The 56,949-nt window shown below is 56.5% G+C and carries 55 protein-coding genes; 20 read left to right on the top strand and 35 right to left on the bottom strand.

Annotation, left to right across the window (positions count from 1 at the left end):
• Window positions 1-279: 279 nt before the first annotated feature.
• The 3 genes from I9182_RS17625 to I9182_RS17615 all read left to right on the top strand — a co-directional run bounded on the left by I9182_RS17625 (window position 280) and on the right by I9182_RS17615 (window position 3,572).
• A complete protein-coding gene (locus tag I9182_RS17625; RefSeq protein ID WP_170417962.1) occupies window positions 280-774 on the top strand; it encodes a hypothetical protein in 495 nt (164 codons plus the stop codon).
• A gap of 367 nt (window positions 775-1,141) precedes the next feature.
• Window positions 1,142-2,431, top strand: a complete 1,290-nt coding sequence (locus tag I9182_RS17620) for a helix-turn-helix domain-containing protein (protein ID WP_170417959.1) — start codon at window positions 1,142-1,144, stop codon at window positions 2,429-2,431.
• Between the two features lie 187 nt (window positions 2,432-2,618).
• Window positions 2,619-3,572: a LuxR family transcriptional regulator gene (locus I9182_RS17615; protein ID WP_170417956.1), complete on the top strand. Its 954-nt coding sequence runs from the start codon at window positions 2,619-2,621 to the stop codon at window positions 3,570-3,572.
• A 263-nt stretch (window positions 3,573-3,835) separates the two neighbouring features.
• Here I9182_RS17615 and I9182_RS17610 read toward each other — a convergent pair whose 3' ends face one another.
• Window positions 3,836-4,255 (bottom strand): MerR family transcriptional regulator, encoded by a 420-nt coding sequence (locus tag I9182_RS17610; RefSeq protein ID WP_170417953.1) that lies wholly within the window; start codon window positions 4,253-4,255, stop codon window positions 3,836-3,838.
• A gap of 145 nt (window positions 4,256-4,400) precedes the next feature.
• On the opposite strand from I9182_RS17610, the gene I9182_RS17605 reads away from it, so the two are divergent.
• Entirely contained in the window at window positions 4,401-4,724 is a 324-nt protein-coding gene (locus I9182_RS17605; protein ID WP_170418031.1) for a hypothetical protein, read from the top strand.
• Window positions 4,725-4,728: 4 nt separating this feature from the next.
• The gene (locus I9182_RS20480; RefSeq protein WP_237215937.1) at window positions 4,729-4,947 is read left to right on the top strand and encodes a GDCCVxC domain-containing (seleno)protein; all 219 of its coding nucleotides are present in this window, start codon (window positions 4,729-4,731) and stop codon (window positions 4,945-4,947) included.
• 211 nt (window positions 4,948-5,158) lie between these two features.
• Here I9182_RS20480 and I9182_RS17600 read toward each other — a convergent pair whose 3' ends face one another.
• Window positions 5,159-5,635, bottom strand: a complete 477-nt coding sequence (locus I9182_RS17600) for a DUF411 domain-containing protein (RefSeq protein ID WP_170417950.1) — start codon at window positions 5,633-5,635, stop codon at window positions 5,159-5,161.
• 284 nt (window positions 5,636-5,919) lie between these two features.
• The gene (locus I9182_RS17595; protein WP_170417943.1) at window positions 5,920-6,333 is read right to left on the bottom strand and encodes a heavy metal-responsive transcriptional regulator; all 414 of its coding nucleotides are present in this window, start codon (window positions 6,331-6,333) and stop codon (window positions 5,920-5,922) included.
• An 89-nt stretch (window positions 6,334-6,422) separates the two neighbouring features.
• Between I9182_RS17595 and I9182_RS17590 the strand changes: the two genes are divergently transcribed.
• Both I9182_RS17590 and I9182_RS17585 read left to right on the top strand, forming a co-directional pair.
• A complete protein-coding gene (locus I9182_RS17590; RefSeq protein WP_170417940.1) occupies window positions 6,423-7,451 on the top strand; it encodes a lysylphosphatidylglycerol synthase domain-containing protein in 1,029 nt (342 codons plus the stop codon).
• On the top strand, window positions 7,438-8,688 hold the full coding sequence (locus I9182_RS17585) for an MFS transporter (protein ID WP_170417937.1): 1,251 nt from the start codon (window positions 7,438-7,440) through the stop codon (window positions 8,686-8,688). Before I9182_RS17590 ends, I9182_RS17585 begins: the two co-directional genes overlap by 14 nt.
• 292 nt (window positions 8,689-8,980) lie before the next feature.
• Here the strand turns inward: I9182_RS17585 and petA are convergent, their stop codons facing one another.
• The 9 genes from petA to I9182_RS20475 form a co-directional block, all read right to left on the bottom strand.
• Window positions 8,981-9,529, bottom strand: coding sequence for a ubiquinol-cytochrome c reductase iron-sulfur subunit (gene petA / locus I9182_RS17580; RefSeq protein ID WP_050605700.1), 549 nt, complete (start codon window positions 9,527-9,529; stop codon window positions 8,981-8,983).
• 325 nt (window positions 9,530-9,854) lie between these two features.
• Window positions 9,855-10,133: a DUF2933 domain-containing protein gene (locus I9182_RS17575; RefSeq protein WP_170417934.1), complete on the bottom strand. Its 279-nt coding sequence runs from the start codon at window positions 10,131-10,133 to the stop codon at window positions 9,855-9,857.
• Window positions 10,130-11,464 (bottom strand): APC family permease, encoded by a 1,335-nt coding sequence (locus I9182_RS17570; RefSeq protein WP_255612171.1) that lies wholly within the window; start codon window positions 11,462-11,464, stop codon window positions 10,130-10,132. The genes I9182_RS17575 and I9182_RS17570 overlap by 4 nt, the downstream gene beginning before the upstream one ends.
• Window positions 11,461-13,746 (bottom strand): copper-translocating P-type ATPase, encoded by a 2,286-nt coding sequence (locus I9182_RS17565; protein ID WP_170418025.1) that lies wholly within the window; start codon window positions 13,744-13,746, stop codon window positions 11,461-11,463. The genes I9182_RS17570 and I9182_RS17565 overlap by 4 nt, the downstream gene beginning before the upstream one ends.
• A gap of 132 nt (window positions 13,747-13,878) precedes the next feature.
• Entirely contained in the window at window positions 13,879-14,928 is a 1,050-nt protein-coding gene (locus tag I9182_RS17560; protein WP_170417931.1) for a YncE family protein, read from the bottom strand.
• A 132-nt stretch (window positions 14,929-15,060) separates the two neighbouring features.
• Window positions 15,061-15,420 (bottom strand): hypothetical protein, encoded by a 360-nt coding sequence (locus I9182_RS17555; RefSeq protein WP_152460765.1) that lies wholly within the window; start codon window positions 15,418-15,420, stop codon window positions 15,061-15,063.
• Window positions 15,421-15,504: 84 nt separating this feature from the next.
• Window positions 15,505-15,873 carry a hypothetical protein gene (locus tag I9182_RS17550; RefSeq protein ID WP_157054266.1) on the bottom strand — a complete coding sequence of 123 codons (369 nt, stop codon included), beginning with the start codon at window positions 15,871-15,873 and terminating at the stop codon, window positions 15,505-15,507.
• Window positions 15,870-16,592, bottom strand: a complete 723-nt coding sequence (locus tag I9182_RS17545) for a TVP38/TMEM64 family protein (protein WP_331252139.1) — start codon at window positions 16,590-16,592, stop codon at window positions 15,870-15,872. The genes I9182_RS17550 and I9182_RS17545 overlap by 4 nt, the downstream gene beginning before the upstream one ends.
• 251 nt (window positions 16,593-16,843) lie before the next feature.
• Entirely contained in the window at window positions 16,844-17,359 is a 516-nt protein-coding gene (locus tag I9182_RS20475) for a calcium-binding protein (protein WP_170417928.1), read from the bottom strand.
• Between the two features lie 172 nt (window positions 17,360-17,531).
• Between I9182_RS20475 and I9182_RS17535 the strand changes: the two genes are divergently transcribed.
• Both I9182_RS17535 and I9182_RS17530 read left to right on the top strand, forming a co-directional pair.
• Window positions 17,532-18,257 carry a response regulator gene (locus I9182_RS17535; protein ID WP_170417925.1) on the top strand — a complete coding sequence of 242 codons (726 nt, stop codon included), beginning with the start codon at window positions 17,532-17,534 and terminating at the stop codon, window positions 18,255-18,257.
• Window positions 18,254-19,651 (top strand): ATP-binding protein, encoded by a 1,398-nt coding sequence (locus I9182_RS17530; RefSeq protein ID WP_050605707.1) that lies wholly within the window; start codon window positions 18,254-18,256, stop codon window positions 19,649-19,651. Before I9182_RS17535 ends, I9182_RS17530 begins: the two co-directional genes overlap by 4 nt.
• 73 nt (window positions 19,652-19,724) lie before the next feature.
• Here I9182_RS17530 and I9182_RS17525 read toward each other — a convergent pair whose 3' ends face one another.
• The 6 genes from I9182_RS17525 to I9182_RS17500 form a co-directional block, all read right to left on the bottom strand.
• A complete protein-coding gene (locus I9182_RS17525) occupies window positions 19,725-20,345 on the bottom strand; it encodes a class I SAM-dependent methyltransferase (RefSeq protein ID WP_170417923.1) in 621 nt (206 codons plus the stop codon).
• A 565-nt stretch (window positions 20,346-20,910) separates the two neighbouring features.
• Window positions 20,911-21,252, bottom strand: a complete 342-nt coding sequence (locus I9182_RS17520; RefSeq protein WP_170417920.1) for a copper-binding protein — start codon at window positions 21,250-21,252, stop codon at window positions 20,911-20,913.
• A 29-nt stretch (window positions 21,253-21,281) separates the two neighbouring features.
• Window positions 21,282-24,461 carry an efflux RND transporter permease subunit gene (locus I9182_RS17515; protein WP_170417917.1) on the bottom strand — a complete coding sequence of 1,060 codons (3,180 nt, stop codon included), beginning with the start codon at window positions 24,459-24,461 and terminating at the stop codon, window positions 21,282-21,284.
• The gene (locus I9182_RS17510) at window positions 24,458-26,653 is read right to left on the bottom strand and encodes an efflux RND transporter periplasmic adaptor subunit (protein WP_170417912.1); all 2,196 of its coding nucleotides are present in this window, start codon (window positions 26,651-26,653) and stop codon (window positions 24,458-24,460) included. The genes I9182_RS17515 and I9182_RS17510 overlap by 4 nt, the downstream gene beginning before the upstream one ends.
• Window positions 26,654-27,270: 617 nt before the next feature.
• A complete protein-coding gene (cueR, locus tag I9182_RS17505; protein ID WP_152460772.1) occupies window positions 27,271-27,657 on the bottom strand; it encodes a Cu(I)-responsive transcriptional regulator in 387 nt (128 codons plus the stop codon).
• A 15-nt stretch (window positions 27,658-27,672) separates the two neighbouring features.
• The gene (locus tag I9182_RS17500) at window positions 27,673-30,183 is read right to left on the bottom strand and encodes a heavy metal translocating P-type ATPase (protein WP_170417908.1); all 2,511 of its coding nucleotides are present in this window, start codon (window positions 30,181-30,183) and stop codon (window positions 27,673-27,675) included.
• A gap of 173 nt (window positions 30,184-30,356) precedes the next feature.
• Between I9182_RS17500 and I9182_RS17495 the strand changes: the two genes are divergently transcribed.
• Window positions 30,357-30,554 (top strand): heavy-metal-associated domain-containing protein, encoded by a 198-nt coding sequence (locus I9182_RS17495; protein WP_170417905.1) that lies wholly within the window; start codon window positions 30,357-30,359, stop codon window positions 30,552-30,554.
• A 37-nt stretch (window positions 30,555-30,591) separates the two neighbouring features.
• Here the strand turns inward: I9182_RS17495 and I9182_RS17490 are convergent, their stop codons facing one another.
• The 9 genes from I9182_RS17490 to I9182_RS17450 form a co-directional block, all read right to left on the bottom strand.
• The gene (locus tag I9182_RS17490) at window positions 30,592-31,284 is read right to left on the bottom strand and encodes a DsbA family protein (RefSeq protein ID WP_170418016.1); all 693 of its coding nucleotides are present in this window, start codon (window positions 31,282-31,284) and stop codon (window positions 30,592-30,594) included.
• 37 nt (window positions 31,285-31,321) lie between these two features.
• A complete protein-coding gene (locus I9182_RS17485; RefSeq protein ID WP_170418019.1) occupies window positions 31,322-31,795 on the bottom strand; it encodes a cytochrome c in 474 nt (157 codons plus the stop codon).
• Window positions 31,795-33,165, bottom strand: a complete 1,371-nt coding sequence (locus I9182_RS17480; RefSeq protein ID WP_170417903.1) for a multicopper oxidase family protein — start codon at window positions 33,163-33,165, stop codon at window positions 31,795-31,797. The genes I9182_RS17485 and I9182_RS17480 overlap by 1 nt, the downstream gene beginning before the upstream one ends.
• A 39-nt stretch (window positions 33,166-33,204) precedes the next feature.
• Window positions 33,205-34,104, bottom strand: a complete 900-nt coding sequence (locus I9182_RS17475) for a cytochrome c (RefSeq protein WP_170417899.1) — start codon at window positions 34,102-34,104, stop codon at window positions 33,205-33,207.
• Window positions 34,105-34,113: 9 nt separating this feature from the next.
• Window positions 34,114-34,683, bottom strand: coding sequence for a cytochrome c (locus I9182_RS17470; protein ID WP_170417895.1), 570 nt, complete (start codon window positions 34,681-34,683; stop codon window positions 34,114-34,116).
• A 60-nt stretch (window positions 34,684-34,743) separates the two neighbouring features.
• Window positions 34,744-34,926 carry a hypothetical protein gene (locus tag I9182_RS17465; protein ID WP_157054267.1) on the bottom strand — a complete coding sequence of 61 codons (183 nt, stop codon included), beginning with the start codon at window positions 34,924-34,926 and terminating at the stop codon, window positions 34,744-34,746.
• A gap of 153 nt (window positions 34,927-35,079) precedes the next feature.
• Window positions 35,080-35,529: a cytochrome c gene (locus I9182_RS17460; RefSeq protein ID WP_170417891.1), complete on the bottom strand. Its 450-nt coding sequence runs from the start codon at window positions 35,527-35,529 to the stop codon at window positions 35,080-35,082.
• A 67-nt stretch (window positions 35,530-35,596) separates the two neighbouring features.
• Window positions 35,597-36,187, bottom strand: a complete 591-nt coding sequence (locus I9182_RS17455; protein WP_170417888.1) for a L,D-transpeptidase — start codon at window positions 36,185-36,187, stop codon at window positions 35,597-35,599.
• Window positions 36,188-36,821: 634 nt separating this feature from the next.
• Window positions 36,822-37,475, bottom strand: coding sequence for a L,D-transpeptidase (locus I9182_RS17450; protein WP_050605720.1), 654 nt, complete (start codon window positions 37,473-37,475; stop codon window positions 36,822-36,824).
• A gap of 374 nt (window positions 37,476-37,849) precedes the next feature.
• Here I9182_RS17450 and I9182_RS17445 point away from each other — a divergent pair, with 374 nt between their 5' ends.
• From I9182_RS17445 to I9182_RS17435, 3 genes are all read left to right on the top strand, one after another.
• The gene (locus I9182_RS17445; RefSeq protein ID WP_255612174.1) at window positions 37,850-38,161 is read left to right on the top strand and encodes a DUF2933 domain-containing protein; all 312 of its coding nucleotides are present in this window, start codon (window positions 37,850-37,852) and stop codon (window positions 38,159-38,161) included.
• Between the two features lie 9 nt (window positions 38,162-38,170).
• Window positions 38,171-38,374 (top strand): hypothetical protein, encoded by a 204-nt coding sequence (locus I9182_RS17440; RefSeq protein ID WP_170602093.1) that lies wholly within the window; start codon window positions 38,171-38,173, stop codon window positions 38,372-38,374.
• Between the two features lie 117 nt (window positions 38,375-38,491).
• On the top strand, window positions 38,492-40,588 hold the full coding sequence (locus I9182_RS17435) for a protein-disulfide reductase DsbD domain-containing protein (RefSeq protein WP_170418009.1): 2,097 nt from the start codon (window positions 38,492-38,494) through the stop codon (window positions 40,586-40,588).
• A gap of 9 nt (window positions 40,589-40,597) precedes the next feature.
• On the opposite strand, the gene I9182_RS17430 is transcribed toward I9182_RS17435, so the two are convergent.
• The 5 genes from I9182_RS17430 to I9182_RS17410 form a co-directional block, all read right to left on the bottom strand.
• A complete protein-coding gene (locus I9182_RS17430) occupies window positions 40,598-41,056 on the bottom strand; it encodes an ATPase (protein WP_170417881.1) in 459 nt (152 codons plus the stop codon).
• A 114-nt stretch (window positions 41,057-41,170) separates the two neighbouring features.
• Window positions 41,171-42,319: a c-type cytochrome biogenesis protein CcmI gene (gene ccmI / locus I9182_RS17425; protein ID WP_170417878.1), complete on the bottom strand. Its 1,149-nt coding sequence runs from the start codon at window positions 42,317-42,319 to the stop codon at window positions 41,171-41,173.
• Window positions 42,316-42,765, bottom strand: a complete 450-nt coding sequence (locus I9182_RS17420; RefSeq protein ID WP_237215943.1) for a cytochrome c-type biogenesis protein — start codon at window positions 42,763-42,765, stop codon at window positions 42,316-42,318. The genes ccmI and I9182_RS17420 overlap by 4 nt, the downstream gene beginning before the upstream one ends.
• A gap of 35 nt (window positions 42,766-42,800) precedes the next feature.
• Window positions 42,801-43,370 carry a DsbE family thiol:disulfide interchange protein gene (locus tag I9182_RS17415; RefSeq protein WP_170417873.1) on the bottom strand — a complete coding sequence of 190 codons (570 nt, stop codon included), beginning with the start codon at window positions 43,368-43,370 and terminating at the stop codon, window positions 42,801-42,803.
• 4 nt (window positions 43,371-43,374) lie between these two features.
• Window positions 43,375-45,369 carry a heme lyase CcmF/NrfE family subunit gene (locus I9182_RS17410; RefSeq protein ID WP_170417870.1) on the bottom strand — a complete coding sequence of 665 codons (1,995 nt, stop codon included), beginning with the start codon at window positions 45,367-45,369 and terminating at the stop codon, window positions 43,375-43,377.
• 236 nt (window positions 45,370-45,605) lie between these two features.
• Here I9182_RS17410 and I9182_RS17405 point away from each other — a divergent pair, with 236 nt between their 5' ends.
• Complete coding sequence (locus tag I9182_RS17405) at window positions 45,606-46,715, top strand: transporter (protein WP_170417865.1); 1,110 nt, start codon at window positions 45,606-45,608, stop codon at window positions 46,713-46,715.
• A 4-nt stretch (window positions 46,716-46,719) separates the two neighbouring features.
• Here I9182_RS17405 and I9182_RS17400 read toward each other — a convergent pair whose 3' ends face one another.
• Window positions 46,720-47,385: a hypothetical protein gene (locus tag I9182_RS17400; RefSeq protein WP_050605729.1), complete on the bottom strand. Its 666-nt coding sequence runs from the start codon at window positions 47,383-47,385 to the stop codon at window positions 46,720-46,722.
• Between the two features lie 230 nt (window positions 47,386-47,615).
• Between I9182_RS17400 and I9182_RS17395 the strand changes: the two genes are divergently transcribed.
• Window positions 47,616-48,671, top strand: a complete 1,056-nt coding sequence (locus I9182_RS17395; protein WP_170417862.1) for a tyrosine-type recombinase/integrase — start codon at window positions 47,616-47,618, stop codon at window positions 48,669-48,671.
• A 54-nt stretch (window positions 48,672-48,725) separates the two neighbouring features.
• Here the strand turns inward: I9182_RS17395 and I9182_RS17390 are convergent, their stop codons facing one another.
• Window positions 48,726-49,070 carry a type II toxin-antitoxin system RelE/ParE family toxin gene (locus I9182_RS17390; protein ID WP_170417859.1) on the bottom strand — a complete coding sequence of 115 codons (345 nt, stop codon included), beginning with the start codon at window positions 49,068-49,070 and terminating at the stop codon, window positions 48,726-48,728.
• A complete protein-coding gene (locus I9182_RS17385; protein WP_170417856.1) occupies window positions 49,067-49,324 on the bottom strand; it encodes a type II toxin-antitoxin system ParD family antitoxin in 258 nt (85 codons plus the stop codon). The genes I9182_RS17390 and I9182_RS17385 overlap by 4 nt, the downstream gene beginning before the upstream one ends.
• Window positions 49,325-50,160: 836 nt before the next feature.
• Here I9182_RS17385 and repA point away from each other — a divergent pair.
• From repA to I9182_RS17360, 5 genes are all read left to right on the top strand, one after another.
• Window positions 50,161-51,345 (top strand): plasmid partitioning protein RepA, encoded by a 1,185-nt coding sequence (repA, locus tag I9182_RS17380; RefSeq protein WP_170417853.1) that lies wholly within the window; start codon window positions 50,161-50,163, stop codon window positions 51,343-51,345.
• Complete coding sequence (repB, locus tag I9182_RS17375; protein ID WP_170417850.1) at window positions 51,345-52,313, top strand: plasmid partitioning protein RepB; 969 nt, start codon at window positions 51,345-51,347, stop codon at window positions 52,311-52,313. Before repA ends, repB begins: the two co-directional genes overlap by 1 nt.
• A 177-nt stretch (window positions 52,314-52,490) precedes the next feature.
• On the top strand, window positions 52,491-53,546 hold the full coding sequence (locus I9182_RS17370) for a helix-turn-helix domain-containing protein (RefSeq protein ID WP_170417847.1): 1,056 nt from the start codon (window positions 52,491-52,493) through the stop codon (window positions 53,544-53,546).
• A 154-nt stretch (window positions 53,547-53,700) separates the two neighbouring features.
• Entirely contained in the window at window positions 53,701-54,810 is a 1,110-nt protein-coding gene (locus I9182_RS17365) for a Fic family protein (RefSeq protein ID WP_170417844.1), read from the top strand.
• A gap of 329 nt (window positions 54,811-55,139) precedes the next feature.
• A complete protein-coding gene (locus I9182_RS17360; RefSeq protein ID WP_170417841.1) occupies window positions 55,140-56,801 on the top strand; it encodes a caspase family protein in 1,662 nt (553 codons plus the stop codon).
• The last annotated feature ends 148 nt before the right edge of the window (window positions 56,802-56,949 follow it).

Genomic DNA, 56,949 nt, shown 5'->3' with positions numbered 1-56,949 from the left:
AATATATTGGCCGGATATTGCTTAGGCGATTCGCAAGCAGGAGAGACCATCTTGAAACACTCAAAATCCGGAAATCGAACTCGCGCGAAGGCCCTTGCAGTTGCACTCGCTGCACTGCCAGCCACGCAGGCTCGTGCCTATCCAATTGACTGTGCCATATTCCTTTGCCTCGCCGGGGGTTGGCCAAGTTCGGCTGATTGCGTCGCAGCCAAGGCGGAGTTCATTCGGCGCATCACACCCTACCCGGTCGAACCGCCGCTTCAACTCTGGCGCTGTCCGATGAATACGTCACACAGCCCCTCGGACTTGGGTCCTATGGAACGGTTGGAAGCCATCAAGCGCACCAGTGCTAGCCCAGTTCCAGAGCTTCCATCGGATGACACCGCTAAGCCAATACTGGTAGACGCAGCGATCTCGATAGGAAGGATCGATGCACATCACGGCCAATACGGTGACGGTTTCCAAGCCACCCCGATCAGCGTCGATCTTTCTTCTTCCGATTTCGACGTTGTGAGATCCATCAGGGTTTGGGATGTGCGCCACTACAGCTATCGCCGTCGTTCAAGGGAGGGAGATTGCGAGCGTTCGCTTGATCTTGTGGTTGGCACCTACGACGATAATACGAATTTTCGCTGGTCCGAGCGCGCTCCTGCCCCAATCCCTTACTGGCTGCCACTGGGCAATCGCTGTGAACCTCCCAGCTACTTCCGCGGCGTTGGCGTCGAGTGGACCGACACATTCGGGTTCAGCGACTACGAACTCATCCGATATTGAGGTGCTGACCTGCGGTACAACGCGTTGCTCCTGGCTATGCCACCAAAAATCGCCAGCTGCATTTTTAAACCAGGCCGATTGGCCCGGAGGAAAAACTTAATCCCAGAAACAAAAACCCCCGCAAGGCGGGGCCTCAGCGGGGATCTTCTTAAGTCACGTTTGATCACCTGATTTATAGGAAACTCCAAAATTACTGACAAGGACAAACGCATCTGTGCGAACGGTTTTTCTGTGTCTTTTTGCTGAGGTTCGAGCCGCCTTGCTTCCCCAATGAGAAGCAGACCATGAGACCGTTGAACCATTCCGAACACCCTGCCCCGCGAAGCCGCGATATCAACACTGACCTTTGCCAAATGAGGCCAAATCCATGAGCTTTCGGCAGATCGCATCCGCCCATCACCACGATAATATTCGCTTTCACAACGGCCTTCCTGAGGGCTGGAACCGTGACAGGTTACGTCAGCTCTGCGTGGGATATGCGCAGATCAGAGGCGCATCAGCCCAGTGTATTCGCACCTTAGAGATCATCATCGATATGATTACGCCATGTGCTTTTCGAGACCCGTCTCAGGAACCCTTTTGCTACGCGCGCCAGGAAACCCTCATTGCCGGGCGAGGCGTGACAGATCGGACAATCCACAATCACGAACGTGAGCTGGAAAGGATTGGTCTGATCGAACGCAGGCTTGGCGCAAATGGCGCGCGCTGTAAGCGCAAGAAGCTTGGACTCTTCCTGACCCCTGCCCTGAACCTCATTCCCGAGATGCGCGATGCGGACGTGCGCAGCAAGGCCGAGAAGAAAGAACAGGACGAGCTGCGCGGGGATCGATCACGGCTTTACCGATATGTGAAACATAGTCTGGCCGTGCTTCTCTTACTCCCCTGCCCTCCTGAAAGTCTGGAAGGCATGAAGGAGGAACTTCGATCCTGGCCGCGCGCCGACAAGTTGAAATACATGACGCTGGAGGCGCTCAAGCTACATGTTCAGGCGGCTTACGACCTTTGGAGCCGGATCGAAGAGCATGTCGCAAAACCCGGTGAAATTTCGGGTGAACCCGAAGCTTGTTTCGGGTGCCATATACAAGACCAAATTGAAGAAACAATTCTGTCCTGTAACGCCGATGGCGAGAGTTCAATGTCCTCGGCAAAAGCCTCGGAACCAGATTGTTCCGGCTCCGGGCCTGACGGCCCTCCGCATTGCTTAGAAAGCAATCATCCGACAGATACGGCATCGCGCAAGGCCCAAAAACTACCGCGGGTGAATAACCGCATCCTATATGAACTGGCCTCACCCGAGCTGCGCATGCATATCGATATCGCGGGTGGCGGAGATCAGAATTCCAGCCCGTCGCTCTACGCGATTGAGACCGGCGTTTGGTCGCGATTGTCGGAGATCGGCGCCAATGCCTCGGCTTGGCGTACGGCGATTGACCGATTGACCGTGATGGGTGCAATCCTGGCCGGGTTGATCACAGACGCGAGGCTGAGCGATCCACGGTTGCCGCCAGTGGTTAATCCGGGCGGATATCTGCGCGGTATGGTGCACGCAGATGAGCGCGGTGAACTGAACCTGATTTCCAGTTTCATGGGGCTTTTGGCGCGTAGAGCCCGAGAGGAGGAAGACGGGCTTCCGCAAGATCACTGCAGCGGGTTTTAGCCGTGCCGGGTTATGAGCCGCCAGCTTCTCCAATTCATGTGTCTCATCGGCAGGTTTTCGCTCCGTTTCCGCCTCCAGAACAGAACTGTATTCAAATGCATGATTGGCTACGGGAATTCCCGAGTGGTTTGTTCAGCTTTAGGTTGCTAAGCGGCCTCGACGGCAACGCGGAACAGAAAGACGATCTATGAAAATCGCGGACATTGGCAATTCTGAACTGGATTTCAGGCAGACCGGGGAGGCGCGCCTTCAGGAAATTTGTTCGAGGTTCGGACTGGAGAATGCGTCCTACGCCCATATCGACAAGCATCACAACGTTGTCCACGGCTGCACCACGTTCCCGGCCGAATGGGTCAGGCACTACGTCGACAACGACATGGTCCTGGTCGATCCCCTCATCCGGTTTGGCGCCGCAATGATCGCACCAATTGATTGGGCTGTGTTTGATGATCAGCGTGAACACGCACCGCTATTCGATGCAGCGAGAAAATTTGGTGTGGGTCAGCACGGACTATCCATTCCGGTTATCAATCCGTTTGGGGAGCGTGGTGTCTTTACGGTTACCTCCAACCTGCGCCGATCCGACTGGGACGCCTTGGTCGGGAGTATGCTCCCTGCCCTTCGCCACGAAGCGCAGGTCCTGCATCTACTCGCGCTCGATGTGATTGATACAGTTTTCAACTTTCCTACGGATGCGTTGTCCGATCAGGAGATGGATGTTCTGAAGATGCTCGCATCAGGATTGATCCCATCCGTAGTTGCTGGCCAGACGGGGCTCTCCTCCAGGATGGTGCATGCTTTGACGTCTTCGATCGTCACAAAACTCAAGTGCCGGACAACGGAACAAGCAGTGGCGAGAGCTGTCAGCACAGGTATTCTTAAATGGACCGATTTCTTTGCCGACCCGGTCGCCGAACTTGCGGATGTTGAAGGACAGACCCTTTGCGGCGGGATCGTGCGTTGGTCTGGAAGATCACACGAGTTGATCACCTTTGAAGATGGTCGAACGGTGCGGAACTTGGATAGCTTTCAGGCGGTTCAGGTCCAGGAAATTGCCAAAGACTTCAATCTGGATGCTGAAAGGATCCTCGAAGAACTTGGACCCAACCGGGATCAATGCGTGTGGATCAGGCATCTCTGAGTTCGGCCCACGTGCACCGCTTGATTTGCAAAATTGTGAGCAGGGGCAAGTTTCACATAATTTCACTTATGCTTCCGCAATCTGTAGCCGCAAAGCTCAAATGTCACCCATGAGCAATTCAGGAATGTCACTCTCGCCTGCGATGAGGACAGGCAGAGAGTTCGGGCATGGGGTGGGTAATGATGAGCGAGCCGGATTTGAGCCGCATTGTAGTCTTTCCGCAAACTGAGTTGGCCAGATTCGATCCTTTCCGGGCGTTGCAATTAGGTGTCGTTTATTTTTTCTTTGGCGATAGGCTCGTTGAGCAACGCCGTTAGCAGGGGGCATGAGGCCGTACCCTCGGTGCAGGTCTGCACAAGTTCTGCCAGTGCTTGCTCCAACCGTTGGAGGGCGGCGATTTTTGACCTGACGTTGTCGAGATGTCTTGTTGCGACGTCTTCGACGTCACGACAAGCTTGCTCGGGCGCTTTGGACAATTCGCGAAGTGCGCATGCACCCTGAATGGTAAAGCCAAGATCGCGGCAGCGTTTGATGAATCTGAGCTCGGAGATTTCCCGTTCCGTGTATGCGCGGCGTCCCGAGGCGGTTCGACCGGCTTTCTCGACTATGCCTTCCCGTTCGTAGTAGCGGATCGTCTCGACCGACAGACCGGTCAATCTCGCCGCTTCGCCAATCGCAATCATGTGATGACCTTTCCCTTGAACCTGTAGCTACTACAGGGTGCATGTTGTCGGTCATGATGTCGAATTTCACATACCGCGCGAAGCAAAAATCGAGGAAGTCGAACCGGCTTCCGCTCGAGTTCGTCAAAGCCGGAGAAAGCTGACCATGAGCAAGTTTGTTGGCGCAAGCTTTCTTGGATCGTTTACCGCACTTGGCGTTGCGACCTGCTGCATCTTGCCGATGGCCTTGATTTTGCTTGGCTTGGGAGGGAGCTGGCTGGCCGTATTCGGCAAGATCGCCGCCGCGAGTTATTACGTGCTCGGCGGTTCGACGGCCCTGCTGTTTCTCTCTGGCATCGTCGCGTATCGCCGTGGTTCGCTCGACCGCTTCAAATGGTGGCTGACAGGCAGTTTTGCGTTGACGGCCATCGCTTGGGTTATCGTGCTCAACGAAATCCGAATAAATGATTTCCTGATAACCTTGATGTGACGCCATGAGTGAAAAGCACCCGAACCTTGTCAGCACGATCATCTGCCCGGAATGTGGACATTCAAGGCCTGAAACGATGCCAACAGACGCGTGCCAGTGGTTCTACGAATGCACATCTTGCGGAAAAGTCCTGAAGCCACTTCCCGGCGATTGCTGCGTCTACTGTTCCTACGGATCGGCCCCATGCCCGCCAATTCAGGCGGGCGACAAATGCTGCGGTTGATACGGCGACCGGGATGTCGGTTTTGTCCGCAAAGCCGGTCATCAGGCTTTGCGGACGCAGGTATTTTTTCACCGTAGGCTGGAACTTGCCCGGTAGGACAAGGCAGGCGTGAAGTCACGGATCAACTGGTTTGCCGTGAAGAATGTCACGTAAACCAGGCAGCAGAAGCGAGCGCCGTGTTTGTCAGGATCTTGCCAGCGCCATCGGGAAATTATGCGGCCGGGTAGCTGGCGAACACCTCTGTGGTTCCATCCTTGCGGATCAGAAAGACGTCGAAGGCTTCGCGTTCACTTTCCGGCCCCATGCCCGGTGAGCCGAAAGGCATTCCCGGAACCGACAGTCCGACAGCATTCGGGCGTTCGCCCAGCAGGCGCCGAATGTCAGCGGATGGGACGTGTCCTTCGATCATGTAGCCCTCCACGCGACCCGTGTGGCATGACATCATGCCCTCCGGAATCCCATTGGCGGTTTTGTAAGCGTTCAAGGCCTCCCAAGCACTGTTTTCCACGCCTACTTCAAAACCTTCCGCCCGCATGATTTTGATCCACGATCCGCAGCACCCACAATTCGGATCCTTCAGGACATGGATTGAGGGACCGGTTTTCGCGAAGGCGGGAAGCGCCGCGCTGCACGCAATTGCCGCGGCTCCTTGCATCAAGCGGCGGCGGCTCAGGTTATTCATTGTCATGTTCCCTCTTGGGTAAACTTGTCTTAAACCGATATAAAATCGCACCGGTAGGATAAAAGCTGGACCGCATTTACAGGGCCGACTTGTCCGTCACCCTCCGACACTCATCAGATATGGCTTTCTGGGCGACGCAGGGATTTCTCACAATGATCTGGCGCAAACTCTGCTCGGAAGCGGAACCCTCGCTCTCCTTTTTTCGCTGCACCTGCCGTTCTGGGTCCTGCTTGGCAATAACCCGGTTCGCAAGCAACGCCGCTACCCTCCGTTCAAGGCCGGAATTGCGCCTATTTCTCACTGCTGCGTTCTATGGCGCCCACGATCGAACAGTTCTGAATTCCACCACGCCCCGGACACGCCGCGATCAGCTCGTCCAGATTGTTCCTCAACCGTGCAAGCCCTTCGATCCGTTCCTGAATTTCGTCCCGCTTTTTGCGCGCTCTGGCCTGCATCGCGACGCACTCGGTATTTGGTGCCGTGCGCAACTCCAAAATTTCCGCGATTTCTGCCAGCGAAAATCCGAGCTTCTTAGCGCCGGATATGAATTTCAGCCGCCAAAGCGTGTCACCACCATAGTCCCGCGCGCCGCCGTCAATTGGGCGCGGCGGCTGAGTGACAAGGCCCTTCTTTTCATAAAATCTGATCGTCTCGACGCCTATCCCGGTCTCGCGCGCGGCCTGGCCGATCTTGAGTGGTTGCATCGCGGTCTCCCTCCGTCACCGTCATCTTGACACCGTATCATGATACGGAGGTTAAAACATTGAGGTCTTGGTAGTTGCGAGGATGTCAAATGCGGACCTTCCTGAAACGGTGGCTGCTGCCGATATTCGGCTCCGCCCTGGCGCTCTATCTGGTGTTTGCGCTCTACGGCAGCCTCGATTTTGCGCTGTTTCTGCAGGGCCTGCGCGGAGCCAACATGTTCTGGATCGCGATTCTTGCCGCCACCATCCTGCTGGAGCAGCTGATGAGCGGCTGGAAGTGGCGGCAGATCCTGTTCGACGTGAAACCCGTCGGCACCCTGCGGCTGACGGGGGCGCTACTGGCAGGTTATGGCGCAAATGTCCTTGTCCCGCTCGGCATCAGCCCGCTGGTCCGGGCCTGGCTGGTTGCCCGGCTCGACCGCTTGAAGATGGCGACCGTGCTTGCAACCGCGATCATCGCCCGGTTCCTCGACGGCGTCGTTTTCGCCCTTTTTGCCGGAGCGGTGGCCGCCGCCGGCCAGATTCCACAGATCGAGGGTGACCTGCGGCTGGGATTGAGCGTTGCGGGCCTGTTGAACCTGATGCTTTTCGGCAGCCTGCTTTGGGTTCTGTTCCGGTTCCGCGCGTCACTTCTGAGCGAGGACCCTCTGGTCTGCCGACTCTTCGACTGGGCTGCCGCCCGCATCGGGGCCGATGGCGCGTATCTGCGCACCGCGCTCGGTGAAGGGATCGTCTGGCCACAGGCACGGGCCCGCCGCGTCGCCGCCATTGCCGCAGCCATTGCGGGTAAGCTGGTGGCGACAACCCATTTCCTGTGGGCCGGGCTGGCGGTTGGCGTGGTGCTGAGCGCGTGGGATTACCTGTTCCTGATGGTGTTTGCCGGGTTCGCCATGGTTCTGGGTCGTTTCGTGCGCATCCCGGCGAGCTTTGTCTTTGGGGCGGGGTTCGCGCTCAAGGTGCTTGGCGTTCCGGACGAAACCGCCCTTCTGATGATCCTGTTCAACTATGTGCTGACGATCCTTCTGGTGGTCGGGATCGGCCTGACGGTGTTGTGGCAGAGCGGCATCGACATCCGCCGCGCCCGGGCGGAGGCAGAGGCGGCGAATGGCAAGGCGTAATCCCGAAGACACGAGATTTTGGCGCATCGCCGGTGCTGGTGCGGTGTTTCAGGGCGGGTCGGCGGCGGTGGACAGCGCGACGGTGGTGGCCAGTCTGGTGCATATGCTGACCGGTAGCGCGCTGGCCGTGGGCTATGCCAGCACGGTCCTGCGTCTTGGCTGGCTGCTGCCCCAGTTCGCGGTGGGCTACCTCGCCGAGCGCACCGATCGGCGGATGCCGTTCTACGCCCTTGGTGCCTATGGGCGGGCGATCACGGTCGCGATGATCGGTATTCTTCTGTGGTGGGGGGCCGACTGGCCTCAGGTCGATTGGCCTCCGGTTCCGCTGGCGCTCGGGATGCTGGGATTGTGGACGGTCTATGCCTTTGTCAGCGGCGTGGTCGCGGTGCCCTACAACGACATCGTCGGCCGGGCGATCCCGTCCGAGCGCCGCAGCCGGATGTTGGCCTGGCGCTTTTTCGGCGGCGGTGTTCTGGCGGTTCTGGTGGCGGGCTTTCTGCGACACGCGCTCGACGTGATGCCGCCGCTCAGGGCCTATGCGCTGATCTTCTGGCTCGGCGCGGTGCTGATGATCGTCTCTGCGACGCTTTTTGTCTCCGCGGGTGAGCCCGCTACCGCTGCAAGGGCGCCACGGGACCGTCCTGCCAATCTGTCTGGATTTCTGCGCGAAGGTTTCTCGACGCTGCGGCAGGACCACCGGTTCCGGCTGTTCCTGATCTTCCAATGGCTTGGTGCAGCGACGCTGATGGCGTTGCCGTTCTATGTCGTTGCCGCCAGCCGCAGCGGCCTCGGGGCGGCGGATGTCGGAACGCTGTTGGCGGCGCAGACTGTCGGCGCGCTGGCCTCGAATCCGCTCTGGGGCCACATCGGAGACCAGGCGGGCAAATTGCGCCTGCTGGGGATAGTGGCACTGGTGCGTCTCGGACCTCCGGTGCTGGTTTTGCTGCTTGTGGTCACGGGTTCGGGGCTGACCGGTTTCGCGGTGCTGTTCTTCCTGATCGGCGCGATGATGAACGGGGTGACCATCGGCTATCTCGGCTATTTGCTGGAGATCTCGCCCGACGACCGCCGCCCGGCCTATTCCGCGTGGTTCAACAGCTTTGCGGCCCCGGCGGCGCTGGCGCCGCTTGTGGGCGGTGTGGTGGTCAGCATGATCGCCATCGAAGCCGTGTTCATCGCTGCGATCCTGGCCGCGCTGGGACAGGTCGCGATCGCCGCGCGGCTGACACGGGGTTGAAATAGCACCTTGTTCAGGACCAAAGCGTTTCCTCTCAACCCGCAATTCAGATGCGATCCTGTCAAAAGGCAAGATGGCATGTCTAAACATGGGCGAAGCAGAAAACGTTGAGCGCAGCGATTAGAATTGTTCCGTTCAGAACATGACGGCGAGGTCTCTTCTCGAAAACTCCAGAAAGCGGGGTACATGTCGAATTCCGCCACATAGCATCGCGGCGCTGATCGAGGGATATTCGAGGACTGACAAACGAACTTGGTGAGGCACGCGCCTCTGAACAAAGTTCACCGCGCCGTCACCCAATTTTGACCCGTGTGTCGGTGACGAACTCGTAAGGGGGCAGATCGAGGTTGCGGGGCGCGGGGCCTTTCCGAATTCTGCCAGACGTGTCGTAATGTGAACCGTGACACGGACAGAACCAACCGTCCCAGTCTCCGGTGGGTTCGCTGCCGCCCTGCCCGAGTGGTATGCATCCCAGATGGGTGCAAACGCCAATAACTACCAGCCATTCCGGTCGCTGTACGCGCTCGGCGTCAGGTTGCGGGTCGATCATTGGTGCATCGTCTTCTGCTATCGCCAGCGCGATCCGCTCTTTAGTCCGGTGGTCGATAAAGATCGGCTTGCCTTTCCATTTAACAGTGATCCTCGTTCCTGGTCCGACACCTTCAAGATCTATGTCGACAACGGCTTGGGCGGAGATGTCTGCACTGGGGTTCATGCTGTTAACAAGTGGCCAGACCGCCGCGCCCGTGGCCACGATGGCGGCACCGCCGGTGACGAAGTATAAGAAATCGCGCCGAGTTTCAGGCTCTGAAGGTGCCTGTCTTTCAGAAAATTCAGACATATTGTTCCTCCTGTGCGTCAGGACGGGTTCATCGAATGATAGGACTCGGACGAGGTGGATCAGTCGCCTTGGTCCTCTTCTTCACCGCGATGCCCCATTCCCTATTCATCAGAGTGATCTTCGTCGGTGTCACCGTGCAATGCCTTTACAGTTAGTGCACCGGCCGTCAGGTGCAGTTCAGTTGCTGCTCTCCGAATTGGATTTGCTAACATGGCAATTTCCCTTCCTTATTGGGTTACAAATTTGTTCTGATCAGTTGGCCGTTGCTGCTCCTTGTTGCGCAGTGTTCTTGCCGCAAAGCCGCCAGCCATACAGGGCGCCGTTCTCAGTGTTTGCCGTGGCCGCGATGCATTAAGAAATGCATGCCCACGCAGACCAGCAAGAACAGCAACGGAGAACTGAGCAAAGGATAGAGTGTCTCGCGGTATTCCCAGCCCAGAACAGCGGCGCCCAACGCGATCGCAATGACAACCGGGAGCCAATTACGCTTGGCACCGTTGGCCGTCTGATCTTCGGTTTTGGGCGCTTCGGCCGTTACGTCAGAGCTGACCCTTTCGGTCGTCTCCTGTGTGGCGCGGGTTTCGTCGAAATTTGATTGGGTCATAGCTGATTTGTCTCCTTTTCGATGATCCATTGTTTGAGAAAGATGCGCTCATAGACGAAGACCAAGCCGATGCCAGCAACGGCATATACTACGATCATCGGGTCGGAGCGCAGCTTGAGTATTGTGAACGCGGTCAGGACTACGCAGTCCAGCGCCAGGGCGGTCAGCAAGACCCATCCACGGGCTTTGATCTGACCGCGCAAGCGTCGCCAGACACCCCAATGCACCGCCATGTCCATCACCAGGTAAAAGAACGCCCCCAACGAGGCGATGCGAGACAGGTCGAACAACACCGCAAGCAGGCCCGCAATCACGACCGTGTAGATCAGCGTGTGAGACTGGATGCTGCCCGTCATGCCGAAATGGCTGTGCGGGATCATCTTCATGTCGGTCAGCATCGCCAGCATCCGGGACACAGCGAAAACGCTGGCGATCAGCCCCGAGGCCGTCGCCACCATCGCCAGCGCCACGGTCAGGTAGAACCCGCCCTGCCCCAGCACCGGCCTGGCAGCCTCGGCCAGGGCATAGTCCTGCGCCGCGCGGATTTGCTCGGGCGGCAGGCTGACACCGACGGCAAGGGCGACCAGCAGGTAGACCACCGCGCAGATCGCGATCGAGATCATGATGGTGCGCCCGACATTGCGGTGCGGGTCGACGATCTCGGCCCCGCTGTTGGTGATGGTGGTAAAGCCCTTGAAGGCGAGGATCGACAGGGCTACCGAGGCGACGAACCCCAGCGGCGCGGCCGGTTCCGAGCCCTGAACCTGCCAGGTTCCGCCCGCAGCCCAAAGTGCGGCGATGCCGAATATTGCGATCCCGCCTATCTTGAGCGCCGACATGATGATCGACCACAACCCCACCGACCGGTTGCCCGACCGGTTCACCGCATAGGCAAAGACGATCAGCGCAACAGCGACCAAAGACACCAGCGGTCCGCTCTCGATGTTGAACGGGCGGAGCGCATAGGTCGCGAAAGTACGCGCGACGAGGCTTTCGTTGATCACCATCGACAGTGCCATCAGCAGCGAGGCCGCCGCCGCAACCGCCCCGGGCCCATATGCCTTGGTCAGGATCATGGCGATGCCGCCTGATGAGGGCCAGGCGTTGGACATGGCGATATAGGTATAGGCGCTGAAAACCGTCACCACGGCCCCGACCACGAAGGACAGCGGAAACCATGGCCCCGCCAGCCCGGCGATCTGTCCGGTAAGTGCAAAGATCCCAGCGCCAATCATCACGCCGGTCCCCATGGCGACGGCTCCGGTCAGCGAGATTGATCCGGGCTTCAGCGCGCCACTGGCGCCGTGGGTACTATGCTCGTGCGTGCTCAAATCTTCGCCCCCCGCAATCGCAGCGCATTCAACACCACTGAAATCGATGAAGCACTCATAGCGAAGGCCGCAAACATCGGGCTGATCAGGATGCCGAAAAGCGGGAACAGAAGACCCGCCGCCACCGGAACGCCCGAGGCGTTGTAGATCAGGGCAAAGAATAGGTTTTGCCGGATATTGCGCATGGTAGCGCGGGCCAGCCTACGGGCGCGCACGATGCCATCAAGGCTTCCGTTGACCAGCGTGAAGCCTGCACTTTCGATCGCCACGTCGGCACCGGTCCCCATGGCGATGCCCACATCGGACTGCGCTAACGCGGGTGCGTCGTTCACTCCGTCACCCGCCATGGCGACCTTTGCGCCTTTCTCCTGCAGTTCGCGAATTATGCGGGCCTTGTCCTCGGGCAGTACGTCGGCTCGAATCTCATCGATACCCAGACGTTCGGCCACCGCCTTTGCAGTGCGTTCGTTGTCGCCAGTCGCCATGATGATCCGGAAACCCAGTTCGTGCAGCGCCTTGAGTGCGGCTGGTGTTGTTTCCTTGACCGGGTCGGCGACGCAGACCAACCCCGCCACTGAACCATCAAGCATCACGAACATCACCGTTTCGCCGTCATCCCGACGCGCATTGGCCTTGGCCGTCAGTTCGGCCGCCTCGAGTCCGAGATCGGTGACCAGTTTCAGATTGCCGAGCGCGACGGGGCGGCCATCCACCGTGCCTTTCACGCCTTTACCAGTCACCGCCTCGAAGTCACTGGCGTCGGACAGGGCTACGCCACGTTCCTCGGCTCCTGTGACGATTGCCTCAGCTAACGGGTGCTCCGAGCCCTTCTCCAGCGTTGCGGCCAGCCGCAGCACCTCGACCTCGTCATGGCCAGGTTCGGGTAATACAGCCACAAGCTTTGGCTTGCCCATGGTCAGCGTGCCAGTTTTGTCGACGATCAAAGTATCGATCTTCTCGAACCGCTCCAGCGCTTCGGCATTTTTGATCAGCACTCCGGCCTGCGCCCCGCGCCCCGTGGCCGTCATGATCGACATCGGAGTGGCCAGGCCAAGCGCGCACGGGCAAGCTATGATCAGTACCGACACCGCTGCGATCAAGGCGTAGGAGAGCGCCGGAGCCGGTCCCCAAATTGCCCATGCAATAAAGGCCAGCGCAGCTATACTTATGACCGCCGGTACAAACCAGCCCGCCACTTTGTCAGCGTATTTCTGAATTGGTGCGCGCGAGCGTTGCGCGTTGGCCACCATTTCGACAATCTGGGACAGCATTGTGTCAGAGCCCACTCGGGTTGCTTCGATCACAAGGCTACCGGTGCCGTTGATTGTGGCCCCTGTGACCGGCTCGCCTTGTACCTTTTCGACCGGAACCGGTTCGCCAGAGATCATGCTTTCGTCAACAGATGAGCGCCCTTCGAGTACAATGCCGTCTACTGGCACCTTGTCGCCGGGGCGTACGCGAAGGCGGTCACCTACCTGTACTTCTTCAAGCGGAATTTCCTCTTCACTGCTGTCAGGGCGGATAATGCGGGCGGTCTTTGCGGCCATGTCCAGCAAAGCGCGGATTGCCTTTCCTGTGCCTTCGCGTGCCCGCAGTTCCATCACCTGCCCGAGCAGAACAAGTGTAACGATAACTGCGGCCGCTTCGAAATAGACCCCAACATGGCCTTCTGAATCTCGAAAACCGTCCGGAAATATGTGGGGCATCAATACGGCGACAACGCTGAACAGCCACGCGGCCGAAACCCCCATGGCAATCAACGAGAACATGTTCAGGTTCATGGTGCGAAACGAATTCCACCCTCGTTCCAGAAATGGCCAACCGCACCAAAGAACAACCGGAGTGCCAAGTATCAGTTCAATCCATAGGGTTGTTCGCTCACCAAAAATCTCTCGCACACCAGACAGCCCAACGTAGGGGCCCATCGTGAAAACCAAAAGTGGAAGCGTCAGAATCGCACCTACCCATAGGCGCCGGGTGAAATCCACCAGTTCCGGGTTCGGCCCCTCGTCCACCATCGCCGCGCTTTCCAGCTCCAACCCCATGCCGCAGAGTGGACAGGACCCGGGATGGGTTTGCCGCACCTGCGGATGCATCGGGCAGGTATATACGGGTCCGTCATAGCCTGTCGGAACGATGTCATATTCACCGTTCTCGTCCGTCGCGCCATGATGCGCGGAATGGTGGTGATGCGCATGCGCATCCACCTCGCCCTCGGGCACAAGGTGCATCCCGCATTTGGGACAGTCGCCGGGCCCAGATTGACGCACGTCAGAATGCATGGGGCAGACGTAAGCGACCTCGGTCGGGCCGTTCGCGTGGATTCTGATGTCGTGGTCTTCTGTCATGTTCTGCTCCCTGGTTTAAGCTTTGGTCGTAGAGCCGTTTAATTACGCAATGCCGGGCACAGTCCTTCAGGGCAGAACAACCATCTGGTGGCCCTCACCCAGTATCGGCATTTCGGTAATAGCCGTCAGGCTGACTTGATCGACGATCCAGACCTTCGGTTCGGTTCGGCTTGATACCATCACTTTGCCTGAGTTCGGTATGGTCGTCAGGTGATAAGGTGCCGGTGACAGGTTGGTCGAGCGCTGTTTGCCCGTAGCAAGATCAATCGACAACAACCGGTCGGTGCCTTTGGCGGCCACGAACAGTACGCCCTCGCGGTCGGACAGGCCGATCCCGTGCAACTCGCCTCCAATGTCATAGGTTTCGGTGACAGAACCGCTGGCAAGATCTACGCGGAAGGCCTTGCCACCATCACTGTCGGCTACGAAGGCGGCGCTGCCGGTGGCGTTAAGTACAAGATGCTCAGGGCCTTCGCCGACGGGCATGTTGCGTACGACGAAGCCTTTGACGACATCCACTTCGCTAAGTGTACCATTGCCGGTATTGGTGACATAGACCCTGTCGCCGTCAGGCGCGAATACCGCATAGTTGGGCATTGGCCCGGTTGCTACGAAACCAAGGAAGCTGAGCTTATCGAGATCGACGATCGAAATACCGTCACCGCCCGGATGGGTCGCCACCGCGAACCGCCCGTCGGGCGACACCGCAGTGTGATGCACCGCACCTGGAACCTCGATCTGGCGGACGACCTCGCGTGTTTCCGCATCAAGGATCGTCAGCAGGCTCCGCCCCTTGTCTTTGGGCAACGCAGTGACATCGCGCTTGGCGTGGTGCGCAGCGTGTTCATCCTTGGACATACCTTCGGGTTTTGGTGGCGTTGTGGCCTCGGTTTCTGCGTAGCTGCCCGCGACCAGGTACTTAAAGCCGGGCGCGCCGGCCAGCCCATGGACCGCCACGAGCCTCGGCAGCCGCTCGACGGTCTTGCCGGTTTCGGAGTCGATCACCAGAACCGAGTCCGCGCTGCCTTCGGGAATGAACACGGTTGCCGCCAGCGTGAGCGAAGGCGCAGTCAAAGCTGCGACGGACAGGCCTGCGGCCAGATTGAACAGGGTCATTTAGGTTTCCTTTCGTCAACTGAAACGCGCGCATTGGCGGGCACGTGCAGAAAAATCCGGTAGATGACGGCCATCAGGAAGGGCGTCAAAAGCAGGGTCAGAGCGATGGCCTTCATGGCTTTGTCCTTTCAATCAGTTGAGTTTTGTGCGAGCCGCAAAGACATTGAACAGTCCGCCGAACAGCAACGCGGCGTACCAGCCGTAGAGAAACGCCCATAACAGTCCCAACAGGAATGAGGGCAGGCTGAGCCAAGTCATTCCGGGCATCAGGCCGATCCAAGCCCGGTACATGGCAAAACTTGGAAAGATCAGGTCAAAGGCCACGCACAGCAGGTAGGTTGCGGCCAGAAACAGGCTGAGCGCCCAGCCAAGGGTTGTCACCGGAACACCGGGATGATGTTCTTGTGTCCCCATCACACAGGGGCCACAGGTCAGGCGCAACAGTGCGAATAGCACCACGCCCGTGACGAAAAAGTACAGAATGGTAAGCATGGTAAGTGTCCTGAACTGAGTTGGGCCGCAATCAACGGCTTGGGCAAGACCCCGGAGCGATTCCGGAGCCATTGCCGGTCACGTTCAGGACAGGTTTGGCGGATGTGGTAGTGGTGCGACCGGCAGGCTTGCGCGTGGCCGGAACCGTTCTGGCGCCACGGGCGTAGCAATACGCATCGAGAGCAATTCAGGTGCCGCCATAACTGCCATCGCATAGCAGCCCGGGTGCACTGAGCAGTCTAATTCTTCTGATGGATGAGACGCGGGATACCCACCGCTGTCATCGATCACAAGCTCGGCCTGGGTGGCGGCCTTCGCGATGTCATGCCCGGCATGGGACGGCACAACAGAGATCAGCATCGAAACCACCAACGCACAGATCAACAGGACCTGCAGCCGGCCCATGGCTCGGGCCGTCCGTGTCGCAGTTGATATCCATTGTGCGCGGATCACTTAGGGTTTCCTCCATTCTCCAACAGTTTAGGGCCGCTTGGACCGGTCGCATTGATCTGGCTCAATTCGTGGTCTGAAGAGCCAACAGGCATCTTGCGTTTCCAAGCCAACCAGATAAGTGGCGCCCCCGTCAACAGCCCAAGCCCGATAACCGCAAGGCTGGTGCCGCCTGTCGCGGTTTCGGTAATCTGGCTGCCCAGATGGGCCAGAACGAAACTGGCCGGCAGGAGTCCAGCCAAGGTGGCCAGTGCGAACCGCCAAAATTGAAGTCGGGTCAGACCGGCGGCATAGCTGACCATGTCGAAAGAAACGAAAGGCATCAGGCGGCTGGTGAACACGGTCAACATCAGGGCATTCTGCGATCCAAGCAACCCCAAGTCCAGCTTGTCGCCGAACCACTGGCGCAGCGCGTCGCGCCCCAACCAACGGGCTATCAGGAACGCCAGCAGCGCCCCCAACTCCGCTCCGATAGCAACCAATGCGGTTCCCAGCCCATGCCCATATGCCACCCCGGCAGCGACAGCGATCGGAGCGCTGGGGATTGGGCTGGCAACCACTGCGGCTGTCATGAAGCCGATGATGACAACGGGTCCGAACGGGCCGGCCCAATCCACCCACGCAGTAATGACTTCGCGCGATAGTCCTGCGTCCAACGCGCCAGACAGCCACAACCAGATGGTGGCGATCAGCAACGCGATCAAAACCGCGATGAAAACCAAACGGCTATTGCTGTGCAGGCCCTCCAGCTTTCGTTCCTCCTATGACATAGCCCTCCACCCCTAAACGGGAGTGACGGATTCCGAGGTCACTTAGCGATGTATTTGATCAGCGCTACGATCGCCAGAACGATCAACACTGCGATCAGCAACATCCAGATCATTCCAAACCCCATTCCAGCGCCATAGCCCATCATCGCTTTGTTCCTCAGTGGTTTGTGCCGAGTGCGATGACCCGGCTACACGGTTGCGTTTCAGTTGTTGGTTTCAGAAGCCTTTGTCACAGGTTTCGAGGCCTTCATGCCGTGTTTCGGCGACATCGTCTTTGCGCCTTTCTCGATTTCCCCTGTGGTCACAACGCCATCGCCATTGGCATCAAGATGCTGAAATCGGTCCACCATGGTTTCGCGGATCATCCCGGAATGCAGCGCTTCGAACTCATCAATCGACAGGTTGCCATCTCCATTGACGTCATGCGCCTGCATCCGGGCCTTCAGACCTTCGGCGATCTCAGATTCGCTCGGGCGACCGTCCTCGTCCATGTCCAGAACCGCCAGCCAGTTGCCGCCCATCATCTGGCCATGCATTTTCACCATCATTTGCATCATGCCTGCGTGATCGCCCATCATGCCGCCGGGCGCACCCTGCATCATGCCGCCCTCATGGCCCTGCATCTGCGCGCTGCTGCCATGCTGACCGGCGGCAAGCGCGGGCAGCGCCATCAAAGTCGCGGCAATGGCTCCAGCGGCCAGCGTGAAGGTACGTTTCATGACTTTCACCTCTCGGGTTTTTGTTTCTACACAAAGCATATGGCCGCCCTCGGTCGCGCCACCACCCCCCTGCTCAACCCGGTTTGTATCGTTGTGTCGCAGCCCGCCCAACTGATACAAAGGGATACAAAAAAGCCGGGATTTGTACCGCGCCGGGGCTTATGATTGCGCCATGACTGAAGCACCACATATCTTGATTGTCGACGACCACCGCGAAATCCGTGATGCTGTCAGCCGCTATCTGGAAAAGAATGGGTTGCGCGCCAGTACCGCGCGCGACGCAACCGAGATGGACGCACGACTGGCGGCCGGTCGGATTGATCTTATCGTACTCGACATCATGATGCCGGGCGAAAACGGATTGTCGGTCTGTCGCCGCCTGTCCGCGGCCGGTGGCCCGCCGATCCTGATGCTGACAGCCCTCAGCGATGACACCGACCGTATCGTGGGTTTAGAGATCGGCGCCGATGACTACCTGCCCAAACCATTCAACCCACGTGAATTGCTGGCCCGGATCAAGGCGATCCTGCGGCGTTCCGAAACCACCGTCCCCCCGGCTGGCGATCTGAGCGGCAAACGGATCGCCTTTGGAAGCTGGGTTCTGGATGCCGACAGTCGCACCTTGATATCCGCCGAAGGGGCCGAAGAAAGTCTGACCACCGCCGATGTCCGGCTGCTGGCCGTATTCCTGCAGCGGCCCCGCAAACTCCTGTCGCGAGACGAACTGCTGGATTTGACCGCCGGCCGCAGCCCGCACTTGTTCGACCGTACGATCGACAACCAGGTCAGCCGCTTGCGTCGCAAGATCGAAGCTGACCCAACGCGGCCGAAGCTCATCACCACGATAAGAGGTGGCGGTTATTGCCTGTCGACCGACGTGAGCGAGCTTACGGGATGAAAGCCTTTGCCCAAAGTCTGCGCGGTCAGCTTATCCTTTTGATCATCGCCGCGCTGGCTGCCGCGCAACTGGTCAGCCTGTGGCTGTTCGTCGACGAACGCTCAATGGCAGTGCACATGGCCCTTGGCCTGGAAACCGCCGGACGCGCCGCAAACATCGCGCGGCTGATTGAAGAAGCTCCACCCGAGATGCACGACGCGATCCTGCGGGCGGCAAGTTCTCCACTGGTGCGTTTCAGCCTTACAGATACGCCCGCAGTCGATCACACCGGACATAGCGCTGGTGGGACGGTCGAAAACACAATCCGCAGAATTCTGCCAGGCTATGAAAACCGTCCCATCCGGGTAGAGTTGCATGAGTTCTCTCCCGATATGCTGCCGGTTGAAGGTGTTCCGTCTACAATGGCTGAAATGCACATGGCAATGATGCGTGATCACGTTTCCGCAATTGAAATGCAGCTGTCGATCGCTCTGACGACCGATCAATGGCTCAACGTGGATACCCGGTTCCATAACCCTCCTCTGCAATGGCCTTTGCAGTCCTTCGTCAGCTTCGGTTTCACTGCAACTTTAATTCTTGGAGCAGCCATTTGGTTTCTACTGACACGGCTGACCGGCCCGTTGCGCCGCCTGTCACTGGCTGCAGACCAGTTTGGTCGCGGTGAAGACGTCCAGGAACTGACGGTTTCTGGTCCGACCGAGGTGCGAGATTTGACGCAGGCGTTCAACCATATGCGTGATAGGCTGACTCGCTATGTTGCCGATCGGACCAGACTATTGGGGGCGCTGGGTCACGATTTGCGGTCGCCACTGACGGGATTGCGGGTTCGCGCCGAACTGGTGGAGGAAGAGGAGACCCGTGACCATCTGATCGAGACCATCGAGGAAATGCAGGAGATGGTGGACTCCACCCTGTCATTTGCCAAGGGCGTGGCCACGCGCGAACCTTCCAGTACCGTCCCAATTGGTGAATTCGTAACCAAAACGACCGAAGACATTGTGCAAGCCGGTGACACGGTTGAAGTATCGGTCGCAGACAATCCGGCCGTCACGCTTCGGCCGATGCTGATGAAGCGAGCTCTGCGCAATATCATTGAAAACGCCTGCCGGTATGGTGCCCGGGCCAACGTCTCAGTCATGCAAGAGGGGAATGAGGCAAAAATATTGATCCAGGATCAGGGGCCCGGCATCCCCGAGCATATGCTCGATGCGGTATTCGACCCATTCGTGCGGCTTGAAACATCCCGCTCGCGAGAGACTGGCGGAACCGGCTTGGGGCTGTCGATCGCACGTACGATCATCCAGTCGCACGGTGGCACGATAGAATTGCTAAACGGGGAAACTGGCGGCTTGTGCGCTAAGGTGGTTCTGCCAGTTTTTGAGGGCCAAACGTAACTTGTGAACACAATCGGCATGCCCCGAAAGCTTATTGGAAGCGTACCGCTTTGGGCCAGTTTCAGGTGTGGGCTCAAACGCAGCGGCGGAGAACACTGAACTGGAAAGACTGACTTTCCCCCCAAGAGGTTTGGTGCAGGTGATGGCGATGCGCGACGAGTTCAAAGTGTTCCTCAAAAAGCACGGCGATATCGCTCGGACTATAGCGGGCGACAGGGAGACCACTGCAAGTCTCCGGCCCATCAAGTGCAAACGTAGCAATGATCACATGGCCGCCAATTTTTACCCCTTTCTTCACGCTTTCCAGATAGGCCGCGCGTTGCGATGTATCCACGAGAAAGTGAAAAACCGCCCTATCATGCCAGACGTCATATCTGCGATCGGGGACCCAAGAAGTTATATCTGCAGAAATCCAAGTGACTGTTTCAGCGGCGCGCCCCAACCTTTCCCGGGCCGTGTCCAACGCGACCTGCGATAGATCGAGAACTGTCACGTCATGGAGCCCCTTCGCAAGCAACGCTCCAGCAAGACGAGATGTACCTCCACCAATGTCGATGACGGATGAAGGCTTAGACACTCTGATCAACTCGATGAGTTCAAGCGATATCTCTGGATCATCCTCGTGCCAACTCAATTGGGTGTCAAACTTCTCGCCATAGACATCGTCCCAGTGCTCTCTTGTGTTAGCTGTCATGTCGTATCGTTTTCCCAAGTCGTCGCCCTGGAGATATCCTCATTTTGACCGCTCCGCGCTGCGTTTTCGACTGAAGCAAAAACCAACAAGGCAACGCCCCAGACAATTCGACGCTGGTCCGTTGAATGGCCGCGTGAAGTCATCTCGGCGACAATGTAGTACACACATTCCAATTGTGAAATGTTTTAGGTGGGATTTGCTTGTCGGTCAGATTTCCACTGGGCTGCGCAAGTAGCTCCAGAATTTTGCGCAGTTTAACTGCAGTGGCGCGGGCCGGAGATACCGAAGCGTTGGCAGTTTGTGTACTGCTTGCCTGGATTGCTCTGTTCAATCAGTATAGCCGGAAGATTTTCTGAGCTTTGGAGCTTCAATCAGTCAACGAATTGCTTAAAGCGCCTTTAACCGACAATGGACTGATAACTTATGAGCAGAGCCACAGATCGTTGAAATACGATTTGGTTCTTGAGTGGCTCCTACTCCATTTCTCTTAGTTCATAGAATTTCCTACAGTCGTTGAAACGGCGAACAATCACATCATTGGTGAATAGCTGCCGCATCAACAGACTCAGTTTTTCATGATCGCGCCGATCGCATACATACCATCATCGCTTTTGACCAACATCAGTGTGACTTCGTCACCTGCGCTGATCTCACCCATCATCTGGGCATTCTCAAGAAGCTGCAAATCCATCGTCATCGCGGGCCACCCGATCTCGGGGATCGGATCATGGCTGACGTTAGCGGTTTCGTCGCCAATTGAGTTCACCAAAGCCTTTGCGTGGACCGCACCTTCCATCTGTTCGGAAGACATGGGCATGTTGGAATGGTCCATGCCGTGGTTCGTTTGCGCGATGCCGGATGTTGTAGACACGGCCAATAGGGCCAAAATTGCAGTCAAAGTTTTCATCAGATGCTCCTGTTTCAAGGTTGTGGGTATTATTCTGCCGGAAGCGCAGGGGGCACTTCCTGGATCGTGTGGGAGATCTCTCGGTTCACGCGATTGAGCGCGAGCCGTTTCCAAATCACGAATATTGCGGGAATGACAAAAAGCGTAAGAAGGGTCGCTGTCACCATGCCCCCAATCATCGGCGCAGCGATCCGCTGCATGATTTCAGAGCCTGTACCGGTGCCGTACATGATGGGTATCAGTGCTGCAAAGATCGTGGCTACAGTCATTACCTTCGGCCGAACCCGAAGAACGGCTCCTTCGAACACCGCGTCTTCGATATCGTCACGTGTCAGCTTTCGCTGTTCCGATTGCGCCAGCCCTCGACGTTTCTCCCAAGCAAGATTGAGGTACAACAACATGACAATCGCTGTTTCCACGGCAACTCCCGCCAGCGCGATGAAGCCCACGAGCACAGCAATTGAGATATCGAAGTTAAGATACCATAAGAACCAAACCCCACCTGCCAATGCGACCGGGAGCGCCGCAAGAATTATCCCGACCTCAATCACCCGATTGAACGCCAAGAAAAGCATGAGCGTGATAATTAGCAGGGTTGCAGGAGCAACGATCGTCAACCTGTCCTGCATTCTCTCTATGTACTCATACTGCCCTGACCAAGTCAGCGAGTAACCTGGAGGCAGGTCGACCTTTTCTGTAACCACCTCTTGTGCTTCGGCCACATAGCCGCCCAGGTCGCGCCCCGCGATGTCGATGAACACGAACCCAGTTCGTCGAGCGTTCTCTGATCGTATCATTCCCGGCCCGTCAACTATTCGAATATCGGCGAGAGCGGACAGTGGCACATGAGCACCCGACGGCGTGACGACAGGAAGATTTTCGAGCCGTTCCGGGCTGTCTCGCCATGCCTGAGGGTACCGAAGGTTTATAGGAAACCTCTCCAGCCCCTCCACAGATTCCGACACTTGCATACCGCCAATTGCGGTCTGCACTACGTCCTGAACTTCTCGAACACTCATCATGTATCGGGAGGCGGCATCTCGTTTGACGTCGATTTCGATGAAACGCCCGCCAACAGGTCGCTCTGCGTAGGCGGAAGCCGTTCCATCAATATCAGCGACCGCACGCTCTACTTCGATCCCTATATCTGTAATGACCTCCAAGTCGGTGCCGGATATTTTGACACCGACAGGAGTACGGATACCTGTCGCAAGCATATCGATGCGGTTCTTGATAGGTTGGATCCAAACATTTGTAACGCCCGGAACCTGAACGATACGATCGAGCTCATTCCGGATTTTCTCCATTGTCATGCCGGGGCGCCATTCTTCTTCCGGCTTGAGTTGGATTGTGGTCTCCACCATCGTTAGAGGTGCTGGATCGGTTGCAGTCTCCGCACGCCCAACTTTACCGTGAACAGTTTCGACTTCAGGCACGGTCGCGATCAGGCGGTTGGTCTGCTGCAGTACCTCACGGGCTTTTCCCGTCGAGATCCCGGGGTAGAAGCTCGGCATGTAGAGAAAATCACCTTCGTTCAACTCGGGCATGAATTCAGAGCCAATTCTCTGGTACGGGTACCACATGGACGTCACCAGAACGCCGGCCAACAGTGTTGTTGCCCATGGCCAGGCAATTGCCGCGTCCAGAAATGGGCGGTACACGAACACAACCAAGCGATTTAGCGGATTTTTTCGCTCCGGTAGAATACGCCCCCTTACAAAGTAACCCATCAAGACCGGAACCAGCGTTATCGAAAGGATGGCGGCTGCAGCCATGGCGTAGGTTTTGGTATAAGCGAGTGGCGAGAAGAGCCTACCTTCCTGATTTTCCAGAACGAAAACAGGCAAAAAACTAACCGTGATAATCGCCAGAGAATAAAAAAGGGCTGGTCCCACCTCAGAAGCGCACTCTTGCACAATCCGCCATCGGTTCTCTGCTGTGAGCTTTTCTTTTTCCAACCGCCTGTGCATCGCCTCGATCATCACAATCGATGCGTCGACCATCGCACCAATAGCGATGGCTATGCCGCCGAGCGACATGATGTTTGCGTTTACTCCTTGCGCCTTCATCAGAATAAATGCGGCAAAGATTCCCAGAGGGAGCGACAGAAGAATTACGAGGGATGACCGCAGATGAAGTAGAAAAGCCGCGCACACAAGAACAACGACAATGAATTCCTGCGTCAGTTTCTTCTGGAGGTTATCGATAGCACGCTCGATCACACCAGATCGGTCGTAGGTCGTTATGATTTCGACCCCCTCCGGCAGGTTTGAGCGCAACTCTTCGATGCGCGCCTCCACCGCTTTGATCGTTGCCAACGCATTCCCACCCCATCGCAGAATGACTACTCCACCAACCGCGTCTCCTTGCCCGTCGAGTTCTCCGACACCGCGCCGCATTTCCGGCCCCAGACGGATTTCAGCGACGTCTCCAAGCGTCAGAGCGGCGCCACGGTCGTTGACCATCAACGGCGCGCTTGCAAGGTCTGACAATTCGTCAATGTAGCCCGAGGACCTGACCATGAATTCGGCTTCCCCCATCTCAATGACGCTGCCGCCCGTCTCGCGGTTGGCCGCCTGAATAGCCGTCCTCAATTGTGCAAGTGTTATGTCATAGGCACGTAGTTTGTTTGGGTCGACGACGACCTGGTACTGTTTGACCATTCCGCCGATGGTGGCGACTTCTGAGACGCCTTCCACGGCTTGTAATTCGTATTTCAGAAACCAATCCTGCAGAGTCCTGAGCTGAGCCAGATCATGATTTCCGGTTCTGTCAACCAGCGCATACTGATAAATCCACCCGACCCCAGTCGCATCAGGGCCAAGTTGTGGTGACACGCCCTCAGGTAAGCTGCCGGTAATCTGGCCCAAGTATTCGAGCACACGCGACCGAGCCCAGTAGAGGTCCGTCCCGTCCTCAAAGACAACATATACAAAGCTGTCTCCAAAGAACGAGAACCCGCGAACGTCTTTTGCACCGGGTACGGCCAATAGGGCTGTCGCAAGTGGATATGTGATTTGGTTTTCGACAACTTGAGGCGCTTGCCCGGGATATGGCGTGCGAACAATTACCTGGACATCCGACAGATCCGGGATTGCATCAACCGGCGTCTCACGAATGGCCCAAATACCCGCAACTCCTATCATGAATGCGAGGGCCAAGATGACGAACCTGTTGGCGAGCGAAGAACGAATGATGGCCGTGATCACTGCGTAACACTCCCATCAAGCGCGACCTCTAACAGCGTCATCGAAAAGTCGGGATTGCGGCGAAGGATCAAAGAAACATCAATCCCTACAGGCAAGTTAGAAACCTCAATCCCCTCCGCAACCGGGAAATCCATGGTCATGCCCGGCATGCCGATCTCAGTCATCGGACCGTGTGTTACGTTCGCGGTACGCGCGTTCGGGTCGATACTGTTAATCCGGCCAGAAACCTGAAGTGGCGGTGCAATAGGCGTTGCCGCAGCCAACACCATTGTCATGCCATCTGCACGCGCGAAAGTCAGAGTCATTTCAGAACCGACTTCGAGCATGCTTGTGTCCAATGTAGGTTCTAATGGGAAATCCATGGTCATTCCGGGCATGCCAATCTCAGTCATCGGCCCGTGAGTGATGGTTGCCGTTCCCGCCTCAGCATTAACGAGGTTGATCGTGCCGGTGACTACAATCGGTGGAGCAGAAGGCGTGTCGGTTTCTTCGGGTTCAACGGAATCCGTCGGCGGCGAGCCCTCTTCGCGAATTGCCACAATCGAGAACATCCCCCCTTCTCCCTCAGCCAGATCAAACTCAATTGGCATGTCGATTGGCACGGTAGTGAGATCTACTCCTACAACAGGCAAATCCATTGTCATGGCGGCCCAACCGAGCTCGGGGATCGGTCCGTGCTCAAGCGTCAATTTGCCGTCTGAAGTGACGGCGCGCGCGATTCCGGCACCAGTTCCGGCAATACCATCGTCTGGTGCAAGCTCCATCAGGCTCAGAAGCCCATCCGCACCCCGTGCGATCACGAAAGCGACTGCGTCGCCTGCACTCAAGCTGTCGAGCGAAACACCAGACCTCACCGGAAACTGCGAAGTCATTGCGGGCCAATCGAGGCTTTCGAGAACATCGTGACGAACAGTTGCCATACGATTTTGGGCATCGAGTGAAACCAGGGTGCCTGCCCCGCGTGCTGGTTCGGTATCCGTTGGTGCCATTCGGGTGAAACCGGCGCTCAAAGCACTTTCACTGTCGATTAGAAACTGTGCGGATGCGACAACTTCCTCACCAGGTTCAAGCCCTTGCAGAACTTCTGTTCGACCCCCCTCGCCGAAACTGTCTCGAAGACCTGTAGTCACCAGTCTCGGGCGAAAAGTACCATCGCCTGTTTTTAAGATGACGCGTTCCGCCGAACCGGTACGAATTAACGCCTCTGATGGAACAGTGAGAACATTTCGGCTTTCATCCGGTATAAGGCTAACACTGCCAAACATGCCCGGCCGCAGCACGCCGTCGGTGTTATCGAAACTAAGCCTTACGGGAAGAGTTCGGGTTTGCGGATCAAGCTCAGGGTAAACATAGTCGATGTCGCCTTCGAAGGTGCGACCGGGTAGGTGCTCGAACCTTGCTATCGCGCGCATATCTTCCGACAAACGTGCAATATCTCGTTCAAATACATCAACGATCAGCCATACTTCAGAAAGATCGGTTACCGAAAAAGCAAGCGTGCCTGGCTGCAGGTACATGCCATCGGCGGCATTCAGAGCTATGACGACACCGTTTTGAGGTGCCTCAATTTCCACATTTCGAACCAACTCACCGCCCGCCTCAATCTCAGCAACCTGACGAGCGGACATACCGTGGCTGATCAACTTATTGCGCGCCGCGTCCAAAATCCGCGGGTCACCAGCTTCGACTGCGCGTACAAGATCGCCGGTCGCAGCTGCGATCAGTGGTGAAAAGAGTTCAAATAAAACTTGCCCCTTCTCAACGCGATCACCGACCGCTCGAACTTTCAGTTGCTCAATCCAACCTTCAACACGCGTATGAACGTGATTGGTCAGGTGTTCGTCAAAGCCGACGAAACCCACCGTTTCGATGCGAGGTTCGATATCAGTCATGCGTGCAACCGCAGTTCGCACACCAATTGCGTTGATTTCCGCAGCGCTCAGGGTGACTTCTTCAGGGTCGCCGGTAGGTTCCTGCCCAGAATAAACCGGGATCAAGTCCATACCCATCGGCGATTTTCCAGGTCCAGGCTGCCGAAAATTCGGATCCATCGGTGCTACCCAATAAAGGACCTCTGGTTCGTTCGACTGGCCCTGATCAATTGGATTCAGGTACAGTCTTTCAAGAAAGACACCTCCACCCAGGCCAATCGCCAAGGCAAGTACTGATAGTGCCGCATATCTTCCACGCATAATAATCTCCTGACGGTCGCAGTGCATGCTCGAACCGAAACAACATGAAAACCCGCGCTGACGGGCCTGTGGATGTTAGGAGATTTGTGGAGGACGATCGGGCGTCAGAGGCGCTTGAGAGTTGTGGATGTCGGAATCCATGTTACGGTTTTTCTGGCCAAAAGCTTCAGCCAAAACCGCAAGTCCTACGTGGGTCGGATATTCGCCAACACAACAGATACCGGAATGACATTCTCCGCTGTGATTTACGTGGCTATCCGTGTGGATTTGGCCAGTCGTCGGATGCAAACCGCTATGGTCGTGTTTGAAGTCTGATGACTTTGCAGCCATTGAAACGCCGTGAGGCTCAGAGGTGCTACTGTTTTTGACGTCACTGCTCGCGACCACAACAGTGCCGACGAAGGTCATCGCCAAGCAGACGCATGTCAGAAACGTCATTCGCAACACTGAGAAAAACTTCCACTTCATCCCGTGCAGTTAGGACGAACGTAACGAGTGTTCAAGCCAGTCGGAGGAAAAAACAGGTGAGTTGGTGCGCTGTATCGAAATGAAGCGGATTCCCGCGAATACACGTAACAAACTGCCAAAATAGGAGGCAGTTCATACGATGAGCGCATCTAAGTTTGGCCGAGGTTCTTCAGGATCGGGCAGTCGGGACGGTGGTCTCCGGCACATTCATCGATTAAATGAGACAGTGTAGCATGCATGGCCTTCAGGTCCGCGATCTTGGCATCTATTTCTTTTAGGTTCTGTTTGGCGATATCCTTCACGTCCGCGCTTGCGCGTTCTTTGTCCTCGTACAACGCCAGTAGTGAACGGCAATCCTCAATGGTAAAGCCCAATGAGCGGGCCCGCCCGATGAAGGCCAGTTTGTGCAGTTCCTTTTCGTCGAAATGTCGATACCCGTTCAGACTGCGCCTGGGTTTGATGAATCCGATATCCTCGTAATAACGGATGGTTTTGGCAGGCAGACCCGAACGTTCTGCTACATCTCCGATATTCACAGCGGTTCTCCTATTCTATTCAGCAGGCGCTGATCGCAGCGCCTGCTCTTCATTCTGCGAGATCTGTTCTCGCCCAACTTTGATCGGCTTAACCCAGCGCAACCGCAGCGCGTTGGTCAGGACAAATACACTGGACAGCGCCATGGCACCTGCAGCCAAAACCGGCGACAGCAACGGGCCGCCAAACGGATAGAGCACCCCCGCTGCAACCGGTATGAGCAGCGTGTTGTAGCTGAAAGCCCAGAACAGGTTTTGGCGGATGTTACGCATGGTGCGCTGACTAATATCGAAGGCGTTGACCACGCCTGTCAGGTCGCCTGACATCAGAACGACGTCAGCCGCCTCGATGGCGATGTCAGTGCCTGTCCCGATCGCAATTCCTACGTCAGCCGCCGCCAGAGCGGGGGCATCATTGATGCCATCACCCACAAAGGCCAGTTTTCCGCCATTTGAGCGCAGATCTTGCAACGCGGATACTTTACCCTCTGGCAGAACCTCGGCCACGACATGATCGATGCCAAGCTGCGCCGCGATGGATTTGGCTGTAGCGGTATTGTCGCCGGTAATCATCGCTACTTTCAGCCCCAGTCCGTGCAAAGCTTCAATTGCGTCTGGCGTGGTGGTCTTGATTGGGTCCGCCACGGCGATGACGGCTGCGATAACTCCGTCTACGGAGGCATAAAGTGGAGTCTTTCCGTTGATTGCGAGTTCAGCGCCCCGATCAGACAACGCGCCCATTTCAACCCCTTCGCGACTCATCAGGCGGTCGGCCCCGATCAGGATTGTATGGCCTTCGACTGAGGCGCTTACCCCGTAACCGGTGATCGACGTGAAGTCTTCTGGCTTCGAAAGCTCCAGACCACGGGTTTCAGCCGCGCGCACGATGGCCGTGGCGATCGGATGTTCGGATGTGACCTCAACGGCAGCAACAAGGCGCAGAACCTCATCCTCGGCCAATCCTTCGGCCACAATCAGGTCGGTCAGCTCCGGACGCCCTTCGGTCAAGGTCCCCGTCTTGTCCACCGCAACAACGGTGGTTTCCTGCAGCATTTGCAAGGCGTCGCCCTTTCGAAACAGGACACCCATCTCGGCCGCGCGGCCGGTGCCGACCATGATTGAGGTGGGTGTGGCCAACCCCATGGCGCAGGGGCAAGCAATGATCAGTACCGCAACCCCGGCTACCAACGCCAAGCTGAGCGCAGGATCGGGTCCGAACAACATCCAAACCAGCACAGTCATTACGGCCACAGCGATCACTACCGGCACGAACCACAGCGTGATGCGGTCAACCAAGCCTTGAATCGGAAGCTTGGCACCCTGTGCTTGTTCGACCATTTGAATGATCTGGGCCAACATAGTGTCTGCGCCGATCTTTTCAGCCCGGTACGTCAATGCGCCCGCGCCATTAACTGTTCCGCCGACCACAGTTGCGCCCTCGGTCTTTTCGGCAGGAACCGGCTCGCCGGTGATCATGCTTTCATCGACATATGACGCGCCGGTCACTACGGCACCATCCACCGCGATTTTTTCGCCCGGTCGAACGTGCACAATATCCCCTACAACGATCTGCTCGATCGGTAGCTCGACAACCGATCCGTCGCGCTCAACGCGCGCTGTTTTTGCCTGCAGACCGACCAGTTTTCGGATCGCTTCACCAGTTCGCCCCTTGGCGCGCGCCTCGAGGAACCTCCCCAGCAATATGAGAACCACGATCACCGCTGCGGCCTCGTAGTAGACGTTTGCGGTTCCGGCGGGAAGAACACCCGGCGCAAAGGTGGAAACAAGCGAGAACCCATAAGCCGCCGAAGTGCCCAGAGCCACCAGAGAATTCATGTCCGGCGCGCCTTTGAACAAGGAAGGGAATCCCTTAGTATAGAACTGCAAACCTGGCCCAAAAAGAACGATCGTGGTTAGAAGGAATTGCAGGTAATAGCTGTTCTGGATGCCGATCGTGCTCGCTATCAGGTGGTGCATGCCCGGAATAACATGCGAGCCCATTTCAAGGATAAAGACCGGCAAAGCGAGCAAGGCGGCAAAGCTTGTTCGCCGGGCCAATTGGCGAATCTCTTTGGCTTTGCGGTCTTGTGGTTCGGTCTGCGTCGCGGATCGCAGGCTCGCCGGATAGCCAGCAGATGCCGCAAGCGCCGCGATGGCTTCGGGTGTTGTGACTCCCTCAGCATAACGTACAGTTGCACTTTCGGTGGCCAGATTGACCGACGCGGACAAGACGCCATCATCTGCTTGCAATGCCCGTTCAACGCGCCCCACGCACGATGCGCAGGACATGTTCTGAATATCCAGCGTTACCTCTTCCGTCCGTGCCAGATATCCGGCGCTGTTTAACGCATCAGCAATGGCCGCTTTATCGGCTGGATCGCGGAAATCGACCTGAACGCTTTCGCTGGCGAGATTAACCGAAGCGGCATCTACCCCTGGCACATCTTTCAACGCGCGCTCAACCCGCCCTACGCAGGACGCACAGCTCATACCCTGAACTTGAAACCTTGCATGTGAAATTTCAGTCATATTGTCACCACCAATGTTCTGCTGACGGGAAACATAAGGGTTCCAGCAAGTGGAAGGTCAAGGGATGGGGCTGACTTTCTTTGCCACTAATTTTGACGATCCAATAATCACGACTTGACCTTCCTGTGCTGGAATACTTTAGCCGGGACGACGGAACACAGGAGCAAACATCCATGACGACCCTAAATATCCCGGATATGAGCTGCGGGCACTGCAAGTCAGCTATCGAAAAAGCCGTTGCCACGGTGGATTCCTCCGCACAGTTGGACTTTGACATGGAAAACCGCAGGGTACGTGTCTTAAGCACCAATTCACTTGATCATATCCTTGCAGCGCTGAAGTCCGAGGGATACGAAGCCACGATCGCATGATAAACTTAGGAGCGCACATGCTGTCGCCCCCTTGGTTCTATCTTGCGTCTCTGACTGCCACGATTAACCGGGTCATTTCATCTTCGGTGATCAGACCCGGGGCAAGCGCATCTCCAATCACAAACGAAGGAGTGCCACTGAAGCCAAGCTGTCGGGCCAATTCCATGGAAATCTGAATATGCGCGTCGACTTCCGGCGCTTCCATATCTGCGCGCAATTGATCCTCGTCCAGGCCAAGTTCCCGAACAACTTTCAGTACACTGGCCTCAGTGGCACGACCGTTCAGAGCCATAAGCGCCCAATGAAATTCTTCGTATTTTCCCTGGTTTCGTGAGGCCAGCGCAGCGCGTGCCGCGAAGTCGGAACCTTCTCCAAGTATGGGCCATTCTCGATAAACAATTCGCACATCGGAATCGCCCGCGATTACGTTCTTCACGACCGGGGCAGCGCGTTTGCAATATGGGCAGTTATAGTCGAAAAACTCGACCACGGTTACATCGCCTTCCGGGTTTCCGATTACAGGCGCATTCGGATCCTGTTCCAGCAATTCACGCTGATTTTCCAAGACGCTTCCAATTGCTTCGGCTTTTGCCTGATCCTCGCGCTGTTGAAGCAATTGAATCGCCTGCATGATGATCTCAGGGTTTTCCAAAATGGCTTCGAGAGCCAGCCGTTTTACATCGGAGTCAGACAGCTCGTCGGCGCGTGCCATAGGAATGCCAATCGACATGGCGATAGCGACTAAGCCTGCAAGTATTCGTTTCACATCAGTTTCCTTCCGTTTGTTCTGCTTCGGTGCGTTGCTCTTGCAGCTTGCGTTCCCGATCCGGCCAACTCTCCTTGATGAAGGCGAGGATGTCCCAGATATCCTGATCCGACAGAGTGTCCCCGAAGCCTGGCATGCCGCTTTTGACGTCAGCGACACCCATCTGTTTCAAAGTTTGGTCCCCGCCAAACTTTGTATAGTCGAACAACAGCTTGTCGCCGTGATGCCAGGTATGCCCGGTTCGGTCATGCGGGGGCGCCCGCAAGACGCCATCCGGATCAGGTGTTTGCCAATCCTGCTGACCCTCCAAATTTGCCCCGTGGCATGACGCGCAGTTTTCGGCGTACAAAACTGCACCACGTGCCGAATCCGCTGATGCACTGTTCTGCGCACGCCCACTCAGGCCCCAGCCAGCGACCGCGACAATGATCACTACAGCAGCCAGTGACACCCATTTCGCCGAACTCTTGTTCATCATGCCACGCTCAGCCAGGTCTTCATACCAGCGGCCTGATGCGACAGCATATGGCAATGAAACAGCCAATCCCCCGGGTTATCCGCAACGAACGCAATCTCCCGCTTTTCTATCCGGTCAACCAGGATTGTGTCCCGCAGCGGCCCTAGGTTGCCGTTTGGCAGAACTTCCTGAAAGTGCGTCCCGTGCAAGTGCATAGCGTGCGGAAAGACGGTGTCGTTCTGCATCTGAATCCGGACTATGTCGCCACGCGAAACGGCAGCAAGGGGGTTTTCAGGTAACCCGGCGACACCGTTGAATGTCCAGATCTGCCCTTCCTGAACCAATTCATTGGTGCTCATGACCTGGCCGTTAAAAGTGCCTTGACGCAGTCCGCCCATCGCCCCGCCTTCCATCACTAATGGGATTGTCAAAGCGTCAGAAACATCTTCGAGAAAGGAAACAGGGTTGGGTGGCAGGGCTTCTATTGCACCGCGGTTTGCGGATGCACCGCTTCCCGAAACCGGGATTTCAGCAATGACAAACGATTCATCGCGTTCGTGAAGAGTTATTTGAACGGCTTCGTTCGATTCCGCTGTGACATCAACAATTAAGTCTGCTCGCTGTGCAGGCCCAAAAACAAGGGTTTCAAAATCCTCTGGCTGCCTTACAGGCATGCCATCATAAGCGACCAGTTTCCCGTTTGCGCCACCTACTGAGACATACATGATCCGATCAGTTGCCACGTTGACCATTCGAAGTCGCAAACGCTGGTTTGTCAGAACTTCTGTCATGGGCGATATGTGTGCGTGAACGTAGTTTCCCATTCGGCCTGCATGCGTCCAGTCATGCATCGCGCCGAAATCATCGACGATTTGGGCGTCCTGACCCAACCTCCAGTCATCCAGCAGGATCGTAATGTCATGATCCGTGTCCGGCGGGTCCATTTCGTCGACGATGAACGCGCCGTAAAGGCCCCTGGCCACTTGTTCCGTTGACTGGTTATGAGAGTGGTACCAGAAGGTTCCTGCATCCTTCAGAGGCAAGTCATACTGAAACTCGCCGCTTGTTGGTACAGCCTCCTGTGTAAGACCCGGCACCCCATCCATGTTGTTTGGAACCCGCAGTCCATGCCAATGGATTGCCGTAGGCTGAGGCAGTGAGTTCAGGAGTGTCCGGCGAACCGTTTCGCCCTGCCGGGCACGAATTTCGGGGCCCGGAACACCGCCATCATATCCCCATATCTCGGTTTCAGGATAGCTGTCGGGGGCAACACGTGCCAATCCTGAACGCGCCTCGATTATTCGGGGGGCGGTAGCCGCCCTCCCGATAGTCGGCACTGCGATTAGTGCCGACGTGCCTGCAACGAATTGCCTGCGATTGAGCTTCATGAGGACTTCCCTCCAAAGAAAATTTGATCTCTCACTCGATTACCCCCCGTCGTGCACATCCAGCAGATAGGTCGCCATTGCCTTCCGGTCTTCGTCTGTCAGAAAGCTGGTGCCATAGTTTACGACCTCTCCCATGGCGCCGCCGAAGACATCGCCATCAGGCATGACGCCGGTGCGCAACGCGTAGGCCAAATCATCTACCGTCCAACCACGCTTTTGCAGGGTCTCAAAGTCGATGGCCGGTGCCTTGTCACCGCCCGGCAGAGAGTCACTTCCCTTGAAGTGTTCCGTGTCCGAATTTCTTGCGCCAGCCAGGTTCCTCCCGGTGTGGCAGGCCGCACAATGTGTGGCACCTTCGACCAGTAGCCGGCCCCGGTTCCACACTTCGTCATTGCCCGGCACGGGATCAGTGCGGGGTGGTTCCAGAAAAGCCGCGCGCCACAGCTTCAGGCCCCATCTCTGATTGAAGGGGAACGCCATTTCCTGTTCTTTTGACGGTTCCGCTACCGGTGGAACTGTTTGCCATGCGGCCCAGAGATCGGCGATGTCCTGATCCGTGAAATTGGCATAGAATGGATAAGGAAAGGCCGGGTAATAGGGTTGTCCGCCGGGTGATACGCCTTGACGCACCGCGCGGGCGAACTCCTCGATTGTCCAATCACCGATCCCGTGATCGGGATCTGTGGTCAGGTTCGGCGAAAAGAGCGTGCCGAACGGGGTATCCAACTCCACCCCACCGGCCAAGGCCGCGCCCCCTTTGGCAAAATCTGTGTGGCAAGCGATACAACCACTTGCCCTTGCCAGATACGCCCCGCGGTTAACGTCACCCTGAATGTCGAGAGCTTGTAAGGGCTGGCCAATCGGCCAAGCCATCACAGCAACAAGTCCCGCTGACGCCGCTACGGCGGCAGCAAGGCCCAATCGGAATATCGGTCTCATGACGCATTCCTATTCCGACCGAAATTGCGTGTGACACGCCGAGCATGTCTGGCTCAGCATCATGAACACACCATCTGCCGGCATTTCAGAAAGTTGTGCCTGGTTTGGACTGCCGCCCATCATTCCGGCACCCATCATAGAACCGCCACCCATCATGGATGCGCCGCCCATCATGCCCGAACCATGGCCCGACCCGGACATCATCAACCCGTTGTCCGCCGCAAGCACAAGGCCTTCAGAGTAGGATTCCAACTGCCTGGCTAACTCTGCAAATGAACCCCAATCCTGCCAGATCTCCGATTTGGCCTCCGAGGGTTTGCCATCAGATCCCTCTGGAAACAGCTTTGTCATGCTCTCGCCAGCGTGACGCCCGATTTTCTTGGCCTCGCTTCGTACCGTTTGCGCATTGTAGGGCGTTTTCCCCTGCATCATCGGCGTAAGGATCTTCATGCTGTCCTTCATCGCGGACATACCATCCATGCGTTCTTTGACGATGCCGGTTGCGCCACCATGCGCCAGGGCGGCGGCTGCAAACAGAGAAACCAGGGCAACGCCTGTGGTCATTTTCAGAATGTTCATTGTTTTGTCCTTGTCGTCTGCTTCGACGCGCCCAGGTTGAGCGCAATTCGACTGGTCAGATCAGGACACGCGGCGGTGGTGGGTCAAACGCCGCGATACCGAGAACCCGGTATTGGGCTCGAGGGATCGAGTATCTTTGTTCAGTATCTTGGGGGCCAGGCGGTGGTGGACCCATCGAAAATAGACCAACAGCGTTGCAAATCGTTCCGCCATGACAATGTCCGGGATGACCCTGCTTGACATGCTCAACGTCCGCGGAGTCCGTTTGGTCAATCACGTGCTGAGAACCACTGCCATGTGCATGAGCAGAATCGGCCGTCACAAGCAGCCCGCCAATGGTCAGCACCATTGACAGTATGATGTAACGAATTGCACTGCCCATTCGGCTCGTCACCTTCAGAAAATCCCGTTTTCCTGCTGCAGCTCTCTGATATACGCCACGATGCCCTTCACATCCGCACGGGTCAAGCCATCGACCGGCGGCATATTGCCGAACTTCCAATGGTGTGCCCGAACTCCATTCTGGACTGCCACATAAAATGACTCGTCCGAATGGTGGCTTGGTTCATAGATTTTATGCACCAAAGGTGGTGCAAGGCCTTCCAGACCTGTTGCATTCGCGCCATGGCACGCCGAGCATTTGGCGTCGAATGCCACTTTGCCGACGGCCGCAAATTCGCTTAGCTGGTCCGGCAGAGTGACGTTTTCGATTGGGTCTCCTTGCTCCAGTGCTGACGTATCGGGCGGCGTCATCGAGTGACCTGTTGGTTGCTGATTTAAGTTGTAGACGAACGCGGCGGCGCCTGCGATCACTACTCCGCCGATCAAGAGTGTAAGTTTATCCATCTCTGTTCTTCACATGATTGTCAGTTCTTAGGTTCAACGCGCGCAAAAAAAATCGGCCTGACCAAGGTCAGATCAGTTTTACCTGAGTGCCCACAGTGGCCAGTTCGAACAATTCCGCAATCTGCTCGTTGTACAAGCCAATGCAGCCGTTGGAGGATCTTCTCCCGATCTTGCGCGTGTCGTTGGTGCCGTGGATCCGGTAGTATTGCCAGCTCAAATAAAGTGCATGTGTCCCCAGAGGATTCTCCGGACCCGGGCCCACATAATCGGGCCAAGCGGGGTTGCGCTTTTTCATTGCTGGTGTCGGTCGCCAAGACGGCCCTTCGACCTTGCGAGTAACTGTGGTGTAGCCCAGCCTTGTAAGGTCTTCCGTCAGCGGTACGCTGGTTGGATACATTCGGTAGACGCTTTCGTCTTCCGACCAATATTGCAGGACCTTGGACTGTGTATCGGACAGGATCACACCATTCTTAAGCGTATCAAAGTGGTCCTGCCATTTAGCAACGCGGAATGAGGAAACATTGCGGCGCGTCCCCTCAGTTGCCGTTGATTGGGCCCAAACGGCCGGTGCTGGAAAAAGCGTCGTCGCAGCAAACGCGGCAATCACTCCACGTCGCGTAACAACCTTTCCTTCTTTGCTCCGTTTCATGCCTGCCATCCCAAAGTTTATTCTTTTTTTCCGACTCAAATAACTCGTATGCCCGGTTCCTGCGCTGGAAGGTCAACACGCAAATGACATTTCATATGGGATGTCTCGTCTGAATTGTCGTTGCCGTTGGCGCAGGGATATTTCCTTAGAAGGCGGACCCAAATCATCAAGTCATTGTGGAAAAGCAATTTTTCTTGGACGTAACTCCAGGCTGCTTTAAGCAAAACCTGACTTTCTTGAATCAACCGAACACAAAAAAGCAACGCTAACAATTGCTTAGTTCTTGGTGAATTGATGTGATCACCCGTCGATGCGAGGGTAGCAGGCACTACAAATGACAATCACAGTGGACTAAACACCATGTCCTTCAGGAAAGCTTTCCAAGCACTGGCCGCACTTTTGTTCATCGGCGCTTGTACCGAAACAACGTCAATATCTGCAGATAGCGAGCCCGGAACGCTTTCCCAAGTTCCTGACGCCGTAGCCCAGATTGCTGCTCCGGGCCAGGACCTGAACGCAGTGAAAATCATGCCTGAGGACGGTTGCTATTGGTATCGCTATGTTGGGCCAGTTGAAACAACCTACCTACCACTTAGGACTATTGAAGGGCGCCCAATCTGTACGCGCGCCTGACAAGCGCCTGTCAGCTGGTCGCGGTCAGAAGCCGCTCGGGAGGGTAGAGATGAGCCGTGGACCCTGGCCTGACACGATCATAAAGCCCGATGATATGTGGCATCGCCATCCTTACGCAGCCAGAACTTGCGCGACCTCCGATAGATCTTGGATAAGGCGTTCCGTGAATTCGCAGGTATGTGTCGCGACCACCTTCGAACAGATAAAACGCCCTTGATCCCAATGGGTTTGTCGGCCCACCGGGCACACCATCTGCGAATTGCGCATATTCATCAGGGTCGCGCTCAATCATTTCGGCTGTAGGAGTCCAACGCGGCCATTTGGCCTTTCGCTTGATCGTGTAGACTCCGGGCTCGTAAAGATTGCCTCGGGCAATGGCTACGCCGTAACGCATTGCTGTGCCACCGTCTTCGATGAAATACAGATATCGTGCCACCGCGTCGACATGAATGTCACCCGGAGTAAGTGGTCGATTGGTTTGCACACGCTGAGGCAGGAAACGTGGGTGTAAACCCCAGGGATTGGATGTTGCGGGATCAAAATTGGCTGGAGTTACTTGCGCATCCCACTCCGACCATTGCGAGGCCGCCGCCGACGTCACTCCAAAAACCGGCTGAGAGAAAATGGCGAGCGAGGCTGCAACAAAATGTCGTCTGGTCAGCATTGATAGCGCTCCTATTGGCTGGTTGGTGTCTGGAGTTAGTACCCAGGGGATTAGACAATCCGCGACGGGGGAAGATTTGTCCATTCAATTATTCGTTCGATATCGCTTCGACCCACCCGCGAGTTTTCAAGGCTTAAAGTGACCTAGGCAGCTTCGTGTTTAACCTGAAACTTCACCAGGCGTCGGGACGACAATGCCTGCTGTTCATACCCCTAAAAACTTCCCTGTTCCGGCCGTGTCTATGCACCAAGTAAGGCCCAAGCAAATGCTGGACTGGTTTGACAGCGTCAAATTCGCTTCGCGCCAAAACAGCTTGACCTTCCATCGTGGGAAGGCGTTAGCAGAGGTCTCCAATCCAAATTTTGGAGTTGAATGTGAAAGAAAAACAGACTGCAAACGCGCCGCAGGCGTCAGTACCGGTTAGCGGCGGCAAGATAATGAAATGGGGCATGATGGTATGTTGCATTGCCATGATAACGCCGATCGCTCTCTACTTGATCGCCGGCGGGACGGTTGGTGGGCTTTCTGACTCCTTGGGTCTTTTCGCACCGTTGATCCTGTGCCTCGGAGCCCATTTCTTTATGCACAAGGCGATGGAAAAATCCTGTCATTCGAACAAATCTGAATCGGAAAGACCAAAGGCAACAGACGCCGCGGTCGGACCGAACCCAGTACACCGGCAATAATCTTCAATCATGAAGCTTTGGTGCTCAAGGTTGGCCGCCATGTCGCTGGCCGCTCTTTCGCTGGCGGCTTGCGCACCACGCCCTAAACTATGCCCGCTGCAACCGCCGCAGCCTGAATACGCCCTGCCCCAAGGTTGCCGGGTTCAATGGGAGGGCGCGGATGGCGGGGCCTATTTCATCTGCGAAGACGGGCGCGAAGGTTTCGTGAGCTGATCGTGGGGATGTGACATTCCGGCTCGTTGACCCTCCAGCGCTGGAATCTGGCAGAGACGGGTGCAAAACAACCGATGGCAACGCGCAATGGCAAGAACACTCCTAAATTTATGTATTATGATCTTGGGGTTAATCTTTGGCCAGACTTCCGCCGGGACAAGCCTTGCAGCTACATCCCAAGCGTATGAATCAGAGCCCCTGGTCGCACACATAATTACCGCGCAGGACGGGATCGCGCCTGACGTCAAGACGATCACTGCAGGACTGCATCTGAAACTGGGCGAAGATTGGAAAACCTACTGGAAGTCGCCTGGTGAGGTGGGAATTCCGCCCAAGATCACTTGGAACGGCTCGCAAAACGTCAGCGACGTACAGTTTCACTGGCCCGCGCCGATCCGTTTTCGCGCCTTCGGGATCGAGAATTTCGGGTACAAGGACGAAGTGGTCTTTCCGCTGACCGTCACACTCGAGAACCCCGGAGCGCCAGTTGACTTGAAGGCCGCTGTGACAACGCTGATCTGTTCCGATATCTGTGTGCCGGTCGAGTTTTCGCTGGACTTGTCGCTGACTCAGGGAACGGGTCGGGATCAGGACTCGGCCCGGCTTATAAATGCCTTTCTGTCGCGGGTGCCAACCACGGGAAACACAAGCGGAATGAAGTCCGACGCCGCGACCCTGGATACCGAGTCCGAGATGCTGACGCTGAATTTCACCAGCGACCTGCCCTTTGATGCGCCTGATGTCTTTCCCGACATGGGACGTGACACCGCGTTTGGTGCACCCGACATCCGGCTCGCTGGCGACAGGCGTCAGCTATGGGTGCAGTTCCCGGTCCTCGCTCTGGCACAGGACCCCCCCGCCTTGTCCGTCACGGTTACCGACACCAACCGCGTGGCCGAGTTTTCGCCCCGTACCGACGCTCCCCCTACCCCGCCACCATATGAGATCGCGGCCGCCGAAACTTCAGCCAGCGCGCTGGTCTGGATCATTTTGCTGGCGGTGGGCGGCGGGTTGATTCTGAATGTCATGCCCTGCGTACTGCCAGTGCTTTCGATCAAGCTTTCCTCGGCGGTAAAGGCTCGCGACCGCTCTGCGGCTCAGATTCGCGCCGGGTTCCTGGCTTCGGCAGCCGGAATCCTGACATTCATGTGGCTGTTGGCGGCTATCACCATTGCGGCGCGGTCGCTGGGCTATTCCGTCGGCTGGGGCATCCAGTTCCAGAATCCGCTTTTCCTTGCGGTGATGATCGTGGTGCTGGCGGTTTTTGCAACCAGCCTCGCGGGCTTGTTCGAGATCACGCTGCCGCAGTCGCTGAACACCCGGCTTGCCCATGTCGAAAAGGGCCGCGTGTCGCTGGTCGGGGATTTCCTGACCGGAGCCTTCTCAGCAGTTCTGGCGACGCCCTGCTCGGCCCCCTTCCTCGGCACGGCGGTGGCCTTTGCCCTGACCGGCCGACCGGTGGATATCGTGGCGATCTTCACCGCAATGGGGGTCGGGCTGGCCATTCCTTACCTGCTGGTTGCAGTGCACCCGAAACTTACCGCCGCTCTGCCTAAACCGGGGCGTTGGATGGTGGGATTAAAATGGGCCCTGTCGGCGGCACTGCTGACCACGATCGGCTGGTTGGTCTGGGTGATGGTCGGGGTGGCCGGAGACACTGCTGCAACTGCTACCGTGCTGGCTGCAACTGTTCTGGTCCTGTTGATCTGGAAAAGTACGATGATGCCACCCGTTTTGCGCTGGACAGCCCTGTTGCTGACGCTGACCGCAGCGTTTGCCGCACCGGTTGCGATTGCCGGCAAAGACCGGTCCAGGCTGCTTGAACCAGCCGGAGAGATCCCTTGGATTACCTTCAGCCGCCCCGAAATCGCCCGCCTTGTGTCGCGCGGCGAGGTGGTTTTCGTCGATGTCACAGCCGACTGGTGTCTGACCTGCAAGGCCAACAAAGCGCTGGTGCTGGAACGCGGCGAGGTTCTGGCAACACTGCAATCGGACAAAGCAATTCCGATGCAGGCCGACTGGACCCGCCCCGACGATGTGATCGCCCGTTTCCTTGAGGACAATGGACGGTTCGGGATCCCCTTCAACATCGTCTACGGCCCGTCGGCCCCCGAAGGCATCGCCCTGCCAGAGATCTTGACCACGAACGCCATTCTCGACGCGATGGAACAGGCCGCGCCGATTGCGGGCGGAGCCGTGGAAAGCGGATCCTGACCCCGGAGTTCACATATCCCGGACGCGGTTGCTCTGCTGCGCTAAACGCATGGTCTCGTGCTCTTCCATATCCAGTATCGCCTGAAAGAGTTCGCGTGCCTCGGGTATCTCGGCACGCCCGTGCAAATACCGATATAAGTCGATCACCTGATTGTGAAGATCGAAGACCGCTTCGCAGATCTCATCGACGCTCATCTGTGCGAACGGCCTGTCGCAGGCGCGATGTGGGTCGATCGGCTCATTGCCCAAATAGTCATATACCCAGGTGTTGAGCGCTTTGGGATCGGCTCGTTTCACGAAACCATCGACGATTTTCTCCAGAGCAGCCTCATGATCGGCGAGGTAGGTAAGCAACATCCTGGCCAGCTCCTGCTCTGACTGTGTCGAACAGTGGGCCAAACATTCGGCGAGCCAATGATGCATTTCCCGCGTCCAGACAATTAGATCAGAAAACGTTTCAACTTTCATGGTCTCAACCTCCTAAAGATCGGCATGCGATAGCCTAAACCGGAATTTTCCAGATGGCTCACTGGGCATCAGCGCGAAGTCGGCGCCGGCCCGATCCACGCCGGGCTGCGGGAATCAACCCCCCAGTTCCAGCAATGCCCGGTCGATTGCCACCTTGCGCGGATCCCCCTGCGGCAGGTCATCCGCCAGATCCCTTGCCCTGCCATAGGCGTTCCGGGCGCCGTCGGTCTCGCCCAGCACCGAATAGGCGTTGCCCAGCCGCATCCAGCCGTCCAGATCGCCTGGGTTTTCCTGCATCCGGCTCGCAAGCCGTTCGACCATCGAGCGGATGAAGGCCTGCCGGTCTTCGTCTGACATCTCCTCGGCCGCCGCCACCTGATCGGCAGTTGGGCCGGGCATGGAAGGGGCAAAAGCCGCCAGATTCACCGGAGCCCGTCCGATCGACGGGGCGATGCGGTTAAGCTGGGCCACAAAACTCTCCATCCATGGCCGGAACTCCTCTTCGGCGTCCATCCGCGTCTTCAGTAGGTCATAGGCCTTATCAGGCGATCCAGCCTGCTCCAGACCAATGGCTTTGTAGAATGTCGCTGCTGGGTTCGATGGGTCCAGTTCCAAGGCTCGTTCAAACGCCCGATCGGCCTTGGGCGTAACGACACCGTCATCGGCATAGACCAACGCCTCGCCATATTGCGACACCAGCGCTGAATTCGCATTGGGTCGGTCCAGCAACCCCTCGAACGCGTCTGCGGCATCTCCAAAGCGTCCCATACGCATATAGGTCTGAGCCAACAACACCCATCCCTCGGTTGGCCCGCCGGTTTCATCCGCCTCAAGCCGCGACTTCAGGCGCACGGCAAGGTCGGCGATTTCACGGGCTTCGGCCTGCTCCCCCTCGCGTTGGGCAAATGGCTGGCTGGGGATGTAGGGACTACCCAGTTGCCAATAAAGACCGGCTCCGAGCGCTGGAACTACCAGCGCGGCAAGTAAAATCAGCGCACGCCCGGAATGGCCCATTATCGCTTTGTCGTCCGATTGCCGGTCAATCGCCTTCAGGCGACGTTCTATCTCGGCTCTGGCGGCCTTGGCCTCTTCGGCTGAGATAATTCCTCGTTCCAGGTCCTTCTCCACTTCGCCGATCTGGTCGGAAAAGATGGCAGAGGCGCTTTCGCGTCTCGACAAGTCCGAGGTCTTGCGCCCCAGGCCGGAGAGGGCGAGCGTCAGAAACACCGCCACGGCCATGAATGAAAAGATAATCCAGATCATGCGTGCGGCTCCGTGAGTGAATGGTTTTCGGGATTCCGTTCTTCGCTCGCGCCGCGTTCCGTCTCTTGTTTTCGCGACTTCCGATATCGGCGCGCATTTTGGGTCAATACCGCTGCAGTCGCGATACCACCCAGCCCCAGGATGACGATAGGCGCAACCCACAGAATGTAAGTTGATGGCTTCCATGGCGGGTTGAACAGAACATAGTCGCCATAACGCGCAACCAGAAAGTCCATAACCTGCTGGTCCGTGTCGCCTGCCACCAGCCGTTCGCGCACAAGCAGACGAAGGTCGCGCGCCACGCCAGCGTTAGAACTGTCGATGTCTTGGTTCTGGCACACCACGCATCGCACCTGTTTCGAAATCGCCCGGGCCCGCTCTTCCAATACCGGATCTGCAAGTATCTCGTCGGGCTCAACCGCGAATGCCGGCTGCGACACCAGCATCGCCAGAGTGACCGCGGTAATTACAATGCGACGTATCATGACGCCTCTCCTCCGGCCGCCCGCGCCTGATCCAGCGCGGTGCGCATCTTTGAAATTGCCTCGTCGCCCAGCACCGGGCCGACAAAACGGAATACGACCTTGCCCGCGCCATCAATCACAAAGGTCTCCGGCACGCCGGAAATCCCCCATTCGATCCCGGCTCGGCCGTCCAGGTCGGAACCGATGCGCTCATAAGGGTTGCCCAGATCGTCGAGCCATTTCCGCGCGTCCTGCGGCTTGTCTTTGTAGTTAATGCCCATCAGGCGAATGCCCTCATCGCGTACCATACGCGTCAGCACCGCATGTTCGGCCCGGCAGGGCACGCACCAGGACGCAAACACGTTGACCACGATCGGAGCTGACCCGTCATTTTCCACCAGATCGGTACTGGACAGCCCGTGGGTATCCAGCCCTTCGACCGGCGGCAAGTCGAACTCAGGCACCGGCTGCGAGATCAAAACAGACGGGATTTCGTTTGGATCGCGATCGGGATTCAGTCCCCATAGCAGGAAGGCACCCAGGATGCCGGCAATCGTAATTGGGAACAGTGCAAATAGACGTTTCATTGCCCTACTCCGCCGCCACCGCAACGGAGCTCTGCCCAGTCCGTTTTCGTGGTGCACCGACGCGTAGACGCCGATCGGAGAGTGACAAGACACCACCAAATGCTAACAATCCTGAACCTATCCAGATCCAGACCACCAATGGCTCATACAAGATACGCAGGGTCCATTTGCTCTGTTCTGATTCCGCCGCCGGTTCCGATATTGAGGCGTAAAGGTCCCCTGCCAACGTCGTTCGAATTGCTGACTCGGTCGTACTGGTACCCGCCACGAGATAGGCCCTGCGCTCGGGTTGAAGCGTGGTGACATAAGCGCCATCGCGAAATACCGTCAGTGTGGCCGCGCGAGACAGATAGTTCGGACCGCGAAGCTGTTCCACACCGTCAAAACGCACGTCGAACCCTGCTATCTCAATCTGTGTTCCGGGCTCGGCAAAAGTCACGACCTCGGATTTCCAAGCGCTGGACCCGATAAAGCCGATCATACAGACAGCCAACCCCGCATGGGCCACGACCATGCCGTAATGAGAACGCGGTAGGCTGCGGGCCCGACGCAGGGACTCGGCCAACGGTGCCTCACCCAGCTTAATTCGGCTGGCCCACTCTGTCAGCACAGCGCCCAGCAACCAAACCGCAAGGCCGATCGACACTACCGCCAAGGCTGGGCCGCCGGTATCCAGATACCACACAAGCAACGCTACGAGCAGGCTAACCCCGGCCACCCATTTGAGCCGGGACAGAACACCGCGCAAATCCGCCCGCTTCCATGACAACAGCGGCCCAATCCCCATTACAACGACTAGAACCAGCATGATCGGCACGAAACTGGCGTTGTAATAAGGTGGTCCAACCGAAATCTTTTCACCTGTCACAGCCTCAAGCAAAAGCGGATAAAGCGTACCGAATAGAACCGTCGCCGTTGCGGTGGCCAGCAGCAGGTTGTTAATAAGCAAACCGGCCTCGCGGCTGATCGGGGCAAAAAGACCGCCGCCCTCCATCTCCGGTGCGCGTATGGCAAACAGCGTCAATGAACCACCGATCGCGACAGCCAACAGCGCCAAGATGTAAATGCCGCGTTCGGGATCGACCGAAAACGCATGGACCGATGTAAGCAAGCCTGAGCGGACAATGAATGTCCCCAACAAGGACAACGAGAAGGTCAAAACGGCCAGTAGGATCGTCCAACTTTTGAAGCTGCCGCGCTTTTCGGTCACAATGGCCGAATGGAACAGCGCTGTGCCAGCAAGCCAGGGCATAAACGAGACATTCTCGACCGGATCCCAGAACCACCAGCCGCCCCAACCCAGTTCGTAATAGGCCCACCAGCTGCCCAGAACGATACCAAGTGTCAGAAACACCCAGGCCGCCAATGTCCAGGGTCGGACCCACCGCGCCCATGCCGGATCGACCCGCCCCTCAATCAGGGCAGCCACGGCGAAAGAAAATACGATAGAGAAGCCGACGTAACCCAGGTATAGGAACGGCGGGTGCATAGCCAGGCCGACATCCTGCAACAGCGGATTTAAATCCTGACCATCCAGCGGTGCCGGAAACACCCGGTCAAACGGGTTCGAGGTGAACAGCATGAATGACAGGAACCCCGCGCTGATCCAGGCCTGCACTGCCAGAGTGCGCGCCTTGAGTTTCAGTGGGATGTTCCGAGCCAACAGAGACACACCCAGCCCGAAAATCACCAATATCAGAATCCACAACAGCAGCGACCCTTCGTGGCTACCCCAGGTCGCAGCCACCTTGAAAAGCATCGGTTTCAGCGAATGAGAATTGCTGGCCACATTTAGCACAGTGAAATCGCTGACCACGAAGGACCACATCAGAGCGGCGAAGGCGATAGCAACCAGCGCTGTCAGTAGGACCGAGGTCGCAGATGCCGATCGCATCCACATGACATTGTTCCGTGCTGCTCCAATCAAGGGAAATACGCTTTGCACCAAGGACACGGCCAGGGCAAGCGCCAGGGCGAACTGCCCGATTTCCGGTATCATTCCAATCCCTCCGGATTTCCGGTTTTGCGGCCTTGTCCGACAATCCAGCGCTGGAGGGTCAAGCGCATTATTGCCGCACCCCCTTCGGCTGATGCATGCTTGACGAGCGCAAATCTGGCCGGCGGCCTTGACCTTCCAGCGCTGGAGACCCCCACCATTTCGACTTCACCGATGGACGTACCGAACACTTTGTTTTCAGGGCAGGGACTCAGGAAACAAACGAACACGAGGGCATCATGACACGGAGCAACAGCAAGATTACGTGCGTCTGGCAACGCCTCCAGGCTGTAATACTGGCTGGGGGGCTGAGCCTTGGGTCAACTGCCATGGCCCAACCGGAAACCCGTCCGGCTGACAACGTGGCGATGAACCCGCAAGCCTCCAGCAACATGTCAGGTATGGGAAGCATGTCCAGGATGATGCGCCCCGACGCGGTGCCGCCAACGGGTGTCGTTGGCGGTATGCATCCACCCGAGGGTGTTTTGATGCCTGTGTTCTCTTACATGAACATGGAGATGGACGGGAATCGTACCGGAACGCAGTCGCTGTCTACCTCGAACGTTCTGTCGCAGTATCCGATCGCGCCGCTCAGCATGAGCATGAACATGGCGATGGTCGGCCTGATGTACGGTGTGACCGACGAGATCTCGGTGATGGCGATGCTGCCCTATACCCGCAAGACGATGAAGCACCAGACCCGCATGGGCCAGACCTTTAAGACCAGGGCACAGGGGTTTGGCGATCTGAAGATCATCGGCGGATATGATATCTACAAATCCGACGGGCAGGTGCTGGAACTATCTCTTGGCCTCAGTCTGCCGACTGGCTCGATAGACGAGACCGACACCACGCCAGCTGGGCCGGACCAGCTGCTGCCCTACCCCATGCAACTGGGTTCAGGCACCTACGACCTGCTGCCGGGCGTCACCTATACGGGCCAGAACGCGGATTGGTCTTGGGGCGCCCAGCTGGCCGCCGTGATCCGGATGGGTGAGAATGATGCCGGTTACACCTTGGGTGACGTCTATTCAGCAACAGTTTGGGGTGCACGGCGCTGGAATGACCAGTTCAGCTCCTCGTTGCGGGTGGTCGGCGACATCGTGGAAAACATTGACGGGTCGGATGCGCGCCTGAACCCAGGCATGGTGCCCACCGCTGATCCGACCCTGCGCGGCGGCCAGTTTCTGAGTATCGGAATCGGAGTGAATTACCTTGTGCCGGGGTCGGGCGTTTTGGCGGGCACGCGCCTGGGTATCGAGGGCGTGATCCCTGTGTATCAAGATCTGGATGGGCCCCAGCTTGAACGCGATTACGCAGTCTCCTTCGCGATACGCAGGGCGTTCTGACCCTTCAGCCCCAAACCGACTGTAAACGGACAATCAGCGCCGCCGCGGTGGTCAGAACGACCACTGACACCGCCATCAGTAGCAGGGCCAATGTCACAGGTCCGCCGCGCCCAGGTACGCGACGTGCCAGTTGGGCTGCAAATCCAGTACCGTGGGCGATCTGGCTCTGAACGACGGATAGGTATAGCGGCAGCGCTCCGACCAGCGTGGCGTACAGGTAAACGCCTGAGATGTTCTCGAAGTAGGCGGAGCGTACCAGCGTCGGACCGACTACCCGCAACGCCACTACGGGATCACCGCCGAAAGACCCGAACCAGTCTGCCGAAAGCGCGTAGATCAGCGCGTGCAGCGCGATGAACAGGACGGCCCGTAGCAGCAGGTCAATTAGCAGATACCGGGCCGGGATGGCCCCCCTGCCCCGCGCCCTTACCCCAACGGCGAAAAGAAAAAAGCTGAGATAATTTAAAAGGAAAACGACCGGCAACCCATTCGTCACCACCTGACGCAAAAACCGAACAAACGCGGGACCACTGTTCAGGAGGTGCGTCGCAAAGCCCGGCGTGCGCAAAACGAAGATGGCCAACAGCGGAAACAACGCAAGGCAACTGACGATCAGCGTGTTTCTGGCAAACTTCCAGAAAGGCAATTCAGTGGCAAAATATCTGTTCATTTCATTTAGTTTGCCAACGGTTCCAGCGCAATGTCGATGCCAATTGGTTTACAGACCTGCGACAGAACCTCCGATTTTATTATTCCGCAAGCCCTCTACCTACTTTACGCGCAAAATCTGTTACTTTTGCTCGTTACTTTTGTTGCGCTATCAGTTTCAAGTTACACTCGATAAGTACCCCTTATCAAGTATAATTGATTTTGCGGGAAAATGGGCGCAGAGTGGGCCGTATGAGCACCCCTGAGCCCTATCTCCCCGCCCCCTCCCCTGCCCTGTCGCAGTCTGACCAGGACGCCCTGACCGATCTCTATGTCCGCGGCACACCCGCCAACACGCTCAGGGCCTATGAGCGCGATTTGCTCTATGTAACGGCCTGGAAGGCAGCACGGTTCGGAGTGCCGTTGGACTGGCCCGAGAGCGAGGCCACAGCGCTGGCCTTCATTCTCGATCACGCCCGCGATCTGGGAGATGCCGCGCCCGAGGATGTCGCGCGTCAGAGTGCCGAGATGTTGATCGCGCAAGGGCTACGCAAGTCCCTCGCCTGCCCGGCCCCTTCTACGCTGGACCGGCGCATCGCCTCCTGGCTGGCCTTTCATCGAATGAAGAACCTGACCAGCCCTTTTGATGCGCCGCAGGTGAAGCAGGCCCGTGCCAAGGCGCGCCGCGCCGCCGCCCGGCCCCCTGCCCCAAAATCGCAGCAACCGATTACCCGCGATGTGCTCGAGCAGTTGCTGTCCACTTGTCGGGGGTCCCGGCGGGATTGCCGCGACCGCGCCATCTTGATGCTGGGTTGGGCTTCGGGTGGTAGACGGCGCTCGGAGATCACCGGGTTGATGTTTGAAGACGTCTCGCTGAAGGAGTTCGACGAGAAAAGCCTGGTTTGGATTTCACTGCTGGAGACCAAGACGACAACCAAAGGTGAAACGCCGCGGCTGGTGTTGAAAGGCCGCGCAGCCCAAGCGCTGGCCCATTGGATCGAGGTGGGTGAGATTCAGGACGGCCCCTTGTTCCGGCCTGTTTCAAAAGCCGATCGGGTGTTAACCCGCCGCCTCAGCCCGGATGCCATCGCGCAGATCGTCAAGCGTCGGGCGAAACTGGCGGGCCTGCCGGACGGGTTCGCTTCCCCCCATGGGCTGCGCTCGGGCTTCCTGACCCAGGCCGCGCTGGACGGCGCCCCGATCCAGGCCGCGATGCGCCTCTCCCTGCATCGCTCCATGGCCCAGGCGCAGAAATACTACGACGATGTGGACATCGCGGATAACCCGGCGACTGATCTACTGGGGTGAGTAGTTACTGACTATTTAATAATCCCCGCTTGAGGGAAACTCCGGCTGCTGTGCCTATGTCTTGTTTCCTGTCGCATCTGTTAACGTGGCCAGCGCGGAAACATGTCGCGGCAGATCGCAACGGGAATGCAGGATATCAACAATGATCACCGCGTCCGGCTGATCCAGATAAACCAGGAAATGCTCTCCTGCGCGCACATATCTGAGATCCGCCGCCTCTTCGACCAATATAGAACAACTTCGGCTGGCCACCCTGCCCTCTGTGATGGCCTGACAGCGCGCTATTAGTTCTTGTTCATAAAGATCGGCTTGATGCGATCCAAACTTGTCGATGGTCCATCGGGCAATTTCCACCAGGCTGGATTCAGCGCGGCGTGTCAGTCGAAAGGGTCTGGTCACGCCTTGGCTCGTGCCCTTGCAAAGGCACGACGGATCGCATCCGAACCCCTGCCTTCTGCCAAATCTCCGGCCTGAGCCTGCGCTACACCCTCCTGCAAGCCTTGTTTGAGAGACTCCAGCCCCGCTTCTTCCCGCTCCAAAAGCCGAAGGCCGGCGCGCAACGCTTCACTGGCGTTCTGATATCGACCGGACGCAACCAGATTCTGCACCAGTTGATCCTGCGATTCTGTAAGTACAACATTGCGGGTTACCATGGCGTAAGCCTCCTTTTTGGCAATATATGCCAACGAGACCGTCTGTTCAACGATTGAGGAGCCCAAAATCACTAATTCGAGCAAGCTGGTTTTATGGACGCTAATGGGACGTGAACACACGGATCATGTCTGTGATCCCATATGAATCCAATGACGGTAGAGACTTGCGTCAAAAGCCGCGCCGCGCAAGCACAGCTGCACTGGATCGAGGACAGTTCCGTGTTCCGTCGCAACTTACAGGCGCACAATTCCCGAAACCCCGCCCTCACGGTATGCCATTTCTTGGGCAATTGGCGAGCGGCTGACTCTAGCCGGAATGTTCGCGTGTTTTCCTCTGCGCACGGGCTGAGCTCGGTGTATCTGACCCAGATCGCCATGCCATTCTCACCGCATCGTACTCCCGTACTGGCGCAGAAGTATTGTTACGAAGTTGGTATCGCAGAAAACTCGATAACGAAATTGTTGGTGAGAGAATTTGACCAATCAGCTCAACTAGCTCCCTGCCCTTCCCAATTGCGCAATTTGCGCCAAAAGCCGTTCGGCCTTCACTCCAACTCCATGCTAGAGGCGTTCTACTCAAAGCGGAGCATAGGGAGGAGTTTTACAGGAATGCCTTCGCATGCCTACGTTAGAACTTCATCGACTGAAAGAACCCATGATCCCGCTCAACCGAGTTTACAACTGTAAACCACCCTGCTCTGATGCAAAGCGTATGTAGTCCTCCGCGTTGGAAAACCTACAATATAGGCGAAAATCCTTGACTTAGTGCTATGAATCACGGCTGTTTATCTCAAGTGGCGCAAAAATGACCACATTCTTTAATTTGAGGCAACTACATGATTCCCGTGACACCACTTGCGGCAGAAAGACCATCGGCACTCGCCACGGAAATATCTGAGAGATTAAACTCGGCTATCCGGGAACATCTACTTGCTGCATTTGCCCCCGACAACACCAAATCACTGCGAAATTTTGCAGCGCCAGAAGCTGCTGAACTCTTAGGAGTCTCAGGTCAATTCATGCGCAAAGTCCACGCAGAGGGAACGATTCCTGAACCGAATGACGTACGCAGCGGTAGGCGTTACTATACTGCCCAAGAACTTTGGGAGGCTCGCGAAACGCTTGAGAAAACCTCACGCAAAAAAGGGCGCTATGTCCCTCGCCGGACTGAAGGAGAAAAGCTCCAAGTCTGGCAGTTGATGAACTTCAAAGGCGGCAGCAGTAAGAGCACCACAACAATTCACTTGGCTCACTATTTTGCGCTTCGCGGTTACCGTGTGCTGGCTGTTGATCTGGATCCTCAAGGCTCTCTTACATCCATGTGCGGCATAAGCCCCGAAATAGAGTTTGACGGGCTGACGATTTACGATGCTATTCGATATGAAGATCCGGTAGATATGGCGGACGTCGTGCTTCCGACGTACTTCCCCGGTCTCTCTGTGGCTCCGTCACGGCTTGTTCTTTCCGAATTTGAGACAGAATCTGCCGTTCACTCCAACCCAGACCATCCGTTCTTTACAAGAATACGGAATGCCCTGGCCCAGGTGGAAGGAGATTTTGACCTTGTTCTGATTGATAGCCCACCTCAGCTAGGATTCTTGACAATTGCTGGGATGGCGGCCGCCAGTTCATTGCTTGTGCCACTTACACCTTCGATGCTGGACGTGTCTTCGACGGCTCAATTTCTCGAACTCGCTGGTGCTTACATGGCAGTCATTGAAGATGCCGGCGCTACGCTCGAATACGACAACTTCAAATTCCTGATAACGCGTGACGAGCCAACAGACGTACCGTCTCAACAACTGGCTTCGTTCATGCGGGCACTGTTTCAGGATCGCGTTATGTCAGCCACAGCCCTCAAAAGCACCGCGGTCAGTGACGCCACAATGCTCAAACAATCAATTTACGAAGTCGTGCGGTCAGAAATGACACGCGCAACTTATGATCGGGCAAAGAACTCAATGGATGCGATCGGCTCTGAGGTAGAGCAAATGATCCATCAAGCATGGGGACGCAGCTAATGGCTAGAAAGTCGCTTCAGGAGATGTCGGGGATCGCAAACACCATCGCGCGCTCTGGCCCCAAGGCCATCGATAAAACTCCAAAACCCAATGCCCCTGCTCTTGGTGCGCTTCAGGGCTCTCTTGCCGCAATCAGGGAAATTGACCCTGCTCTGATCGACGACTGGGGGCCTGCCGATAGGCTCGGTGAGTTTACAGCTGTAAACATTGACGAAGAAGACGATAGTTTTGAAAGCTTGATGTCGAGTATACAAGACGGTGGCCAACAAGTTCCCATTCTTGTCAGAAGATCGAAATCCGACGGTCGATACGAGGCAATTTATGGACGGAGGAGGCTCAAAGCCTGTCGTGAACTTGGTATTAAAGTCCGCGCCAATGTTCAGGATATCGACGATGCTTCAGCGCTTCTCGCCAAAGGGCTTGAGAATGCTGCGAGGCGCAATCTTTCCTTCTACGAGAAAGCACGTTTCGCCGAGGCGATCCTGACTTCCGGGCATGACACGGCAACGGTGCGGCAAGTATTGAACGTTTCGAAATCAGGGCTGTCTCACCTGACAAAAATTACGCAACATGTTCCTGCAAAGATTGGTGACATGATCGGCGCAGCCCCAAAATCAGGCCGCCCAAAATGGACCGTGCTTGCAGAGCACTTCGTTGCAGGCAAGCTAGCGGAAGATGAAGCTGCAAATCTTCTTGCAACCATTGAGCCATCGATGTCGTCAGATGATCGGCTGGAAATGCTCCTAAAAGCAGCTGCCAAACGCGGTGCAAGACAAAGAGAAGGTGCAGCCGAACTCAACCCAATCGAAGGCGTTACAATCAAATCTACCAACGGATCACTAACTGTTTCGGTCAAAAGGACCGGAGCTAACGCTGGCTTCGCTAGCTGGTTGGACGAAAACATGGCTGAAATCATTAAGCGCTCACACGCTGAGTTTACAGCTGTAAACGCCAAGAAAAAGAACTGAGGACGAGCAGAAAGGAGGAAGGCAAACAAACAAAACCCCCGAAACCGGAGCTTCGAGGGCTGCTGCGCAAAGCGCAATTCTTAGATTAGACACCTAGAATCTAGCAGCACCCGAATCGCCACACAAGAAAAAACGCTCTTGAGCGAACGGGTAATTTTTGTCTGCCGATAGATAATCATGAAAACACTAACAGCATTGGCTCCAATTGGAGCGACCTTGTCGGGAACGGCAGGGCAGGGGAACAGTACGCCCAAAAAATGGATACTTCTTCGCGCCGTTGAAGAGGCCAGAGAACCTCTTGGGTTAAAATCCACAACTCTCAATGTCCTGAGAGCGATGGTTTCCTTTATGGGCGGTGATCAGATTGCTGCGGACCAGGATGATCATCACATCTGTTTCGCGTCCAACGCGGCGATAGCCAAACGAACTCATGTCAGCGTGCAGACAGTTGAGCGTCATATCTCGACGCTGGTGGACCTTGGACTTATCCGCCGCGTCATGAGCGCAAACGGTAAGCGATGGGCGCGCCGGGATCGCCAGGGCAGGGTGGTCACCGCAACTGGGCTCTCCTTGATGCCTTTGTCTGAACGGCACGCTGAGTTCATTCAGGAAGCCCAGAGGCATGCTGATCGCGTTCTCGAGTTCACTGTACTCCGTGACAAAGTTTCCGCCGCTCTGGCGCGCCTTAAGGAACTCGTAGCAAATGACACCGCGATCTCTGATTTGGTGACCACCGTACGCAATGCTCTGCGTCGCAAACCAGATGCGAATGTACTCAGCGAGCTGTTGGCAGAAATCTCTGTGGAAATCTCCGAGATAACACAGACTGATACAGAAAATTTGAGGGCCAGTGACAGTGAAATTGAGGGGCACAAAGAGGACTCTTTGAATCCGGAAGTTAAGAAAGAAAAGCTTTCTCAGATTCAGGTTTCTCCAGACCAAATGGAGCGCAGTTTTCCACGGCTATGCTCAGAACTACGCTTTGCAAAAGATCAGCACCACTGTGATCGGCTTATGGATGATATCGCCGAGTATCTACGGCTTGGCCAAACCTGGTATGCAATGAAATCAACTTTTGGCCCAGCTATTCGCTTCATTGTTCTCGGATACATCTTTCAACGTGCTGAGAACATACAATCTCCAGGGGCTTACCTGATTTCGTTGCTGGCCAAGATCGAAAAGGGCGAATTGTCTCCAAAGGCAATGCTCTCGCGGACATCCAATGCTACGTAAATTTGGGGAAACAGGATGAAATTTACCGTTTTCAGATTACACCTCCAAGTGATGACTGGATCGAAGGGTCTGAAAAAGGTGAGCTATAGGATTGACCTCTATAAATCACGCAACCATAAATAGTGAGTTATAGAAAGGAAGCTTATACCTCACGATGTGGAACTGGCAGAACCCTGACTGGCCTACCTTTCGTTACGACGCCGCAAGACTCGAACCATACGAGCAACAGTTCCTGTTGTCCTCAGGGGAAGTTCTTGGAGCGGTTCATCATGTGAACACATCGGATCGAGATCAATTGCGTATCGACCTGCTAAGCGAAGAAGCAATGAAGACCAGCGCGATCGAAGGTGAGATGCTGGATCGTCTCAGCGTGCAATCTTCCTTGCGCCGACATCTTGGACTGGCTCCCGACAGCTATCCATCCAAACCGCGCGAGCAGGGCGTTTCTGAAATGATGGTGGATGTTTATTCCAACTATTCGGAACCACTGTCACACGACACCCTGTTTCGGTGGCATGACATGCTTCTGTCCCATGACAGGCATCTGGAAACGATTGGATCATACCGGAGCCATGAGGATGCGATGCAAATCGTCTCAGGCAGGCTCGACCGCCCAACGGTGCATTTCGAAGCTCCACCTTCACATCAGGTTCCGGCTGAAATGGACCAGTTCGTAGCCTGGTTCAACCGGACCGCACCGGATGGTCCCGAACCATTGCGCGCACTGATCCGGGCCGGTTTGAGCCATCTGTATTTCGAGAGCATTCATCCCTTTGAGGACGGCAATGGCCGGTTGGGTAGGGCGCTGGCTGAAAAGTCCTTGGCCCAGAATATCGGTCAGCCAAGTCTGATTGCCCTTGCTTTCACGATCGAGCGAGAGCGGAAGGCTTACTACGACCAACTCGAACGCCATCAAAAGACGCTGGAAGTCACACCGTGGCTCGTCTGGTTTGCCGAAACTGTCCTTACAGCACAGCAGGTGACGCTTGAGCGGGTTGGTTTCTTTATTTCCAAGACGCACTTCTATGATCGGTACCGTGATCAGTTCAACACTCGCCAAAGCAAGGTAATCGCCCGTTTGTTCAAGGCTGGGCCGGATGGGTTCACAGGGGGATTGAGCGCTGAGAACTATATCTCGATCACGGGAACATCGCGCGCCACAGCAACGCGGGATCTCCAGAACCTGGTAGAGAAGGGCGCTTTGATCCGAACGGGTGAACTCCGGTACACGCGATATTGGTTAAAGCTAGATCGGGACGGGTAGGGGGCTGAAGTACGGCACGAAGCGCGGGAAGTGGAAGTTCGCTGCAGTCGCTACGCATGCTCGCAGGAAATGCGGAAGCTGACGTTTAGATAGCTTCCCAAGCGAGCATCTTTCTGTCCCGCCGCAAGGCGGCTCCGAGTTCGTACTTCATATGAATGGTCCATGCCGAAACTGGCGCAATGGGCGGGAAACGAACCTTCGTCGTGTCAATCCCGAACTCCGCTATGCGGCCTAAGCCGAGCTAGAGCTTGTCCACGCCGGTCATATTGATTGAATTCCGAAAGTGTGGAAACGTTCATATGGTAGACGCGTTAACGGCGATATTTCACATGAAGCGTATCCTGTTCTCAGTTGTGTTTTGTTTTCTGCCTGCGATGGTGCTGGCGGACAAAGTTGCCTTGGTAATTGGCAATGCGAACTACCAACATGTCAGCAATCTCAAAAACCCGTCGAATGATGCGATCGACATTGCAGAGGCATTGCGCAGGATCGGGTTTGAGGTCACAACAGGTCTTGATCTGGATTACCGCGACATGCGCCTTGCCATACGTGACTTTGGAGAAAAGGCAAAAAACGCCGAGTCGGTCATCGTATACTTCGCCGGCCACGGCATCGAGTTGGACAACACGAACTTCCTGATCCCTGTCAGTGCGGAACTGCGGAGCGACCGTGACATCGAACTCGAGGCAATCCGCCTCAACACATTGATTAGCTCCATCGCGGGCGCACCCGGCTTGAAGATCGTGTTGGTTGACGCCTGCCGCAACAATCCATTCCTCGCGACTATGGAGCGCACAAACAGCACCCGCTCAATTGGACGCGGACTTGCACGTATCGATCCGGGAGGTGTGTTGGTTGGATATGCTGCAAGGAGCGGAACGCTGGCGCTTGACGGCGATGGCCGCAACAGCCCCTATGCTCAGGCTCTGCTCAACCACATCGAGGAACCCGGACTTGAGATTGGCAAGTTGTTTCGGCGAGTCCGCGACAGGGTTTACACTCTGACAGAAGGCTATCAGGAGCCATTTACTTATGGCTCGCTTCCCGCCAGAGACATTTTTCTTGTTCCAGATGCGGCTGCAGGCTCGACGCCAGAGGAAGAAATTGAGCGTGTCGAAGACCAGATTTATGCGGACTTTGAACTTGCGCGTTCGCTCGGAAGGCTTGATGCGATCGAGATGTTTCTGGAGCGATACGAAGGCGAAAGGGATCATTTTGCAGTCGCGCTCGCCCTTTCGTTGCGGGACGACTTGCTTGCTGAGCACCAGAAGGACGAAGTGCCGGGCAACAGTAGTACTGCGCGAGACAAAGTAGCAGCTCTTGTGCCGACATCGCCTCAAAGCGCGAAGGATGATACAGAGACGCGCAGCCTGATCCGTGATATACAAACTGAGCTAAATCGCGTTGGCTGCAGCGCTGGCACAGCGGACGGTGTTGCGGGCCCACGCACGAGATCTGCTTTCTCTCGGTATATCAGCGCTAGAGAGAATCTTGGACTGACGCCTGAGAGCCTCGAGACCAGTGAAACTCTTGCCGCACTTCGAGGAGAGCAAGGAAGAGTCTGTAATCAGTTGGTCGCGCCGTCTTTCGCGACTTTTGATGGTGACTACATTGTCTTAATCAGACGCAGATGGGACGATGATTATTGGCAAACAACCAGTCGGCCCGACAAGGCCTATTTCCCCGGAAAAATCGAGCCACTTGCAGCCTTGCGCATCAATCGCAATGGAGACAAGCTGACCTTGCTATCTGCCCAAGGCTTTGCGGCCGAAGGGCCTTGGTTTAGGGACTTCACTGGCAAATTCGATGACTCCGGTCAGTTGAAATTGCGCTTCACATTGAGTTCGCATTTCGGGCAGGCGACACCCTATAAGGTCAATATAAGCGTCAAACTGCCCGAAGGACTTTCGCCAGGAAGAAGGCTTGTCTACGAGCCGCGCAGGATTGACGGGCAGTTTTTTCTGAATTTTCTAATACGCCGTGTCAGTTGAAACTTTAAAGCGATGTCCTTGCCTGCTCCGCAAGAAGACCGTCGCTCTGGGCTCCTCGTCGCTGTTCGCCGCAGATTTCGCCAAGGTCTTGTTTGGGCCGTCCGCGAAGACGGCCCAAGTTGTTAGATTTCAATGGCCTCTGCGATCG

This window comes from Ruegeria sp. HKCCSP351, assembly GCF_017872535.1.
Taxonomy (GTDB): Bacteria; Pseudomonadota; Alphaproteobacteria; order Rhodobacterales; family Rhodobacteraceae; genus Ruegeria.
This window is presented reverse-complemented; position numbering and strand designations above follow the sequence as displayed.

Excerpts from the sequence above, each read along its gene's own strand:
- I9182_RS17625 (WP_170417962.1), top strand. The coding sequence starts at position 280 with ATGAATACGTCACACAGCCCCTCGGACTTGGGTCCTATGGAACGGTTG.
- I9182_RS17620 (WP_170417959.1), top strand. The coding sequence starts at position 1,142 with ATGAGCTTTCGGCAGATCGCATCCGCCCATCACCACGATAATATTCGC.
- I9182_RS17615 (WP_170417956.1), top strand. The coding sequence starts at position 2,619 with ATGAAAATCGCGGACATTGGCAATTCTGAACTGGATTTCAGGCAGACC.
- I9182_RS17610 (WP_170417953.1), bottom strand. The coding sequence starts at position 4,255 with ATGATTGCGATTGGCGAAGCGGCGAGATTGACCGGTCTGTCGGTCGAG.
- I9182_RS17605 (WP_170418031.1), top strand. The coding sequence starts at position 4,401 with ATGAGCAAGTTTGTTGGCGCAAGCTTTCTTGGATCGTTTACCGCACTT.
- I9182_RS20480 (WP_237215937.1), top strand. The coding sequence starts at position 4,729 with ATGAGTGAAAAGCACCCGAACCTTGTCAGCACGATCATCTGCCCGGAA.
- I9182_RS17600 (WP_170417950.1), bottom strand. The coding sequence starts at position 5,635 with ATGACAATGAATAACCTGAGCCGCCGCCGCTTGATGCAAGGAGCCGCG.
- I9182_RS17595 (WP_170417943.1), bottom strand. The coding sequence starts at position 6,333 with ATGCAACCACTCAAGATCGGCCAGGCCGCGCGCGAGACCGGGATAGGC.
- I9182_RS17590 (WP_170417940.1), top strand. The coding sequence starts at position 6,423 with ATGCGGACCTTCCTGAAACGGTGGCTGCTGCCGATATTCGGCTCCGCC.
- I9182_RS17585 (WP_170417937.1), top strand. The coding sequence starts at position 7,438 with ATGGCAAGGCGTAATCCCGAAGACACGAGATTTTGGCGCATCGCCGGT.
- petA (WP_050605700.1), bottom strand. The coding sequence starts at position 9,529 with ATGTCTGAATTTTCTGAAAGACAGGCACCTTCAGAGCCTGAAACTCGG.
- I9182_RS17575 (WP_170417934.1), bottom strand. The coding sequence starts at position 10,133 with ATGACCCAATCAAATTTCGACGAAACCCGCGCCACACAGGAGACGACC.
- I9182_RS17565 (WP_170418025.1), bottom strand. The coding sequence starts at position 13,746 with ATGCATTCTGACGTGCGTCAATCTGGGCCCGGCGACTGTCCCAAATGC.
- I9182_RS17560 (WP_170417931.1), bottom strand. The coding sequence starts at position 14,928 with ATGACCCTGTTCAATCTGGCCGCAGGCCTGTCCGTCGCAGCTTTGACT.
- I9182_RS17555 (WP_152460765.1), bottom strand. The coding sequence starts at position 15,420 with ATGCTTACCATTCTGTACTTTTTCGTCACGGGCGTGGTGCTATTCGCA.
- I9182_RS20475 (WP_170417928.1), bottom strand. The coding sequence starts at position 17,359 with ATGAAACGTACCTTCACGCTGGCCGCTGGAGCCATTGCCGCGACTTTG.
- I9182_RS17535 (WP_170417925.1), top strand. The coding sequence starts at position 17,532 with ATGACTGAAGCACCACATATCTTGATTGTCGACGACCACCGCGAAATC.
- I9182_RS17530 (WP_050605707.1), top strand. The coding sequence starts at position 18,254 with ATGAAAGCCTTTGCCCAAAGTCTGCGCGGTCAGCTTATCCTTTTGATC.
- I9182_RS17525 (WP_170417923.1), bottom strand. The coding sequence starts at position 20,345 with ATGACAGCTAACACAAGAGAGCACTGGGACGATGTCTATGGCGAGAAG.
- I9182_RS17520 (WP_170417920.1), bottom strand. The coding sequence starts at position 21,252 with ATGAAAACTTTGACTGCAATTTTGGCCCTATTGGCCGTGTCTACAACA.
- I9182_RS17510 (WP_170417912.1), bottom strand. The coding sequence starts at position 26,653 with ATGCGTGGAAGATATGCGGCACTATCAGTACTTGCCTTGGCGATTGGC.
- I9182_RS17500 (WP_170417908.1), bottom strand. The coding sequence starts at position 30,183 with ATGACTGAAATTTCACATGCAAGGTTTCAAGTTCAGGGTATGAGCTGT.
- I9182_RS17495 (WP_170417905.1), top strand. The coding sequence starts at position 30,357 with ATGACGACCCTAAATATCCCGGATATGAGCTGCGGGCACTGCAAGTCA.
- I9182_RS17490 (WP_170418016.1), bottom strand. The coding sequence starts at position 31,284 with ATGTCGATTGGCATTCCTATGGCACGCGCCGACGAGCTGTCTGACTCC.
- I9182_RS17485 (WP_170418019.1), bottom strand. The coding sequence starts at position 31,795 with ATGAACAAGAGTTCGGCGAAATGGGTGTCACTGGCTGCTGTAGTGATC.
- I9182_RS17480 (WP_170417903.1), bottom strand. The coding sequence starts at position 33,165 with ATGAAGCTCAATCGCAGGCAATTCGTTGCAGGCACGTCGGCACTAATC.
- I9182_RS17475 (WP_170417899.1), bottom strand. The coding sequence starts at position 34,104 with ATGAGACCGATATTCCGATTGGGCCTTGCTGCCGCCGTAGCGGCGTCA.
- I9182_RS17470 (WP_170417895.1), bottom strand. The coding sequence starts at position 34,683 with ATGAACATTCTGAAAATGACCACAGGCGTTGCCCTGGTTTCTCTGTTT.
- I9182_RS17465 (WP_157054267.1), bottom strand. The coding sequence starts at position 34,926 with ATGTCAAGCAGGGTCATCCCGGACATTGTCATGGCGGAACGATTTGCA.
- I9182_RS17460 (WP_170417891.1), bottom strand. The coding sequence starts at position 35,529 with ATGGATAAACTTACACTCTTGATCGGCGGAGTAGTGATCGCAGGCGCC.
- I9182_RS17455 (WP_170417888.1), bottom strand. The coding sequence starts at position 36,187 with ATGGCAGGCATGAAACGGAGCAAAGAAGGAAAGGTTGTTACGCGACGT.
- I9182_RS17450 (WP_050605720.1), bottom strand. The coding sequence starts at position 37,475 with ATGCTGACCAGACGACATTTTGTTGCAGCCTCGCTCGCCATTTTCTCT.
- I9182_RS17440 (WP_170602093.1), top strand. The coding sequence starts at position 38,171 with ATGAAGCTTTGGTGCTCAAGGTTGGCCGCCATGTCGCTGGCCGCTCTT.
- I9182_RS17435 (WP_170418009.1), top strand. The coding sequence starts at position 38,492 with ATGATCTTGGGGTTAATCTTTGGCCAGACTTCCGCCGGGACAAGCCTT.
- I9182_RS17430 (WP_170417881.1), bottom strand. The coding sequence starts at position 41,056 with ATGAAAGTTGAAACGTTTTCTGATCTAATTGTCTGGACGCGGGAAATG.
- ccmI (WP_170417878.1), bottom strand. The coding sequence starts at position 42,319 with ATGATCTGGATTATCTTTTCATTCATGGCCGTGGCGGTGTTTCTGACG.
- I9182_RS17420 (WP_237215943.1), bottom strand. The coding sequence starts at position 42,765 with ATGCTGGTGTCGCAGCCGGCATTCGCGGTTGAGCCCGACGAGATACTT.
- I9182_RS17415 (WP_170417873.1), bottom strand. The coding sequence starts at position 43,370 with ATGAAACGTCTATTTGCACTGTTCCCAATTACGATTGCCGGCATCCTG.
- I9182_RS17410 (WP_170417870.1), bottom strand. The coding sequence starts at position 45,369 with ATGATACCGGAAATCGGGCAGTTCGCCCTGGCGCTTGCCCTGGCCGTG.
- I9182_RS17405 (WP_170417865.1), top strand. The coding sequence starts at position 45,606 with ATGACACGGAGCAACAGCAAGATTACGTGCGTCTGGCAACGCCTCCAG.
- I9182_RS17400 (WP_050605729.1), bottom strand. The coding sequence starts at position 47,385 with ATGAACAGATATTTTGCCACTGAATTGCCTTTCTGGAAGTTTGCCAGA.
- I9182_RS17395 (WP_170417862.1), top strand. The coding sequence starts at position 47,616 with ATGAGCACCCCTGAGCCCTATCTCCCCGCCCCCTCCCCTGCCCTGTCG.
- I9182_RS17385 (WP_170417856.1), bottom strand. The coding sequence starts at position 49,324 with ATGGTAACCCGCAATGTTGTACTTACAGAATCGCAGGATCAACTGGTG.
- repA (WP_170417853.1), top strand. The coding sequence starts at position 50,161 with ATGATTCCCGTGACACCACTTGCGGCAGAAAGACCATCGGCACTCGCC.
- repB (WP_170417850.1), top strand. The coding sequence starts at position 51,345 with ATGGCTAGAAAGTCGCTTCAGGAGATGTCGGGGATCGCAAACACCATC.
- I9182_RS17370 (WP_170417847.1), top strand. The coding sequence starts at position 52,491 with ATGAAAACACTAACAGCATTGGCTCCAATTGGAGCGACCTTGTCGGGA.
- I9182_RS17365 (WP_170417844.1), top strand. The coding sequence starts at position 53,701 with ATGTGGAACTGGCAGAACCCTGACTGGCCTACCTTTCGTTACGACGCC.
- I9182_RS17360 (WP_170417841.1), top strand. The coding sequence starts at position 55,140 with ATGAAGCGTATCCTGTTCTCAGTTGTGTTTTGTTTTCTGCCTGCGATG.